Genomic DNA, 57,671 nt, shown 5'->3' with positions numbered 1-57,671 from the left:
GGTGAACGACAGCGATCCAGCGGCGGCGGAGTCTCGCGTCGAGACCGTGGCCGCGGTCGAGGAGCTCTTCGCGGTGAAGACGTCGAGGGAGGTGGGCTTCGCCGCGTCCGTCGCCTTCGACGCCAGGGTCTGCACGAGCCCGTTGATCGTCTGCAGCGACGAGATGAACGAGTTCGTGTCGGTGAGCTTGTTCTTGAGCAGGGTCTGCGGGACCTGCTCGATGGTCATCAGCGAGTTGATGAGGTCCGTCGTCTTGAGACCGCTGACGAGACCGTCGATCGCGAGGCTGCTCGCGGAGGACACGGAGGACATCGAGGGCTCCCTGCCGTCGGGACGTCGTGGAGGGTGGTGACGCCGTCACCCGAGGGCCTGAACTCCCCCGGATGACGGCGTCGAGTGCTGCTAGCGCAGGAGCGAGAGCACGCCCTGCGTGCTCTGGTTCGCCTGCGCGAGCATCGAGGTGCCGGCCTGGCTGAGGATGTTGTCGCGCGTGTACTTGACCATCTCCTCGGCCATGTCGACGTCCGTGATGCGGGACTGCGCAGCGGTCAGGTTCTCCTTGGCCACGTTCGTCACGTTGATGGCGTGGTCGAAGCGGTTCTGGATCGCACCGAGGTTCGAGCGAGCCGACGAGACCTTGGCGATCTGCTGGTCGATCAGGGTGATCGAGGCCTGCGCCTTGTCCGCCGTGTCGAACGCGAGGCCACCGGTGACGGGGGCGCCCGCGGTGCCCGCCGCGACGCCGGTGCCCGGCGCGGTGACGTCGACGGTGCCGCCGTTGTTGGCGGTGACCGTGATGCCGGTGCCGGCGCCGTTCGCGTCCTTGTCCACCGTGACGGTGAAGTTGGCCGAGAAGTTCGCGTCCGCCTTCAGCGCGTCCGCGTAGCCCTGCACCGAGGTGAAGGTGCCCGCTGCGCCGAGGTTCGCGGTCGTGACGGTGGTCTCCTCGCCGCCGTTGGTGACCTTGAACGACGCCGCACCCGCGAGGGCGGAGACGTCGGCGATGGCGAACTTCGTGCCGGTGCCGGTGCTGCCACCGGCCAGGTTGTCGACGATGTTCTGCACGTTCGCACCCGACAGGTCGACCGCGATCTGGCTGTCGGCGCCCGCGTTCGCCCCGACCTGGAACTTCAGGGTCGAGTTGTTGTTGAGCAGCGACGTGCCGTTGAAGTTCGTCGACGACGCGATGCGCCCGAGTTCCTTCTGGAGCTGGCCGACCTCGGTCTTGATCGCGTCACGCGACGTGGCGTTGTTCGAGTCGTTGCCGGCCTGGACGGCCAGGTCGCGCATGCGCTGGAGGATCGAGTGGGTCTCGGTGAGGCCACCTTCAGCGGTCTGCACGACGGAGATGCCGTCCTGCGCGTTGCGGGCGGCGACCGTGAGGCCACCGACCTGCGACTTGAGTCCCTCGGAGATCGTCAGACCGGAGGCGTCGTCCGCAGCACGGTTGATGCGGAGACCCGTCGAGAGCTTCTCGAGGGACTTCGACAGGTCGTTCTGCGTCGAGTTCAGGTTCCGGTACGTGTTGAGTGCCGAGAGGTTGGTGTTGATGGACATACCCATGGTGGTTTCCTCCGTGAATCCTTGGGTGGTGGTGTCTGCCCGTCCATGGGCTGACACTCGTGACTCTCGACCGGCCGACCGGGGCCGTTAGGTGCGAGACGGAAAAGTTCTAGCCGGCCGCGACCGCGCTCGGGGTCGACGCGTCGTGCACGGCCCGCGCGACCCCGGCTGCGGCGTTCGCGGCGACCCGGGCGAGGTAGGCGCTGCGTCGCGCGGCGGTGGTCCGGGAGACCGGTTCGACGGTGGTGCCGTCGCCGTAGTGCTCGGCCAGGCCGTCGCGCAGCAGGCGCATCGCCTCGGAGCGCTGCTGCGACACGGCGGAGTGGGTGATCCCGAGCTCGGCGGCGACCTCGGTCACCGAACGGTCGCCGAAGTAGACGTTCTCGACGACGAAGCGCATCCGGTCCGGCAGCGCGGCGACCGCGGCGCGCAGGTAGCGGCGCTTCTCCGCGGCGAGCAGGTCCTCGCCCGGCAGCGGCTGGTCGGCGGCCAGGGTGTCGTGCACGGTCTCGTCGATGGGCCCCACGGAGCGGCCGGCGTCGGACATCGCGTCGGCGGCCGTCTGCCGGTCCACGCCCATCGCGTCCGCGATCTCCTGCACGCCCACGGAGCGACCGAGCCGTGCGGACAGGGCCTCCTGCGTGGCGAGGGTCTCGCGGATGCGCTTCCTGGTGCCGCGGGACGCCCAGTCGGCGCTCCGCATGTCGTCGGCGATCGCACCGGCGATCCGGGTCCGGGCGTAGGCACCGAACGGGACGCCGAGCGTGGGATCGAAGGCCTCGGCGGCGGCGACGAGCGCGAGGGAGCCGACGGCGGCCAGGTCGTCACGGTCCAGGTGGGTGGCTCGGGAACGGACGTCGGCGACGATGTAGCCGACCAGCGGCAGGTGCTCCACGATCATCGCGTTGCGTGCGTTCCGGTCCATGCTGTTCCCCTGGTCGACCTGCGTGAGTACCGACCCGTCCGTGGGCCGCTCCCGTCCGTGGGCACGACGAGCACCGGCCTGCTGGTGGCCGGTGTGTTCGCCGAGGACCGCGCGGTTCCCTCCGCGCGGCGCCCGCATCCCTGCGATGCGGTGCGCGGGGATGTCCCCCGCGCTGCGGTTCGAATGTATCGGCTGGCAATCGCCTGAGGGGGGCTTCAACCGACCCCAGTGCGGGGGTGCATCAGGCGTTCCCGCGTCGGCATTTGGGGGGACCTCGGGCAGGGAACGGGCGTTCTTGTCCCCCGTTCCGGGTGACACGACCACCGGCCTGGAGGCACGGGTCGGCTCCGCCCCGCCGGCTGCGGTCCGGCGTCGGCTTACGGCGGCGTCGGGCGCGTCGATAGGCACCCCTGTCCACCGGAAGGCGGACCGGACGACCCACACCGAACCCGATCGACCCGACCCCTGGGAGGAGCTGATGAGCGTGAACGACCTGTCCGCCGTCCTCTGGCGCGAGCGTGAACTGCTCGAACTGCTCACGTTCAAGCTCGAGGAGGAGCAGCTCCTGCTCGCCGCCGGGCGCTCCCGCTGGGTCTCCCACGCCAGCCGCGAGGTCGAGCAGGTCCTCGAACGCCTCCGCAGCGCCGGACTCGAACGCGCCGCCTCGAGCGCCGTCGTCGCCGAGGAGTGGGGTGTCTCCCCCGACGCTCCCCTGCGCGACGTCGTCGCCGCGGCGCCGGACGGCCCCTGGGGCGAGATCCTCGCCGCACACCTCGGCGCCATGGTCGAGCTGACCACCCAGATCGGCTCCCTCCGCGACGAGAACGACCGCTTCCTGCGCGCTGCCGCCCAGGCCACCGAGGAGACCCTCGCGGGGTCGGTCACCGGCGCCGCGACGTACGACGCGTCCGGTGTCCCCGCTGCCGGGTCCGAGCGCGCCCGCCTGTTCGAGGGGACCCTGTAGCACCGTGGTGAGCACCTTCGGATCCCTCGCGACCGCGTACTCCGGCCTGTCCGCCGCCCGCGCGGGCATCGACGTCACCGGGCAGAACATCGCGAACGCCGGCACCACCGGGTACACCCGGCAGCGCGTCACGCAGTCGTCCGTCCCCGTCGTCCAGACCGGCTTCGTGCACGGCACCGCGGCCCTCGCCGGCCAGGGCGTCTCCGTCGACGGCATCGCCCGGCTCGGCTCCCTGACGCTCGACGCCGGCATGCGCGTCGCGACCGGGTCCTCGGCGTGGGCGCAGACCCGCGCGACGGGCCTGTCCGCGATCGAGGACGGCACGAACGAGCCCGGCAAGGACGGTCTCTCCGCGAAGCTCGACGCGTTCTGGTCGTCGTGGGGCGACCTCGCAGCGCACCCGGACGATGCCGGCGCGGCCTCGACCGTGATCTCGAGCGCGACCGCGGTGGCCTCCGCCCTGGCGGCCGGGTCGAAGGCGGTCGACGCGCAGTGGACCACGACCCGGGCGACCGCGGCCACCCAGGTCGGGCAGCTCAACGACGCTGCGGCGCAGGTCGCCGACCTGAACGGCCGGATCCGCGGGACCCTGGCGTCCGGTGGCAGCGCGAACGAGCTGATCGACCAGCGCGACCAGCTGACCCAGCAGATCGCCGGGCTCGCGGGTGGCACGGTCCGGGCGAACAGCGACGGCACGGTCGACGTGCTCCTCGACGGGAACGCGCTCGTGCAGGGCAGCGACGCCCGTACGGTGCAGCTCGTCGGCGACACCCGGCTCGGCGGCTCGCAGGGCGTCCGGCTCGAGTGGGCGACCGGCAACGCCGGGACCGTCGCGCTCGGCGGCGGCTCGATCGGCGGCGCGCTCTCGCTCCTCGCCCCCGCATCCGGCGGCACCGGCGGCGCCCTGGCGGAGGCCGCCGCCTCCTACGACGACGTGGCCACGCGCCTCGCGACGACCGTCAACGCGGCGCACGCGCAGGGCACCACCCCGGCGGGGACCACCGGCGCACCGTTCTTCGCCCTCGCGGCCGGGACCGGCGCGGCCCAGGGCCTGTCGGTCGTCCCGACAGACGGTTCCGGCCTCGCGACGCGGAACGCGGCGGGACAGCTCGACGACTCGTTCGCCGACACGCTCTCGCGACTCGGCACGGCCGCCGGGGGGCCAGACACGGCCTGGGCGACCTTCGTGGCGGGGGTGGGCAGCGCCTCCAGGACGGCCACGTCGGAGGCGACGCTCACCGGACTCGCCCTGACCAGCGCGCGCACGCAGCAGCAGTCGGGCGCGGGTGTCGACCTCGACGAGGAGAACGTGAACCTGCTGAGCTACCAGCACGCGTACCAGGGCGCGGCGCGCGTCCTGACCGCGGTCGACGAGATGCTCGACACCCTCATCAACCGCGTCGGACTCGTCGGGAGGGGCTGACCGTGATCACCCGTGTGACCACCCAGATGACCATGGCGGCCGCCGGCGAGCGGCTGCAGGCGAACGCGGCACGCGTCGCCGAGGCGACGCAGCGCGCGACGACGCTGCAGGCGATCGCGAAGCCGTCCGACGACCCGGTCGGCACCGGCTCGTCGATGCAGGTGCGGAAGGAGCAGGCCGCCGCCGCGCAGTACACGCGCAACGCGAACGACGCCGTGGGCTGGCTCGCGACCACGGACAGCACGCTGTCGAGCGCCTACTCGGTGCTCGGCAAGGTCCGCGACCTCACCGTGCAGGCGGCGAACTCCGGCACGATGGGCGACACCGACCGCGACGCGTTCATCACGCAGTTCCGCGCGCTGAAGGCCGACCTCGAGGCGACCGCGAACGCGACGTACGGATCCCGGTCGGTGTTCGCGGGCTCGTCCACCGACGCAGCCGCGTACACGCCGGCGACCGGCTTCGCGACGGCGACCACGCCCGTGCAGCGCCGGGTCGGGGACGCCACGACGATCCGCGTGGACACGTCCGGCGCCGCGGTCTTCGGGACGGGGTCGACCTCGGCCTTCGCCGCGATCGACGGCATCGTCGCCGACCTGCAGAACGGCGTCAACGTGAACGCGAAGCTCGACGACGTCGACACCGCGATCAACAGCGTGCGCTCGGCACAGGCGGACGTCGGGGTCCGGCACGCCGCGGCCCTGTCGGCTCAGGACGCGCTGAAGAGCACCTCGGTCACCCTCGAGAACCGGCGCTCGGGCATCGAGGACCTCGACCTCGCCGGCGCCGTGCTCGACCTGCAGGTGCAGCAGACCTCCTACCAGGCAGCCCTCGCCGTCACCGCGAAGGTCCTGCAGCCGACCCTGATGGACTACCTCCGATGAGCATCGACCTGACCTTCCCCGTCCCGCCGTTCGGCCTCGCCCCGTCGCCGGTCTTCTCGCTCGTGCCCGTCGAGGGCGTCGAGGGCCTGTTCGGCCTCGTCGGCGAGGACGCCCGGCTGTTCCTGCTCGACGCCGCGGTGCACCTGCCCGACTACGCCCCGGAGCTGACCGACGAGCAGGCCGCGACGATCGGCCTGACCGACCCCGCCGAGGCGATGCTCCTCGTCGTCGCGAACCCCGGCGAGGGCGGCACGACCGTGAACCTGCTCGCCCCGGTCGTCGTGAACGCCCGCACCGCCGTCGGCGCGCAGTTCATCCTCGAAGACCAGGACCTGCCGCTGCGCGCCGAACTCGCCGCGCGGTAGGCGCACCGGGGGGACGGCACCCGCCGGTGCTCCCACTCGGGCCGGGTACCGTCTGCCGCATGGCTCGACAGCAGAAGAACGAGGCGCTCGTGCCCATGCCGCCGGCCCCGATCCGGCCCGACGACCGCGACGACCAGGACGGCCGCGTGGCTCCGGAGCGCCAGTCCGGGTGGGTGAAGATGCTCGACCGGGTGATCGCCGTGCAGCGACCCGTCGTGGTCGCGCACGTCAACGCCCTGCGCCGCCGACACCCGCAGGCGAGCCCGGCGGAGATCATCCAGATCCTGGAGCGGCAGTACCTCACGGCCGTGACCACCGGCGGTGCCGCCGTCGGCGCGAGTGCGGTCATCCCGGGCGTCGGCATGGCCGCGGCCCTCGGGCTGAGCGGTGCGGAGACGGTCGGCTTCCTCGAGACGACGGCGCTCTTCGCCCAGTCCGTCACCGAGGTGCACGGCATCGCCCTCGACGACCCCGAGCGATCGCGCACCCTGGTGATGGCGCTCATCCTCGGCGCACCCGGCACGCAGCTCATCAAGCAGCTCGCGGGACAGGCCGCCGGCGGTCAGGTCCGCACGGCGTTCTGGGGCGAGATGGTCACGTCCACGCTGCCGAAGCAGGTCGTGAGCGGCATCGGCGGCAAGGTCCGCGACCAGTTCGTCAAGCGCTTCGCCGCCCGGCAGGGCACGTCGATCCTCGGCCGAGCGCTGCCGTTCGGGATCGGTGCCGCGGTCGGTGGCCTCGGGAACCACGCGCTCGGGCGGAAGGTCGTCCAGGCGGCACGCGAGGGCTTCGGCATGCCCCCGCGCCACTTCACCCTGGTGCTCGAGGCGAAACCCACCAAGGAGTCCAAGGCGGCGCAGAAGGAACCCGCCCCGAAGGGGCGGTCCCGCCGCCGCGCGCGTCGGGACGAGGACCTCTGGTCCGACACGCCGTCGCGCGACGCCCTGGACTGACGCCCGGACGGACGGGAGGCACGTGGCTACCCCGCCCCGCGCCTCCCGTCCGACCGCTGGTCGCGACCGCGTCAGCTGCGCCGCACCGGCGTCCGGACCACCTGACCGGCGTGCGCGAACCCGCCGCCGAACCCGAACAGGAGCGTCGCCGCGCCCTCCGGCAGCTCGCCGCGCGACCAGGCCTTCGACAGTCCGAGCGGCACGCTCGCAGCCGAGGTGTTGCCGGACTCGACGACGTCCCGGACCACGAACTTGTCCTGCCCGCCCAGGGCCTCGACCAGCGGCTCGATGATCCGCAGGTTCGCCTGGTGGAACGCGAACACCTCGATGTCGTCGAGCGTCATGCCCGCGGCCTCGACGACGGCGCGGGCGTGGCCGGCGGCCTCGGTGATCGCCCAGCGGTAGATCGAGCGGCCCTGCTGCGTGAAGTACTCCGGGTCCTTCGTGACGAGCACCGCCTCGTTCAGGTGCGGCACGCTCCCCCACGACACCGGCCCGATCTCGGCGGTGTCCGAGGCGCCGAGCACCGCGGCACCCGCACCGTCGCCGACGAGCACGCACGTCGACCGGTCGGACCAGTCGGCGATGCTCGACAGCGTCTCGGACCCGATGACGAGCGCGGTGTCCGACGCCCCGACGCGGATCGACTGGTCGGCGAGGGCCATCGCGTACTCGAAGCCGCTGCAGGCCGTGTTGATGTCGATCGGCGCCGGCCCGTTCGCCATGCCGAGCGCCGCGGCGACCCGGCCGGCGGTGTACGGCGCACGGTCACGGTGCGTGGTCGACGCGACGATGACGAGCCCGATGTCCGACGGTTCGAGTCCGGCATCCGCGATCGCGTTGCGGCCGGCCTCGATCGCCATCGACGTGACGGAGTCGTCGGGGCCGGCGATCCGACGGGTCTTGATGCCGGTGCGCGTGGTGATCCACTCGTCGTTCGTGTCGACCATGGTCGAGAGCTCGTCGTTGGTCAGGATGCGCGCGGGCTGGTGGTGTCCGAACCCGAGGATCCGGCTGCCACGGAGTGCTGGGGTGTCCATCCGCGGCACGCTACTCCCCTCGGTGCCCTCCACATGCCCGAGCAGGAATGCGCCTCAGTCCTTCCGGGCGGCTGCGGTCGCGCGGTCGTTCGCCTTCTTGATGGCCTCGATCAGCTCGCCCTTGTCCATCGTCGAGCGGCCGTGCACGTCCAGGCGGCGTGCGACCTCGAGCAAGTGCTCCTTCGTGGCGTTCGCGTCGACGCCGCCCTGGGTCTCGCCGGAGCCACGGGTGCCGGCAGCGCCCTCGTCGGACGGGCCGGCGGACTCCTTGGCCTCCCAGTGGTCACCGACCTTCTCGTACTCGTGCTTGACCGCGGCGAACGCGGTCCGGTGCGCGCGCTCCCCCGGTCCGTAGGTCTCGTTCGCGGAGTCGAGCGCCGCGGCGTACACGTCCTGCGCGTGCTGCGGCGACCGGCGGAGTGTGCTGGGGATCTCGTCCTTCGCGGGCATCGGGGTTCCTCTCGTGGTTCGGGCCGTCGTCCTGACCTTCCGTTGTACCCCGCACCGAGACCGGTACCCTCAGGGCCTGGCGCGCCCAGCGCCCCGGGCGTAGACCGGGGCCATGGACTACACACACCTCGGACGGACAGGGCTGTCGGTGTCACGGGCGGTGCTCGGCACCATGAACTTCGGACCGGAGACCAGCGAGGACGACTCCCACGCGATCATGGACCGGGCGCACGAGCTCGGCGTGAACTTCTTCGACACGGCCAACGGCTACGGCGGCTCGGTGGGCAAGGGCGCCACCGAGGAGATCATCGGCCGCTGGTTCGCGAAGGGCGGTGGCCGCCGCGAGAAGACGGTCCTCGCCACGAAGGTCTACGGCGAGATGATCGACTGGCCGAACGGCGGCAAGCTGTCGGCGCTCAACATCCGGCAGTCGCTCGACGCGTCGCTGCGCCGGCTGCAGACCGATCACGTCGACCTGTTCCAGATGCACCACGTCGACCGGGACACCCCGTGGGACGAGATCTGGCAGGCGATGGAGCTCGCCGTCGCGCAGGGCAAGGTGCTCTACGTCGGTTCCTCGAACTTCGCGGGGTGGCACATCGCCCAGGCCCAGGAAGCCGCGCGGCACCGCAACTTCCTCGGGCTCGTCAGTGAGCAGTCGATCTACAACCTCGTCGTCCGCGACGTCGAGCGCGAGGTCCTCCCGGCCGCCCGGCACTACGGCCTCGGGCTTATCCCGTGGTCCCCGCTGCAGGGCGGGCTGCTCGGCGGCATCATCGAGAAGACCGAGCAGGGTTCCCGTCGGCTGAGCGGCCGCAGCGCCGAGTATGTCGAGGGCCACCGCGACCAGCTGTCTGCCTACGAGTCGTTCGCGAAGGAGCTCGGGCACACCCCGGGTGAGCTCGCCCTCGCGTGGCTGCTGCACCAGCCGGGCGTCACCGCCCCGATCACCGGCCCGCGCACGATGGAGCAGTGGGAGTCCGCCGTCCGCGCGACCGACATCCGCCTCGACGACGCGGCGCTGGCGCGGCTCGACGAGCTGTTCCCGGGGCACGAGACCTCACCGGAGGACTTCGCCTGGTGACCTAACCGCGGCGTCCTCGCTCGCGCCGTCCACGCCGACGAACCACGGATGCGACATCGAACCAGGCCGCAGGGCCGGTTCGATGTCGCATCCGTGGTTCCACTCGGCACGAGAGCGGCACGAGACCGGCGCGACGCGGTCACACGCCCCGCATACGACGACGGGCCCCACGCCTGCTGTGTGCGCGGGGCCCGTCGTGCGGGAGGTGCGGTGTCTAGCGGACCGACACCGGGGTCTTGTCCGACTCCTCGTAGAGGACGTAGCCCTCTTCACCGTGGACGGCGGTGTCGATGCCGGCGACCTCGTCCTCGGTCTTGACGCGGAAGCCGATGGTCTTCTCGATGGCGAAGCCGATCACGAGCGCGAGGACGAACGAGTACGCACCGACCGCACCGGCGGCGGCGGCCTGCTTGCCGAGCTGGACCAGGGAGCCCGAGTAGATCAGACCGGTCGTGTTGGCGAAGATGCCCAGGTAGAGCGTGCCGAAGATGCCGCCGACCAGGTGGACGCCCACGACGTCGAGCGAGTCGTCGAAGCCGAGCTTGTACTTGAGGTCGATCGCGAAGCAGCAGATCACACCGGCGAGGAAGCCGAGCAGGATGCCCCAACCGGGGGTGAGGTTGGCACAGGCCGGCGTGATCGCGACGAGGCCGGCGACGGCACCCGAGGCGGCACCGACGGAGGTGGCCTTGCCGTCCTTGAGCTTCTCGATGAGCAGCCAGCCGAGGACCGCGGCAGCCGGAGCGGCGAGGGTGTTCACCCAGGCGAGCGCGGCAGTGCTGTTCGCAGCGCCGGCCGAACCGGCGTTGAAGCCGAACCAGCCGAACCACAGGATGGCGGCACCGAGGAGGACGAAGGGCGGGTTGTGCGGCTTGTGCGCGCCCTTGGCGAAGCCGACGCGCTTGCCGAGGACGAGCGCCAGGGCGAGTCCGGCGGCACCGGCGTTGATGTGGACCGCGGTCCCACCGGCGAAGTCGATGACACCCCAGGTCGCTGCCCAGCCCGAGGTCAGGTTGAAGACCCAGGAGGCGACCGGGAAGTAGACGACCGTCACCCAGACACCGGCGAAGATCATCCAGGCGCCGAACTTGGCGCGGTCGGCGATGGCACCGGAGATCAGGGCGACGGTGATGATCGCGAACGTGGCCTGGAACCCGACGAACGCCAGGTCCGGGTAGGGGGCGGCGAGCTTCGTCGCCTGCGACTGCTCGAACGCCTGGCCGAGGCCGATCTGGTTCCAGTCGATGCTGAAGAAGCCGACGATGCCGGTCACGGCGGTGTGGTCGCCGGTGTTCGCGAAGGCGATCGCGTAGCCGTAGAGCACCCAGAGGACGCCGACGAGCGCGATCGCCCCGAACGACATCATCATCATGCTGATGACGGACTTGGCCTTCACGAGGCCGCCGTAGAAGAAGGCGAGGCCGGGTGTCATGAACAACACCAGCGCCGCCATGATCATGATGAAGCCGGTTTGGCCCTGATCAAGCATCTGTTCACCTCTCGCGAATGCAGGCGGCTCTCGGTTCCGCCTCGGGTGCTGATGAGTCTGGCGAGGCGAGGTTTCACGAGGGAGCACGAACTGTTTCGTGGGTGTAACGCGGTGGGCCGTTCTGTAAACGTCGTGTTTCGGGGAGCAGGACACCCCCCGGACGGGAGGCGCGTGGCGGCCCCGCCACGTGCCTCCCGTCCGGTGGGTCGCCGCCCCGCCAGCCGCCCCCGTCAGGCGGCCGCGGTGGTGGTGGCCGTGGCGTCCGTCAGTCCGCGGCGCGCGACAGCGCGACCACGCGCGACGCGGCGCGCAGGTACTTCTTCCGGTACCCGCCGTCGAGCATCGCCTGCGGGTACACCTGGTCGAGCGGCGTGCCGGACGCGACGATCCGGACCTGCGCGTCGTACAGCCGGTCGACGAGCGCGACCCACCGCAGCGCGTCGGTCTGGTCGGTGAACGCCGCGACGTCGGTCAGGCCGACGGCGTCGAGTCCGTCGACCAGCGCGACGTACTTCGAGGGGTGCACCGACGCCAGGTGCGCGACGACGGACCGGAAGTCGTCGAGCGTGGTCGCCCCGGTCGGCAGCGCCGCGGGGACGTCGTCGACCGTCCGGGCGTGCTCGTCGACCGCGCGGCGTCGGTAGTCGAGCCCGTCGATCCGCATGGTCTCGAAGCGATCGGACATCGCCTGGATCTCGCGCAGGAAGTCCTGCGCCGCGAACCGGCCCTCGCCGAGCGCGCCCGGCGGGGTGTTCGACGTCGCCGCGAAGCGGGTGCCGGTGTCCGCCAGCTCCTTGATGAGCCGGGTCATCACCATCGTGTCGCCGGGGTCGTCCAGCTCGAACTCGTCGATGCAGACGAGCGCGGTCCCGCGGAGCAGGTCGACCGTGCCCTGGAACCCGAGCGCACCGACGAGCGCCGTGTACTCGATGAAGGTGCCGAAGGTCTTGCGGGACGGCTCCGCGTGGTACGCCGCGGCGAGCAGGTGGGTCTTGCCGACGCCGAACCCGCCGTCCAGGTACACACCCGAGCGCGCCGGCGCCTCGGCGGGCTTGCGGCGACCGAACAGGCCGCGCTTCGCCGGCTCCGGCCGGGTCGCGACGAAGGCCTCGACCGCGTCGCGGACCGCCGCCTGCGAGGGGTACTCCGGGTCCGGTCGGTAGCTCGCGAACGAGGCGTCCGCGAACTGCGGCGGCGGCACGAGCGCAGCGGCCATCTGCTGCGGCGTCACCTGCGGGTCACGGTCGACGAGGTGTGCAGGCAAGTGGGCCCCTCCGGGAAGCATGTCGTGCGGTGTCACGTTGCAGGTGGCGGACGGCACGTTGCAGGTACCGTTGCCCGCGGGCACCGAGGACCGATCCTAGCCTCGGCCGCCCCGTTCGTCCCGCACCCTGGAGGTACCCCCGATGACCGCACCGGTCGACCCGTCCGAGAAGTTCGCCGCCTACGCCCACCCGGAGCGCCTGGTGTCGACCGAGTGGCTCCAGGAGCAGCTCGACGCCGGGACCCCCGACCTCGTCGTCGTGGAGTCCGACGAGGACGTCCTGCTCTACGAGACGGGCCACGTCCCCGGAGCGGTGAAGATCGACTGGCACACCGACCTCAACGACCCGGTGCAGCGCGACTACGTCGACGGCGAGGCGTTCGCGCGACTCGTCGGCGGCAAGGGCATCGGCCGCGACACCACCGTCGTGATCTACGGCGACAAGAACAACTGGTGGGCCGCCTACGCCCTCTGGGTCTTCACGCTCTTCGGGCACGAGGACGTCCGCCTGCTCGACGGCGGCCGGGCGAAGTGGATCGCCGAGGACCGTGCCCTGACGACCGACCGCCCCGAGGTGACGCCCGTCGACTACCCGGTGGTCGAGCGCCACGACGAGCCGGTCCGGGCCTTCAAGGACGACGTGCTCGCGCACCTCGGCAAGCCCCTGATCGACGTGCGGAGCCCCGCCGAGTACGACGGCTCGCGCACCACCGCACCGGAATACCCGGAAGAGGGCGCCCTGCGCGCCGGCCACGTGCCGACCGCCGTCAACATCCCCTGGGCCACCGCGGCCGCACCGGACGGCACCTTCAAGTCGCGCGAGGAGCTCGACGCGGTGTACCGCGACGGTGCCGGGATCGGCGACGCGGACGAGGTCATCGCGTACTGCCGCATCGGCGAGCGGTCGAGCCACACCTGGTTCGTGCTGCAGCACCTGCTCGGCTACGAGAACGTGCGGAACTACGACGGGTCGTGGACCGAGTGGGGCAGCGCCGTCCGCGTCCCGATCGCCGTCGGCACCGAACCGGGTACCGTTCCCTCTCGATGAGCACCGAACTCCCCCGTTCCCTCGCCGAGATCCGCGACGACTTCCTCGAGCTCTCGCAGCAGGACCGCCTCCAGCTGCTCCTCGAGTTCTCCGACGAGCTCCCCGCGCTGCCCGAGCGACTGCAGGGGCACGAGGACGAGCTCGAGCGCGTCGAGGAGTGCCAGTCCCCCGTGTTCATCACCGTCACGGTCGGGGCCGACGGCGATGCCCCGGACGTCGTCCGCATGCACGCGACCGCCCCGCGCGAGGCGCCGACCACCCGCGGGTTCGCGTCGATCCTCGCGCAGGGGCTGTCCGGCCTCACCGCGTCCGAGGTCCTGGCGGTCCCGTCGGACTACCCGCTGACGATCGGGCTCAGCGAGGCGGTCAGCCCGCTGCGCATCCGCGGCATGGTGGGGATGCTCGGTCGGGTGCAGCGGCAGGTGCGGGCGGCGGTCGCCGCCGCCTGATCCGCACCCCCTGACGGACGGGAGGCACGGTGCCAGCTGGCCCCGTGCCTCCCGTCCGTCGTCTCGTCGCATACGACATTCCGCATGCTGGACGCTGCGATGGGGCCTGTGCCAGGATCGAGGGGTCATCGGGGGGGGGGGAGACGACATGGCGAAGATCCACGGCAACGATCCGACGGGGTACTCGTACGGCGACGCTGACACGCTGAAGACTGCGGCGCGCAGGCTCGCGACGTCGATCGACGGCCAGACCGGCGCACGGTCCACGGCGGTGACGAACGCGGAGCGGGAGTTCCGGGGGTACTTCTCCGAGGTCTTCGCCGACAACGCCGGCATCGCCTCGCACAGCGCCGGCAAGCTCTCCGAGGCGCTCTCCTCACTCGTCGGGTTCGTCGACGAACTCCGTCAGGCGGCGGAGCAAGAGGACCGACGCCGTGCCGACGCGAAGGCGTGGGAGGCGCGGAAGCGGGAGCGTGAGGAGAACTTCTTCGTCGGTGCGGCGCACGAGGTGTCGACGTGGTTCGGCGCCGAGGACGACCCGAAGCCCCCGGAACCGCAGCCTGAGCCCCAGCTCCAGGCCGATGCCGTCTCGGTGCGCGGTCGTACGATCCCGACGGCCGGAGGCGGCAGCGGAGGCACGTCGTCAGCGGTGCCGGCCGATCTCCGCTCCTTCGCGTCGAGCAGCAGGGGGGCCGACGACTCCCTCGCCGGCGCGGTGTCGTCGTTCCGGAACGCCCTCAGCGACTACGAGTCCGGGTGCAACACCCGATGGGGCACGCTGCACGCGCAGTCACTCGTGACCGCGGTACAGGACTGGCTTACGGACAACGGGCACGACGCGGCTTGGGCCGACACGGTCGCCGCGCAGTTCGAGGCCGCGGGCGGCGGGAACGGACCCGCCACGCTCTCGGACGCCTCGATCGCCGCGGCGCTGGCCGCGGCAGGCGTGGCGGTCGGACGCGACGACTTCACCATCGGCCCGTTCTCCGCGATGGGGACACCGCCCACGAACGGGTTCGCCGACGACCCGGTGAACACCGCGACGGGGAACTTCCTCGAGCCAGAGGACGACCTGACGTTCGGCGGTGCTGCGGCGTCCCTCCGGTTCTCGCGGACGTACAACTCGCTCGACGACCGGGTGGGGTCCTTCGGTCTCGGTTGGTCGTCGGTGCTCGACATCCGGCTGGAGCTCAGCGACGAGCTGGCCTCGATCGTGCTCGAGGACGGGCGCCAGGTCGACTTCCCCCGCGAGGGCGACGGTTGGGGTCGCGGCGTGGGGCAGGACCTCTGGCTCCGTCGCGATGGGGCCACCCTCGTCGTCTCGGACAACACGGGGGGTCGATGGACCTTCTCCGCCGCCGGTGTCTGGCTCTCTGCCGGACGTGGCTCGGGCACGGGCGTGTCCGCTCTCCGCGACGCCGACGACCGGATCACTCGACTCGAGCACGAACTCGGTCGTGCGCTCGACGTGGAGTACGAAGGCGACCGCGTCGTGTCAGTTTCAGCGTCCGATGGCCGGCGTGTGCAGTACCGGTACGACGATGCGCGCCGCCTCGTCGCCGCGCAGGACACCGTCGGCGCGCGACGCTACCGGTGGAACGACGCCGGCTTGATCGACCAGGTGACCGCCGCGACGGGCGTCGTCGAGTGCACCAATGCGTACGACGGCCGGGGGCGTGTCGTCGAACAGCGCACTCCGTTCGGACGCACCGTCCGGTTCTCGTACCTCCAGGGCAGGGTGACGTCGGTCTCGGACGCTGACGGCAGCAACGCGAACACGTGGATCGCCGACCGGAAGGGCCGGGTCGTCGGGATCATCGACGCCGACGGTGCGCGTCAGTCGATGTCCTACGACCGCCACGGCCACCTGGTGTCCGTCACCGAACGCGACGGGTCGGTGACGGTGCACGGGTACGACGACCGCGGACGCCGCACGCGCACCGTGACCCCGGACGGCGCCGACGTGACGTGCGGGTACGACGACCAGGACCGGCCCACCACCGTGGTCACCGCAGACGGCGCGATCGTCGAGTACGAGTACCGGGGCGACGACCGGAACCCTTCCGTCGTCACCGATCCCGTCGGCGGACGGACGCTCCTCGAGTGGCGCGCCGGGCAGTTGGCTCGCTGCACGGACCCGACCGGTGTGGTCGTCACGTTCCACCACGACGACCACGGCGACCTCGTCGCGATCGAGGATGCCGACGGGGGGACGGCGTCCTTCACCCGGGACGCAGCTGGGCGTGTCGTCGAAGCGGTCACCCCCCTCGGCGCCCGGACGACGTACCGATACGACGCGGCAGGCCTGCTGACCGCTCGCGAAGCTCCGGACGGCGGCGTGTGGCGGTTCGAACACGACGATGCCGGGCGCGTGATCGCCACCACGGATCCGACGGGCTCCCGGACGGCCGTGGAGTACGGCACGCACGGCGAGGTCACCGCGACCATCGACCCGCTCGGCCGCCGCATCACGACCCTGTTCGACGACCTCGGCAACGTCTCGGCCGTCACCCTGCCCGACGGGGCGGAGTGGCGGTTCGTGCACGACGCGCTCTCGCGGTTGCGCACCGTCATCGACCCCGCAGGCGGTTCGTGGAACCGTGAGTACGACGCCATCGGCGCCGTCCTGGCAACCGTGGACCCGACCGGTGTCCGCACCGCTGCCGAGCGGAAGCGTGCCGACGGCACGACGATCGTCAGTTCCGCGTTCGAGGACGTCAGTGTCCGCACCGATGCGCTCGGACGACCGATCGGCCTCCGGCAGGGAGACGGCTCAACCACCGTGACCGTGCGTGATGCGGCTGGAAGGATCGTTGAATCGCTGGACGGTGAGGGTGGTCTGACCCGCATCGAGCGCGACCTCGCGGGCCGGATCGTCGCCGTCACGACGCCTGCCGGTCGGACGACGACGTACACGTACGACCGGTGCGGGCGTCCGGAGACGGCCACGGACCCGCTCGGCGGCCGGACGTCGCTGCGGTACGACGCCGACGGACGGGTCGTCGAGCGGGTCGATGCGAACGACGACGTCGAGCGCACCGAGTACGACGCGGTCGGTCGGGTCACCTCCGTCGACGTCCCTGGCTTCGGGATCATCCGGTACCGCTACGACCGGGCGGGACGTGTCGTCGAGGCACGGGACCCGCGATTCGGTCGCCGCTCGTTCCGGTACGACGCGGCGGGGCAGCTGGTCGCGGCGACCAACGGCCTCGGCGGGGTGACGCGCTACGAGTACGACGCCCGCGGGCGGCTCGTCCGCACCACCGATCCGCGCGGAGCAGTCACGACGCGGACCTACACCGAGCTCGACAAGGTCGCCAGCTCGACGGACCCCCTCGGCCGCACGACGAGCGCGACGTACGACGCTGCCGGTCGCCAGATCTCCCAGACGGAGCCCGACGGCACCGTGCTTCGGTGGGAGTACGACGCAGCCGGTCGAGAGACGGCCCAGTACGTGGACGACGCACTGGTCGCTCGCATCGAGCGCGACCCGCGCTCGCGGACCGTGACCATCTCCGACCACACCCGACCGGACGTTGCCAGTGCCCACCTGCTGGAGTACGACCGGCGGGGTCTCCTCGTCCGCCGAGTGACGGACGGTCGAGAGACGCGATGGACGTACGACGCGGACGGCCTGCGTACCTCGGTGCACGCGCCGGACGGCTCCGTGACGCGCATCGAGCGTGATCCCGCGGGTCGGCCGGGCACCGTCGAGCACACCGCGTTCGGCGCCGTCCATCACGAGTACGACGGCGCCGGACGACTCACGGCGGTGCGCACGGCAGGGACGAGCGACTCCTGGTCGCACGACCGCGGGCTCGTCGTCGGACACACCAGCTCCGACGGGGACTCGACGGCGACGACACGACTGACCCGCGATCGAGACGGTCGGCTCGTCGGGATCGAGCGACCGGGCACGACGACGGTCTACGAGCATGACGCAGCGATGCAACTCGTCCGTGCCGGCACCGACGGAGTGGAGACAACGTGGTCCTACGACGCCGCCGGCCGACTCGTCGTCGAACACACCAAGGACAGCACTCGCACGTTCGAGTACGACGATGCGGGCCAGCTCGTCGCGGTGACCGGGCCGGAGGGGAGGACCTCGCACGAGTACGACGCTCGCGGGCAGCGCGTCCGGAGCACCGCCCCGGACGGCACGGCGACCCGCTACTCGTGGGACGGGCGGGGGTGGCTTCGACTGATCGCCCCGGGCTCGTCGAGCACAGCGATCCACGTGGACGCGCTCGGCGACCTCGCCGATGTCGACGGCGTCCGACTCGACTGGGACGCCGCTGCCGCTGTTCCCACCCTGCTGGCCGTCGACGACTCCCCCGTGCTCCGCACGTCGGTCGGACTGCTCGGCGGCTCGGAGAGCCCTGGCGCGACGGGCTGGCGGACGGCCCGCAGCACGCCGGAGACCGATCCGTGGCAGCTCCTCGCCTCGGTCGGCGGCGGGACCGAGGGGGCGCTCTCGTTCGGCGCGGACGGAACGCCCGTTGTGGCCGGACTCGAGTGGATGGGGGCGCGCGCCTACGACCCTGCAACCCGCGGTTTCCTCTCGACCGACCCGGTCACCGCACCAGCGGGGGCAGCCTGGGGCGCGAACCCGTACTCGTTCGCGGGCAACGACCCGCTGCACGCGGTCGACCCACTCGGCCTCGCGCCGATCACCGACGCCGAGCTCGAGGCGTACGCCGCCGCCGAGCAAGGGCCGCTCGCGCGGGCGGCAGCGGCGACCGGTGACTGGTTCAAGGACAACTGGGAGTACGTCGCCGGCGGGGCGATGGTCGTCGCGGGTGGTGCGCTCATGCTCACCGGCGTCGGCGGCCCACTCGGCGGGATGCTGATCGGTGCCGGCGCGGACACGATCATTCAGAAGGCGACGACCGGCGAGGTGAACTGGGGGCAGGTCGCCGTCAGCGGAGCGTTCGGAGCGGTCGGCGGCGGCCTGGGCGCAGCGATCGGCAAGCACTTCGTCGGGAACGCCGTCGAGGGCGCCGTCGAGAACGTCGCGAACACCGTCGTCAGCGGTCAACCACTCACGCCCACAGACCTCCTCGGTTCCGCCACTGAAGGTGCTGCGGCGTCGGCCGCTACCGGTGGCATGATGTCGAAGGTGCACCTGCCGTCGGCGGTGAACAAGCTCGGCGACGAAACGCCGCAGGTCAAATCAGTCCCCGACGGCCAGTGGTTCCCACGGAGACCCCTCCCTCGAGACGAGACAACAGGTGCCGACCTGCCAGAGTCAGACTTCGCCCACACCCAGCTGGGGTGGCGCAAGGGCAGTAAAGGACCCTACCCACAAGCGCGCGAATTCTCTGATGATGGTCAAGTCGTGCGAACCATCGACTTCACTGACCATGGTCGCCCCAAACTTCACACCAACCCCCATCAGCATCGGGCAGTGCCGAATCCAACGGGCGGAACTGCGCAGCGGGGCGACCCTGAGCCACTACCGGAGCTCCAATGATCTCGTACGAACGTCCGATATATTCTGCACCCGTGGGCCAGATCACTTTCCGGAACGTGTTCAGGGCCCTCAGTCCAGAACCCATGCACTGGCTGATAACCGAGCTCTGGATGACTGCGATACCGGGATCAAGTGTTGATGTCTTGGACTTGGAACGCAAAGTCTCCAAAGCTGATGGGCAAGGAGCATGGTTCTCGCATCTGGAGATGGTGCGGATCGCTGAAAACTGCGACCAAATGATCGATGGTGAGTTCCTGGGCTATCTGACCGCCAGCGGATCAGAATCTCCCGTGCCGGTTGTCCGCATTGATTTCTTCGACAGCGCAACGGCGACTGTGATAATCGACGACACGGCATTGTCAGTATCCAGCGAGCTTGAGGAGCTCCTCGGAGTCGGAGTTCCACAGAGCGTGATGGAGACTCGTGCCTCAGAGATTTGATCGAGCAAGCTCCACTGGTCAGATCGGAAATCGGCTGGACAAAGGCGACCCTGACCAGTTACCCATCGCTCAACGCGAGATCCACAAGACCGAGGCGGACGCGCACGCGCACGAGATGAGCGCTCGTCCGTCCACGGAAGCACGGCCAGACGATGGATCGCCGCAAGGAGCGCGCACGATGAACGAACTGGTCGTCGAGGACGTCCCGTTGCTCCTCGTCGGAGAGACGGTCGACACCATCTGGGTCGATCACGCGCTCCGACTCCTGCTCTCGAACGGCGCCACCGTCATCCTCGAGTGCCCGTTCTCCCTCGGTCGGTCCCCCGACGCCGCAACGATGATCGACCCGGAGGGCGACAAGTCGGGCTGGTGCCGGCTCTCCGCCTGCACACGCTCGAGGTCACCGCGGCGCGCGCCACGGGATCGACGCTGACGATGACGTTCTCGGACGGCTCCCGACTGACCGCCGGACCGCACCCGGAGTTCGAGTCATGGCACTACGTCGGACCGGAGACCCCTCCGACGATGATCGTCATGATGCCGGGCGGGGGCCCCGCTATCTGGCTCCACCACGAGCAGACGGAGCAGGAACCGGCGGAACGGGTCCGGTCGCTCCTGCTCGCGTACCTCGACACGCTCCCCGCGCGGCGAACGGCGGAGCTCCGCCAGCAGGCCGAGGCGGTGCGGGCCGTCCGCGAGACAGCTCCGCGGATCTGGGACGTCGTGCTCGCGGAGACACCCCGAGCCGACTTCCCCGACGGTCCCCTTCCGGGATCGCTGGCCTACCGCACCGACCAGGCACCGCTCGCGGGTGAGGTCCTCGTGTGGATGCTCGACGGCCGGATCGATTCCGTCGAACTACCGTGGTTCACCACGGAGATGCCGGCCGGACTCCCACGACCGGAGCAACTCATCCGCACCGCGATCGAAGGTGACGGAGGACACGGTGTTCGGTAGACGGAAGAACGCCGAGCGGTCGGCGCAGCAGTTCCATCAGGCCGACAGCCGCGAGCAGCTGTTCGCGGAGCTCTCCGCCGAGACCCGCGCCGACCCCGAGGCGTTGTTCACGATCGAGGTCGTCGACCACGCGCAGCCAGGGCCGGCCCTCGACGAGCGCGCACAGCGACTGTCCCGGACCGGGGTAACACGGACACCGCTGGCGGCCCCGGATCCGGCCGTGCTCCCTGCGTCCGCCGCGACCGCCGACGCCTTCCACCCGCTGAGCCGGCCGCCGTTCTCGGCGGCAGCCGGTGACGTCTTCGTGATCCCGGACGGAACCGGCGGTGCCGTGCTCGGGCACGTGATCGCCGAGGTCTTCGACGCCGTCTACGTCGCCGTCTTTCGGCGCCCGGAGGACGTTCCGCCGCCGGCGGACCCGCTCGTGGTGCTCGCCACACAGCCCGTCGTCGCCGGGCTCACCCTGCCGGCGAGGTTCCAGCCGGGCATGTGGGAGGTCGTGGGCACGGCCACACCCGACACGCGCCGACTGCTCCCCGCGTACTCGTGGGGCACCGCCGCGGACGGTGTGCAGGTCACGGACTTCTCCGGCAGCAGGTCGCGGCCAGCGAGTGTGGTCGAGGCCGAGACCGTTCCGCGACAGGCGGTCGTGTCCCCGTTCTTCGTCGACATCGCCGTCCGGGCGGTGGCCGGCGTGGTCGACTGGCACCCGGACTTCGAGCACCTCCGCTACCGCGCGTCACCGCGGTCCGTCGATGTCTTCCCCGAGGTTTGACGTGACGACCTCCGGCACGAGCGTCCCGGTCCTCCGCGCGACCCTTCCCAGGCGCTCCGATGTCCCTCCCCGTGCCCACGAGATCCTGGCCGCTCTGCCGGACGACACCGAGGTGGTCGCCTACGACGCCCCCGCCGCTGCGCTCGCCCGCGCACTCCGCCGGAGCAGACGAGCGGGCGAGCCCGGCAACGATGCCCTCGCGGCGCCCCTCGATGCGCTCGGGGACGACCCGGTCCTGGTCCGCCAGGTCGACCTCGGCAACGAGCTCCTCACGGTCCTGCACCGGTCGAACTCGTCCGACTCCTCGCGCCCGACGACCCCGTCAGACGCTTCGAGCAGGGCGCTCGATCGACCGCTCAGACGTTCGCGACCAAGTTCGGTCTGGCCGCCGAGCGGGGCTCCACGGTCCTCGACCTCGACTCCTTCGTCGCCGCGGTGTCCCGCTTCGGCGCTGACGACCTCCCCTTCTGTGCACTCGACGTTCCCGGGGCGGTGGTGACCGTCGCGTTCACGCCGGACCGCACGGCGGTCCTCGCGACGACGATCGCGCGACGACCAGCGGACGACCAGGGCGAAGACAGGAGCTGACCCGGGACGGACGGGAGGCACGGTGCCGGCTGGCACCGTGCCTCCCGTCCGTCACCCGGTCGCGTCTACCGAGCGCTGGTCGCGTCCGTCGGCTGCACCACCTCGGTCAGCCACGCGAGGATGCGCGCGTCGAACCAGTCCGCGTCATGGTTCCAGAGCTTGGTGTGCCGCGCCGTGGTCTGCACCTCGAGCCGCACGATGTCGGGCCGTGCGCGTGCCAGGTCGTGCGACGCCGAGGACGGCACGAACCCGTCGTCGTCGCTGTGGAGGATGAGGATCGGCACCGTGAGTTCGTCGGCCCGCGCGACCATGTCGAGCTCCCGCAGGTCGACGGGGTGGTCGAGCCCGGCGACGTGGTGCAGGACGGGGGTGCGGAGGAGCCGCTGCGCGACCTTCCGGACCGGCCGCGGCAGCTTCAGGACCCGGCTCTGCGACTTGAGCACCGCGTGCCAGTCGACGACGGGCGACTCGAGCACGATGCCGTCGACGAGCCCGGCGAACCGGGACCGGACGAGGGTCTGCAGCACGACGGCCCCGCCCATCGACCATCCCATGAGCACGACGCTCCTGGCCTGCTGCGCGGTGAGCCAGCGGAGCACGGCGTCGACGTCCTCCCACTCGGTGCTGCCGAGACCGTAGCGGCCGTCGGTGCTCCGCGGCGCGACGCCGTCGTTCCGCCACGAGGCGAGGACCACCGAGTACCCGGCGGCGCGGAAGACCGGGACGGCGCGGATGGTCTCGGCGCGGGTCACGCCCCGGCCGTGCACGAGGACCGCCCACGGTGCGTCGGGGTCGTCGGCGCGGACCACCCACGCGGGCGCCGGGCCGTTCGGCGTGGGGATGTCCACGTCCTCGACCGGGACGTCGAGCTCCCCGGGCGTCAGGTAGAACCAGCCACCCCACCGGCCGCGGCGGGCGGAGCGGGGGTCGCCGGCGTCGATCGCGATGATGCGCCGGGTGACGGTGGTGTCGGTGATGCCGAGGACCTCGCCGACGCGCATGTGCCCGGTGCCGCCGCCGAACCACAGGCTGTACCGGCCCTGCAGCTCGGTGTCCGCGGTGCGCTCGAGCGTGACGGTCATGGCACCGGGGTCGACGGCGTGGATCGGGACGCGTTCGGTGCGCTTGCGGTCGGGCGTGACGACGGCACGGGCCACGGCGGCGACGAAGCCACCGACCACCGCGGTGGCCACGGCGGTCGCCGCGATGCCGGCTCCCAGCGCCACGAGCCCGGCCGACCGAGCGGTCTCCTGGACGACGTCCTCGGCGGGTCGCGCGGATCGGGACATGGCCGGGAGCCTAGTCTGCATGCGTGTCCGAATCCCGTGAGCCCGAGGCCTTCGAGCGACTCCGCGCGTTCGTGGCGTCGGGCCGGACCCGCACCGAGACCACGGTCACCGAGATCCCCTCGCCCTCGCGGATCGCGCCGCACTCCATCGCCCTCGCGGCGGACGTCTCGGGCGCCGTGCACGGCATCGACTCGGACCTCGGCACGGGGCGGTTCATCGCCCTGCACGACCCCGACGAGCCGGACGGCTGGGGCGGTGCGTTCCGCATCGTGACGTTCGCCCAGGCCCCGCTCGAGCCGGAGATCGGCGTCGACGAGTTCGTGGCCGACGTGACGTGGAGCTGGCTCGTCGATGCGCTCGCGGCCCACGGCGCGACGTACGACCGGGCCTCCGGGACGGCCACCAAGATCATCTCGCGCGGGTACGGCGACCTCGCGGCGCAGGGCGACGGCGCACAGCTCGAGCTCCGTGCTTCGTGGACGCCCCGTGACGAGGACCTGACCGCGCACGTCGAGGCGTGGGAGGAGATCGTCGCGATGCTCGCGGGACTCCCCCCGGCATCGGACGGCGTGACCCTGCTGGCTCCGAGGAGGACCACGAAGTGACCGACCCCGCCAGCGAAGCCGACCACACCGCACCCGGCGGCTCGGCCGTTTTTCCGGCAGCACCGGGCGCCCCGGCCGCCCCGGCAGCATCGGCCGCCCCGGCTGATCCCGCCTTCGAGGACTCGCACGCCGCTGTGCGCGTGATCGAGGACCGCGACGAGTACCTGCGCGCGGTCGCCGCCATCGCCGCCGGCCACGGCCCCGTCGCAGTCGACGCCGAGCGCGCGAGCGGCTACCGGTACTCCCAGCGGGCGTACCTCATCCAGGTCTTCCGCCGCGGCGCCGGCGCGTTCCTGTTCGACCCGATCGCGATCGGCGACTTCACCGAGCTGCAGGACGCCATCGTCGACGAGGAGTGGCTCTTCCACGCGGCGTCGCAGGACCTGCCGTGCCTGCAGGAGGTCGGCCTCGTCCCGACCCGCATCTTCGACACCGAGCTCGGGGCCCGCATCGCCGGCTTCCCGCGCGTCGGCCTCGGCGCGGTGGTCGAGCAGCTGCTCGGCATCACGCTCGCCAAGGCCCACTCGGCGGCGGACTGGTCGACCCGCCCGCTGCCGCAGTCCTGGCTCGTGTACGCGGCGCTCGACGTCGAGCTGCTGCCCGACCTCCGTGACGCCCTGGCCGCAGCGCTCGACGCCGCCGGCAAGTCCCGCATCGCGGAGGAGGAGTTCGCCGCCGTCCTGACCCGCGCGCCGAAGCCGCCCCGTGCCGAGCCGTGGCGCCGGCTGTCCGGCATGCACGCGCTGCGCGGTGCCCGAGCGCTGGCGATCGCCCGCGCCCTGTGGACCGCCCGCGACGAGTACGCCCGTGCGGCCGACGTCGCCCCCGGTCGGACCATCCCGGACGCCGCGATCGTCGCCGCGGCGGCCGCCGCACCGGCCACGAAGGCCGAACTCGGTGCGCTCAAGGCCTTCACGGGTCGGGCCAGCCGGTCGGAGCTCGACCGCTGGTGGGCCGCCGTCGACGAGGGCCGCACGACCGAGGACCTGCCGAAGCTCCGCGGCTCGGGCGAGGCCACGCTGCCCCCGCCCCGGGCGTGGGCCGACCGCAACCCCGATGCCGACCGCCGCTACAAGGCCGCTCGCGCCGCGGTCGTCGCGCGCGCCGAGGAGCTCGACCTGCCCGTCGAGAACCTCCTCACGCCGGAGACGCTCCGCCTGGTGTCGTGGGAGCCGCCGACGCCGATCGCGACCGAGACCGTCGGTGCCGTGCTCGCGTCCCACGACGCCCGCCCGTGGCAGGTCGAGGAGACGGCCTCGCGCATCGCGCACGCGTTTGTCGCTGCTGGACAGGCCCCTGCTGCCGAGAGCAACACCGGCTCGTAGGAACACCCCAACGGGCATGCGCCCGTCCAGGCTCCGGGCATAGCGTCGGAGCAGTCGCCGGGCACAGCCCGGCCGGTCGGGGCGGAACGTGCCCCGACTCGATCGAAGAGGATCTGGAGGCCCGAGTGCCCAAGGCATCAGACGTCGTGTTCGTGGACGGAGTCCGCACCCCGTTCGGACGAGCCGGTGAGAAGGGGGTGTTCTGGAAGACCCGCGCGGACGACCTCGCGGTCCACGCGATGCGCGGGCTGCTCGACCGGAACAGCCAGCTCGACGGTGCGGCGGTCGACGACGTCGCCGTCGCGGCCACCACCCAGCAGGGCGACCAGGGCCTGACGCTCGGCCGCACCGTGGGCATGCTCGCCGGTCTGCCGAAGTCGGTCCCCGGCTACGCGATCGACCGCATGTGCGCCGGCGCCATGACGAGCGTCACGACGCTCGCCGGCGCGATCGCCTTCGGCGCCGCCGACGTCGCGATCGCCGGCGGGGTCGAGCACATGGGCCGCCACCCGATGGGCTTCGGAGCCGACGTGAACCCCCGGTTCGTCGCCGAGCGCATGGTCGCGAGCGACGCGCTCGTCATGGGCAGCACCGCGGAGCGCCTGCACGACCGGTTCCCCGCGATCACGAAGGACCGCACGGACGCCTTCGCCGTCCAGTCGCAGCAGCGCTACGCCGCCGCATGGGGCGCGGGCAAGCTCCAGCCCGACGTCGTCCCGGTCGAGGTCAACACCGGCGAGGGCTGGGACGTCGTCACGGCGGACGAGCCGCCCCGACCGGGCACCACCCTGGAGGCACTGGCTGCGTTGCGCACGCCGTTCCGGCCCCACGGACGGATCACCGCCGGCAACGCGGCGGGCCTGAACGACGGCGCGACGATGAGCCTGCTCGCATCGGAGGACGGTGCGAAGCAGCACGGTCTGCCGACGAAGATGCGCATGGTCTCGTTCGCGTTCGCGGGCGTCGACCCGGAGGTCATGGGCATCGGCCCGGTCCCCGCGACCGACAAGGCCCTCCGCAAGGCGGGACTCACCATCGACGACATCGGCCTGTTCGAGATCAACGAGGCGTTCGCCGTCCAGGTGCTCGCCTTCCTCGACAACTACGGCATCGCGCAGGACTCGCCGAACGTCAACGCCTGGGGTGGCGCGATCGCCGTCGGCCACCCGCTGGCGTCGAGCGGTGTCCGCCTGATGAACCAGCTCGCGGCACAGTTCGCCGAGCGCCCGGACGTCCGGTACGGCATCACCACGATGTGCATCGGACTCGGCCAGGGCGGCACCGTCATCTGGGAGAACCCGAACTTCAGCAAGAGCGCGGCACGGAAGGCGGCCTGAGCATGACCACCACCCCGATCGACCAGCTGACCGAGCTCAGCGCGGACGAGGTCGTCACCCACTCGTACGTCAAGCACGTGGCGCTGCCCTCCGGCGGCACACTCGCGCTCATCACGCTCGACAACGGCAAGGACCACAAGCGCCCCTCGACCCTCGGACCGCGGACCATGCGCGAGCTGTCCGACGTGCTCGACACCCTGCGTGACGCCGCCGGGAAGGGCGAGGTCCAGGCCGTTGCGATCACCGGCAAGGAGTACTGCTTCGCGGCCGGCGCCGACCTGTCGCAGGCCGCGGCGCTGCCCTCCCGCGAGGTCGCGCACGAGCTCGGCGTGCTCGGGCACACAACGCTCCGCAAGTTCAGCGAGCTGGGCGTCCCGTCGTTCGCGTTCGTGAACGGCATCGCCCTCGGCGGTGGCCTCGAGGTCGCCCTGCACTGCACGTACCGGGTGTTCTCGTCCGCAGCGCAGGGCATCGGCCTGCCCGAGGTGTTCCTCGGGATCATCCCCGGCTGGGGCGGCGCGACGCTGCTCCCCCGCCTGATCGGGCCGGAGAAGGCGCTCCGCGTCATCGTCGAGAACCCGCTCAAGAACAACCGCCTGATGGACGGCCCGGCCGCCGTCGAGATCGGCATCGGCGACGCGCTCATCCCGTCGGTCACCTTCCTGCCGTCCGCGGTCGCATGGGCTGACGGCGTCGTGTCCGGCCGCACCAAGGTCGTCCGGAAGAACGAGCCCGGCATGCTCGAGAAGGCCGCGTGGGGCACGGTCGTCAAGGTCGCACGGGGCCAGGTCGCATCCAAGATCGGCACGGTGCCGAAGTCGCCGTTCCGCGCGCTCGACCTCGTGGCGGCCGCGAAGAGCGGGAGCCTGGACGAGCGCTTCGCGGGCGAGGACGACGCCCTCGCCGACCTGCTCGCCGGTGACCAGTTCGCCGCGTCGATGTACGCGTTCGACCTCGTCCAGAAGCGGGCGAAGCGTCCCGTCGGAGCCCCGACGGACGTCGAGGCGAAGAAGATCACCAAGGTCGGCGTCCTCGGCGCCGGACTCATGGCGTCACAGTTCGCGCTCCTGTTCGCCCGCCGCCTCGGCGTCCCCGTGGTGATCACGGACGTCGACCAGGCACGGGTGGACGCCGGTGTCGAGCGCATCCGGTCCTCGGTCGACGAGCTCCTCGCCAAGAAGCGCGTCTCCCCCGACGACGCGAACCGCATCAAGGCGCTCGTCTCGGGCTCGGTGTCCTACGACGCGTTCGCGGACGCCGACTGGGTGATCGAGGCCGTCTTCGAGGAGATGTCGGTCAAGCAGGACGTGTTCCGGAAGATCGAGCAGGTCATCGCGCCCGACGCGATCCTCGCCACGAACACGTCGTCGCTGTCGGTGTCCGAGATGGGCTCGGTGCTGTCCGACCCGTCGCGGCTCGTCGGCTTCCACTTCTTCAACCCCGTCGCCGTCATGCCGCTCCTCGAGGTCGTCCGCACGGAGCAGACCTCGGACGAGACGCTCGCGACGGCCCTGGTCGTCGCGAAGACCCTCAAGAAGACCGCGATCATCACGGCCGACCAGCCCGGCTTCGTCGTGAACCGGGTGCTCGCCCGCGTCCTCGGCGAGGCGATGCGCGGCGTCGAGGAGGGCACGCCCTTCGCGACCGTCGCCGAGGGTGCGGCACCGCTCGGTCTGCCGATGTCGCCGTTCGAGCTGCTCGAGCTCGTCGGGCTGCCGGTCGGCGCGCACGTGCTCGACTCGCACCACGCCGCGTGGCCGGAGCGGTTCTACCCGGGCGACGGGCTGAAGCGCATCGCGGAGCACGGCGCGATCCTGACCCGCGACAAGAAGGGCGCCGTCACCGGGTACGACCCCGCTGCCGTGAAGCTCGTCGCGCCCGCGAAGAAGGACGCCCAGCCGGTCGACGCCGCGACCATGCAGCAGCGGTTCGAGGACGCACTGGCCGACGAGGTGCACCGCATGCTTCAGGACGGGGTGGTCGAGCACGTCGAGGAGATCGACCTCGGCCTGATCCTCGGTGCGGGCTACCCGTTCCAGGCCGGCGGCATCAGCCCGTACCTCGACCGGTCCGGAGCGTCCGAGCGCGTCTTCGGCGGCACGTTCCACGACCCGGCGATCGTCGGTCCCGCCTCGCGCTAGCCGGACCCACCGGTCGATCGAACCACGGAACCGACATCGGACCAGGCACTCGTCCTGGTTCGATGTCGGTTCCGTGGTTCAACGCCGCGGCGAACGAGCGCGGGCCCGCCACCGCACCGCGCGAACCACGCGCTCAGCGCTCCGCGGACTCCCGCGTGCGCGCCGGCTTCGCCTGGGGCAGCTTCGTACCGACGACCTGGTCGATGACGTCCCGCGCGATCGCCTGCGCGGTCAGCCCGACGTCGGCCAGGATCTGCGACCGCGACGCGTGGTCGATGAACGCGTCCGGCAGCCCGAGCTCGTTCACGCCGGTGTCGACCCCGGCCGCCCGCAGGTCCTGTCGCAGCCGTGTCCCGACGCCCCCGACCCGGACGCCGTCCTCGATCGTGATGACCAGCCGGTGCTCGCGGGACAGGTCGACCAGCGATGCGGGGATCGGCACGACCCACCGCGGGTCGACGACCGTCGCGCCGATGCCCTGCGCCTCGAGCAGGGCCGCGGCGTCGAGCGCCACCGGCACCATAGAGCCGACCGCCACGAACAGCACGTCCGGCTCTTGCCCGTCGGTCGGGTCCCGGAGGACGTCGACCCCGTCGGACAGACGGCGGAGCGCCGGCAGGTCCGGTCCGACGGAGCCCTTCGACCAGCGCAGCACGGTGGGGGCGTCGTCCACGGCGACGGCCTCGCGGAACTCCTCGCGCAGCGTGACCGCATCGCGCGGTGCGGCGATCCGGATTCCCGGCACGACCTGCAGGAGCGCGAGGTCCCACATGCCGTGGTGCGAGGGACCGTCCGGACCGGTGATGCCCGCGCGATCGAGGACGAACGTCACCCCGGCGCGGTGCAGTGCCACGTCCATGAGCACCTGGTCGAACGCCCGGTTGAGGAACGTCGCGTAGAGCGCGACCACGGGGTGGAGCCCGCCGAACGCGAGCCCGGCGGCGGTGGTCACGGCGTGCTGCTCCGCGATGCCGACGTCGATCACCCGCTCGGGGTGCTGCTCCTGGAACAGGTGGAGTCCGGTGGGGCGCAGCATGGCGGCGGTGATCGCGACGATCCGCTCGTCCGCGGCGCCGACCGACGCCAGTTCGGACGCGAAGACCGACGTCCACGAGGGCCCCGACGACACGTCGAGCGACTCCCCCGTCTCCGGGTCGATGTGCCCGACCGCGTGGAACTGGTCCGCCTGGTCGCGGAGCGCCGGCTCGAAGCCGTACCCCTTCTCGGTGATGGCGTGCACGATCGTCGGCGCTCCGTAGGCCTTGGCCTGCCGGAGCGCCGCCTCCATCGCGCGCTGGTCGTGCCCGTTCACCGGACCGATGTACTTGATGTCGAGGTTCGAGTAGAGCGCCTCGTTGTTCGTGAACCGCGACAGGAAGCCGTGCAGGCCACCGCGCACCCCGCGGTAGAAGGCCCGACCGGGTGCACCGAAGCGCGATGCGACCGCCTGCGACTTCTCGAACAGCGCACGGTACTCACGGCGCGTGCGCACCGAGCTGAGGAACCGCGCCATCCCGCCGATCGTCGGCGCGTAGGACCGGCCGTTGTCGTTCACGACGATCACCATGCGGCGGTCGTTCGCGTCCGAGATGTTGTTGAGGGCCTCCCACGTCATGCCGCCCGTGAGCGCGCCGTCCCCGACGACGGCGACCACCGTGCGGTCGTCCTGGCCGGTCTGCCGGAAGGCCCGCGAGATGCCGTCCGCCCACGACAGGGACGACGACGCGTGCGACGACTCGACGATGTCGTGCTCGGACTCGCTGCGCTGCGGGTACCCGGCGAGGCCGCCGCGCTCCCGGAGGCGCGAGAAGTCCTGTCGACCCGTGACGAGCTTGTGCACGTACGACTGGTGCCCGGTGTCGAACACGAACGGGTCGTGCGGCGAGTCGAACACGCGGTGCATCGCCAGCGTGAGCTCCACCACCCCGAGGTTCGGCCCCAGGTGCCCGCCGGTCTTCGCGACCTCGGCGACGAGGAAGCGACGGATCTCGACGGCGAGCTCCGTCATCTGCGCGTCGGACAGACGCTTGAGGTCGCGCGGCGACGAGATGCTGCTGAGCAGGCTCACGAGCGCTCCTTTCGTGGGGCAGGTCACCACACTATCCGCGGGACCGGACGACGGACTGGAGGCCCGTGGCGGTGTCGCCACGGGCCTCCAGTCCGTCAGGTGGTCGCGTCAGCGACCGGTGCGCGCGTCGCGCGCCGTGCTCAGACGAGCGAGCGGAGCACGTACTGCAGGATGCCGCCGTTGCGGTAGTAGTCGGCCTCACCCGGGGTGTCGATGCGGACGACCGCGTCGAACTCCACGGGCTCCTTGCCGGCGGGCGAGTGCTCGCTCGGCGTCGCGGTGACGTGCACCGTCTTGGGCGTCCGACCCTCGTTGAGCTCGGTCAGCCCGGAGATCGAGACGACCTCGGTGCCGTCGAGGCCCAGGGACTCGGCGGACTCGCCGGCCGGGAACTGCAGCGGGACGACGCCCATGCCGATCAAGTTCGAGCGGTGGATGCGCTCGAAGCTCTCGGTGATGACCGCCTTGACGCCGAGCAGGTTCGTGCCCTTGGCCGCCCAGTCGCGCGACGAGCCCGAGCCGTACTCCTTGCCGCCGAAGATGACGAGCGGGATGCCCTGCTCCTGGTAGTGCTGCGATGCGTCGTAGATGAACGACTGCTCGCCGTCGGCCGTCGTGAAGTCACGGGTGTACCCGCCCTCGACGCCCGCGCCGTCGTTCGCGTCCGCCAGCAGCTGGTTGCGCAGTCGGATGTTCGCGAACGTGCCGCGGATCATCACCTCGTGGTTGCCGCGACGCGAGCCGTAGGAGTTGAAGTCCTTGCGGTCGACACCGTGCTCGGCGAGGTACTTGCCCGCCGGGCTGTCCGCCTTGATCGACCCCGCCGGCGAGATGTGGTCCGTCGTGACCGAGTCGCCGAGCTTCGCGAGCACGCGGGCGCCCGAGATGTCCGAGACCGCGTCGGGCTGCATCGTCATGCCCTCGAAGTACGGAGGCTTCCGGACGTAGGTGGACTCGGTGTCCCACTCGAAGGTGTCGCCCGTCGGGGTCGGCAGGTTCTTCCAGCGGTCGTCGCCCTCGAACACGGAGCCGTACTCGTGGGTGAACATCTCCGTGTCGATCGACGTGTCGATGACCTGCTGGACCTCGCCCGCGTCGGGCCAGATGTCCTTGAGGAACACGTCGTTGCCGTCCTGGTCCTGGCCCAGGGCGTCGGTGTCGAAGTCGAAGTGCATCGAGCCGGCCAGCGCGTAGGCGATGACGAGCGGCGGCGACGCGAGGTAGTTCATCTTCACGTCGGGGTTGATGCGGCCCTCGAAGTTGCGGTTGCCCGAGAGCACCGCGGTGACGGCGAGGTCGTTGTCCTGCACGGCCTGCGAGATCTCCTCGGGCAGCGGGCCCGAGTTGCCGATGCAGGTGGTGCAGCCGTAGCCGACCGTGTAGAAGCCGAGGTCCTCGAGGTAGCTGGTCAGCCCGGCCTTCTCGTAGTAGTCGGTGACGACCTTCGAGCCCGGCGCGAGGGTGGTCTTCACCCACGGCTTGGCCTTGAGGCCCTTCTTCGCGGCGTTCCGCGCGAGGATGCCGGCGGCCATCATGACCGACGGGTTCGACGTGTTCGTGCAGGACGTGATCGCGGCGATCGCGACGGCGCCGTGGTCGATCGTGAACGCGTCGCCGTCGCCCACGGTGACCGAGGTCGGCTTCGAGACCGTGCCCGGGGCGCTCGAGGCGTGCACCGGGACCTCGGACGGCTGCGCGTCCTGCAGGTCGTCGACGGCGTGCTCGTCACCGGGGGCCGCGGCGACCGGGTCGGACGCCGGGAAGGTGTCGGCGACGGCCTTGTCCGCCTCGGAGTGGTCGATGCTCGCGTAGTTCGCGAGGTCGACCTCGAACTGGTCCTTGGCCTTCGAGAGCTCGATGCGGTCCTGCGGGCGCTTCGGGCCGGAGATCGACGGGACGACCGTCGACAGGTCGAGCTCCATATACTCGGAGTACGCGGGCTCCACCGACGGGTCGTGCCACAGGCCCTGGGCCTTGGCGTACGCCTCGACGAGGGCGATCTGGTCCTCCGACCGGCCCGTCAGGCGCAGGTAGTCGAGCGTGACGGCATCGACCGGGAAGATCGCGGCGGTCGAGCCGAACTCGGGGCTCATGTTGCCGATGGTGGCGCGGTTCGCGAGCGGGACCTCGGAGACGCCCTCGCCGTAGAACTCGACGAACTTGCCGACCACGCCGTGCTTGCGGAGCTCCTGCGTGATGGTGAGCACCACGTCGGTCGCGGTGACGCCGGCCGGGATCGAGCCGGACAGCTTGAAGCCGACGACCTTGGGGATGAGCATCGAGACGGGCTGGCCGAGCATCGCCGCCTCGGCCTCGATGCCGCCGACGCCCCAGCCGAGCACGCCGAGGCCGTTCACCATCGTGGTGTGCGAGTCGGTGCCGACGAGCGTGTCCGGGTACGCGTAGAGCTCGCCGTCGAACTCGCGCGTGTACGTGACCTTGGCCAGGTACTCGATGTTGACCTGGTGGACGATGCCGGTCCCCGGCGGGACGACCTTGAAGTCCTCGAACGCGGTCTGGCCCCAGCGGAGGAACTGGTAGCGCTCCCCGTTCCGCTCGTACTCCAGGTCGGTGTTGCGCTGCAGCGCGTCCTCGCGGCCGAACAGGTCGGCGACGACGGAGTGGTCGATGACCATCTCGGCCGGCGACAGCGGGTTGATCTTGTTCGGGTCGCCGCCGATCTGCGCCATCGCCTCGCGCATGGTGGCGAGGTCGACGATGCACGGCACACCCGTGAAGTCCTGCATGACCACACGGGCCGGCGAGAACTGGATCTCGGTGTCCGGCTCGGCGTCGGGCCGCCACGAACCGAGGGCGCGGATCTGCTCCTCGGTCACGTTCGCACCGTCCTCGGTGCGGAGCAGGTTCTCGAGCAGCACCTTCAGGCTGTACGGGAGCTTCTCGTGCCCCGGCACCGTGTCGATCCGGTGGATCGCGTAGTCGACACCCCCAACCGACAGTGTGTCCTTCGAGCCGAAGCTGTTGACTGCAGCCACTGTGCCGCCTCCCTACTGATCGGTGTGCCCCCATCTTCGCGGGCCGCGGAACGTCCCACCAGCAAGGCAAACCTAAACCCGGCGGCGCTGCTGCGCCCCCGGCAAACTGTCTCGATGTCGAGACAACTCTACACCGCGGCGGGGTCGTCCCGTCGCGTGAACACCGTGCGGACGAGCAGCCACGTGACCCAGAGCACGGCGGCGTAGAGCGGCACGCCGAGGATCAGCTTGAGGCCCGCGAGCAGTTCGACCTGCGCCGTCAGGTACAGCGGCACCTCGACCGCCAGGCGCACCGCGAACAGCCCGACCCAGATCCACGTGGCGACCGTGAGCACCCGGCGCTTCGCGGGGTCGGCGCGCCAGTCGACGTGCGAGCCGTCCTCGTTCGCGGGCAACAGGAAGCCGACGACGACGCCGATGAGCGGCCAGCGCACGGCCAGCGTGACGAGGAGTCCGACCAGCCAGACGGCGTTGATGACGATGCCGGGGATGAAGTTCGTCTCGGCGCGGCCGGTCAGCAGTGCCAACCCGGCCGACACCGCGACGCCGAGGATGCCCGCGAAGGACATCGTCACCGACTGCCGCTGCACCAGCCGGAGCACCACGAAGACCAGCCCGACGACCACCGGGATCACGACGCTCGGGACGAGCTCCTTCGTGATCGTGTAGACCACCAGGAACGCGAGCCCGGGCAGGATCGACTCGGCGAGGCCGCGGACGCCGCCGACGGCACCGAGCAGGTCGCGGCCGGACGGTGTCTCGCCCGGGGCGACCCGGGCGATCCCGGCGTTCTGCACCGCCGCGCGGAACTGCTCGGAGAAGCTCGGCTGGTCCGGAGCGACACCCGGCCCGTCGCCGGACGACGCCGTACCGGACGGATCGGTGCCGGGCGTCCCCGTCTGCGGTCGGGTGGTCTCGTCGCGGTCCGGCACCGTGCCTCCTGGCCGTGTCTCGAGTCTGGGCGTGCCGGTCAGACGGCCGACTGCGTCGACTTCGGCATGTGCAGCGGGATGAGGTCGCGCGGCGGCATCGGCGTGGTGCCGCGCACCACGACGACGCTGCGGAACAGCTCCTCGATCTCGGCGGCGTCCTCCGGACGCTCGGCGGCCTTGCCGGCGATCACGCCGCGCAGGAACCACCGCGGACCGTCGACACCGACGAAGCGGGCCGGGCGCGCGCCGTCGGTGCCGCCCGAGCCGTCCGTGACCACCGGCACGAGGGCACGGAGCTCGGGGCCGAACGGGCCGTCCACTTCCTGCACCGTGCCGCCCTGACGCTCGATCTGCTCGGCGATCTGCGCGCGGATCTCGTGCCAGAGCCCGGTGGACCGCGGCGCGGCGAACGGCTGGACCTGCAGCGTCGACTCGTCGTAGTCGAGCCCGACGGCGACGACGCGCTGCGAGCCCTCCTCGACCTCGAGCCGCAGGTGCAGCCCCTCGCGCGGCAGGACCTTCACGCCACCGAGGTCGACGTACGGACGCACCAGGTTCGCCTCGGTCTCGTCGTGCGGCCCGTTGGCGGCACGGTCGTCCGGGGCGGACTTGTCGGTGGGCGCGACCGCGTCCACCTCGTCGAGGTCCGCGTCGGCGTCGGCTGCGAGCTCGACCTCCGGCGTCGTCCCCGCGACCTCTGCGTCCTCGGCGACGGCCTCCGCCACCTCGACCTCGTCACGCTTGCGTCGGCCGAACTTCATGCGCCCGTCCCTTCCTGGATGTCGACGGCGGCGTCGCGCGCGACACCGCTCCGGTCACCGTAGCCCGAGGAGCCGAACCCGCCCTCACCGCGGCGGCTCTCGGGGAGGTCGTCCACCTGTGTGAAGACCACCCGGGGCACCGGCATGACGATCAGCTGGGCGATGCGGTCGCCCGCGTGCACCTCGTAGGGCTCGGCCTGGTCGGTGTTGAGGAGTGCGACCTTGATCTCCCCGCGGTAGCCCGCGTCGACGGTGCCCGGCGCGTTCACGATCGTGATGCCGTGCTTCGCCGCGAGCCCACTCCGGGGCACCACGAACGCCGCGTACCCCTCGGGCAGTGCGATCCGCAGCCCGGTGCCCACGAGGCGTCGCTCGCCGGGACGGAGCACGATCGCCTCGGTCGAGACGAGGTCGGCACCGGCGTCGCCGGGGTGGGCGTACCCGGGAGCGTGCTCCCCGGTCCAGAGGACGTCGACTGGTTCGGTCACGTGACGAGGGTAGTGCAGACCGTGACCGTTCCGTGACCTGCCCCGGTTCGTGGTCGAATGGTCCCGTGACCCTGTACCGCGAACGTCTCTGGGCGCCGCCCGCCCTCTACCTGGCGACGGCGCTCGTCATCCCCGCGAGCCTCCTCGTCTTCCTGCCGATCAGCGTCCTCGCCGGCGTGCTGGTCGCGATCGGCATGTACGTCGGGATCGTCGTGCTGCTCTGGGCGCTCGCCCCGACCGTCGAGGTCACCGAGACCGAGTTCCGTGCGGGCAAGGCGCACCTGCCGCGGACCCTCGTCGGCGAGGTCGCCGGCTTCGAGGGCGCCGAGGCCACCACCCAGCGCGGACCGAAGCTCGACGCTCGCGCGTGGACGCTCTTCCGCGGGTACGTGCGCGGGGTCGTGCGCGTCGAGGTCGCGGACCCGGCGGACCCCACCCCGTACTGGCTGGTCAGCGTGCGGAACCCGTCGGCGGTCGTCGCGGCGTTGCGCTCGTAGGCGGTCACCGCCGACCCGGCCTGGAGGCACGGAGCGCGCCCGCCCCGCCGGTCACGTCCGCCTGCGCTCGCGTGGTCGACCATGCGGACTGCCCGGACGTGCGGAACGGCCCGCCTCCCCGAGGGGAGGCGGGCCGTTCCGCGTCGCTCGACGCGGTGTGCTGCTCAGAGCGCGGCGCACTCCGCGCAGACCGGGCCGAGCTTCGACTCGTGGTCGAGCTGCGAGCGGTGCTTCACGAGGAAGCACTCGACACAGGTGAACTCGTCGACCTGCGGCGGCAGCACTACGACGTCGAGGTCGACGTCGCTGAGGTCCTGTCCGGCGAGCTCGAAGCTGCCGGGGTTGTCCGAATCATCGTCGACGACCCCCGACATCTTGTCGGGAACGCGCTCCTTCAGGGCTTCGATCGACTCCGAGTCGGAGGAGTCGTCGGTCTTCCTGGGGGCGTCGTAATCGGTGGCCATGCCCATCCATTTCTCGTATCGAGAGGTCGTCGCCGGTGATCGGCGGCGACAGTTTGCACCACGACCCGGCAGAGCGCAAACCGAACGCGGTGCGGGATCGTCAGGCCGTGCAACCCGGCGCCGGACCCGGACATTCCCGCGTGCCACGGACGGACCCGCCACCCGTCCCGGGCATCCCGCGGCGCGCCCGTGCGCCTCCCCGCGATCGACCCCGGCCGGCTGCATACTCCTCGGGTACGCGCACGACCGTACGAACGCTCGGGAGGCGGAACATGCAAGACGTGAGAGTCATCGGAGTCGAGTCCGGGGCACTCCTGCTCGCGACCGACGGCGGCACCGAGTTCCGGTTGCCGGTCACCTCGTCGCTGCCGGGGCAGGTCCGTCAGGCGAACCCCGAGGCCGGTCCGCAGAAGCGCGTGTCCCCGAAGGACGTGCAGGCCCGGATCCGCGGCGGCGCCGATGCGGCCGACGTCGCGTCGGCGCTCGACGTCGACGTCGAGTACGTCCGCCGCTTCGAGGGTCCCGTGCTCGCCGAGCGCGCCTTCGTCCTCGACGCCGCCCGCCGCGTCCCGGTCACCCCCGTCGACACCGACGCGCCGGACACCTTCGGCGAGGCGATCACCGCCAAGCTCGAGTCCGGCGACGCGACCGCGGTCCACTGGGCGTCGTGGAAGCACGTCGAGCAGGGCTGGGTCGTCCGCGTCCGCTACACCGCCGCCGAGGTCGAGCACGACGCGCAGTGGCTCTTCGACCCGAAGACCTCGACGCTCACGCCGGACAACGGCGACGCGCACCGTCTGTCGCACACCGAGGACGAGGGCATCGCGCCGCGCCTCCGTGCCGTCGAGAACGACCACCAGGACACCGACGGCACCCGCTTCGACTCCGGCGCGTTCCGCGTCGAGCAGCCCGACGAGGACCTCACGAACCCCGAGGTCCAGGAGCGTCCGCTACGGGCGCCGCTCCCCCGCATCGGTGTCGCGGTGGCCGAGGAGCGCTCCCCCGGGAACGAGACCGCCGACCTGCTCGAGGCCCTGCGTCGCCGCCGGGGCGAGCGCGAGGCCGCGACGTTCGGGGAACAGCGCGACGAGCCGCGTGGCACCTCGATCAGCGTCGTCGACATCCCGCTCGCCGGCTTCGACGCGACGCCCGCGTCCGCACCGGAGCGCGAGGACGCCCGACCGGCGTCGGCCCCCGAGGCCGAGAGCCGTCCCGAGCGCAAGAAGCGCAGCCGCCGCTCGATGCCGAGCTGGGACGAGATCGTCTTCGGCACCCGTCCGGAGGACCCGGCCTGATCGGACCGTCCTGCGCCGTCAGGCGCGGAACGCACCGCCGAGCCGGAGCGGGACGAAGGTCTCCTCGTCCGTCATCGCGCCGTGCTGCCCGATCATGCGCTTCGGCGTCTCCCGCGGGCCGACCTCGCGGTCGTCGTTGAACGCCCACGACCCGCGCGCGACGACGACCACGTCCCCGATGCGCGGGAGCACCCGGTCGTCGGTCGTCCCGAACCACCCGGCCGCGACGGCCTCGGTCCGGCTCGCCACGTACGCCTTCTTGCCGTAGCGGGACCGCCAGGCCTCGACGAGCGCGGGCACGTCGGTCTCCGGTGCGACGGTCAGCTGGCGGCAGCGCGGGTCCCCGGCCACGCCCACGACGTCGCGCAGGAGCTCCGGGTCCATCGGGATGTTCGCCTCCGGTGGCACGTCGAGCACCCCGTGGTCGGCGGTCACGAGCAGCCCGACGTCCGGCGCACCGCGGGACTCGAGCCGGGCGAGCTCCCCGTCGAGCAGCTCGAGCGCGGCCGTCCACCGGTCGGACTCCCACCCGTGCTTGTGGCCGATCGAGTCGAGCTCGGGGACGTAGAGGTACACGAGCGACCGCCCGGTCGCGGTCTCGGCCAGGGCCGCGTCGACGCGCTGCGGGACGGTGTCGGCGGCGACGTACCGGGCACCACCGAGGACGTTCGCGGTCATCCCCGAGGTCCGGTACCGCGTCGGACCGACCACCACGGGGTCGACGCCGAGCGCCGGGGCCTCGCTGAACACCGTGCTGGCGAGGAACCAATCCGCGGGGACGACGTCGTCCCACCCGCTCAGCAGGTTCATCACCTGCCCGGTGTCCGGGTTCCACCCGCTGTAGCCGACGACCCCGTGCACGCCCGGCGGTCGTCCGGTCGTCAGGGTGCTCAGCGCCGCGGCCGTCGTCGTCGGGAACCCGCTCCGCAACCGCTTCTTCGTCCCGGCGAGCCAGCGGGCGTGCCCGGCGCGCGCGGCCAGCGCGCCCGCGCCCAGTCCGTCGACCAGCACCACGACCGCGGAACGGGCGGGACGGAGGGCGATCCGTGCCTCCCGTCCGGTGGTGCGCAACCACGTGTCGTCCGCAGCGCCGAGCGCGACGAGGCAACTCGGCAGCACGTCGGCGAGGTTCGCGGTGGCGTCGGGGGCGCTCGGTACGCTGGGGGGCACCCCACGATCCTCCCAGAAAGGTCCCATGGCACGCACGGAAGCAGTCGGCCTGCCCGACGGTGAGCGCATCGAGGACGTCGACGTCTCCGAGGAGATGCAGGGTTCGTTCCTCGAGTACGCGTACTCCGTCATCTACTCGCGGGCCCTGCCGGACGCGCGCGACGGACTGAAGCCGGTCCAGCGCCGCATCCTGTACCAGATGGCCGAGATGGGCCTGCGTCCGGACCGCGGCCACGTCAAGAGCGCCCGTGTGACGGGCGAGGTCATGGGGAAGCTCCACCCGCACGGCGACGGCGCGATCTACGACGCGCTCGTCCGTCTGGCGCAGCCGTTCACGATGCGCGTGCCGCTCGTCGACGGCCACGGCAACTTCGGCTCGCTCGACGACGGCCCGGCCGCGGCGCGGTACACCGAGGCTCGGCTCGCCGAACCCTCGATGGCGATGACCGAGGGCCTGAACGAGGACGTCGTCGACTTCGTCCCGAACTACGACAACCAGATCATGCAGCCGGCCGTGCTCCCCGCGGCCTTCCCGAACCTGCTCGTCAACGGTGCCGCGGGCATCGCGGTCGGCATGGCGACGAACATGGCGCCGCACAACCTCGGCGAGGTCGTCGAGGCGGCCAAGCACCTGCTGCTCCACCCGGACGCGACGCTCGACGAGCTGATGGAGTTCGTGCCCGGTCCGGACCTGCCCTCCGGCGGCACGATCGTCGGGCTCTCCGGCGTGCGGGACGCATACGCGACCGGCCGCGGGTCGTTCCGCACCCGGGCGAAGGTCAGCGTCGAGAACCTCACGCCGCGGAAGGCCGGGCTCGTCGTCACGGAGCTGCCGTACCTGGTCGGCCCCGAGCGCGTGATCGAGAAGATCAAGGACGGCGTCCAGGCGAAGAAGCTCGTCGGCATCTCCGACGTCAACGACCTGACCGACCGGAACCACGGGCTGCGGCTCGTCATCGGCATCAAGTCCGGCTTCAACCCGACGGCCGTGCTCGAGCAGCTCTACAAGCACACCCCGCTCGAGGACGGCTTCGGCATCAACAACGTCGCGCTCGTCGACGGGTCGCCGCGCACCCTGGGCCTCCGCGAGCTGCTCGACGTCTACGTGCGGCACCGCATCGCCGTGGTGACACGGCGCTCGGAGTACCGACTGGCCCGCCGGCGCGAGCGACTGCACCTCGTCGAGGGCCTGCTCATCGCGATCCTCGACATCGACGAGGTCATCGAGGTCATCCGCTCCTCCGACGACTCCGAGGCCGCACGGACCCGGCTGCAGGACGTCTTCGACCTGTCCGAGGTGCAGGCCGAGTACATCCTCGAGCTCCGGCTCCGTCGTCTGACCAAGTTCTCGCGCCTCGAGCTCGAGGGCGAGCGCGACCAGCTGCTCGCCGACATCGCCGCGCTCGAGGAACTCCTCGCGTCCGACGACCGGCTCCGCGCCCAGGTCGCACTCGAGCTCACCGAGGTGTCCGACCGGTTCGCCACCCCCCGCCGGACGCTCCTCACCGAGGCCGACGCTCCCGTCCGCGGCGGACGCAAGGCCGCGGTGGACCCGGAGTCGCTGCAGATCGCGGACGCGCCGTGCCGGGTGCTGCTCTCGACGACCGGTCGACTCGTCCGGGTGGACATCCCGGAGACCGACCTCGGGATCGTGCGGGTGCCGAAGCGCTCGAAGCACGACGCCGTCCGCTCCACCGTGGTGTCGACGGTCCGCGGACAGGTCGGGGCGCTCACCTCGACCGGCCGCGTGCTGCGGTTCTCGCCCGTCGACGTGCCCGCCGTGCCGCCCGCCTCGGTGCGGCTCGACGCCGGGGTCCGCGTCGCCGAGTACCTCGGCATAGCCCGAACCGAGACCGTCGTCGCCCTCGTCGACCTGTCCCCGGGTGCGTCCGACTCGCTCGCGATCGGCACCGCGCAGGGCATCGTCAAGCGCGTCGCCACCGGGGCGTGGCCGGACAAGGACGAGTTCGTCGCGATCGGGCTCAAGCCGAAGGACGCCGTGGTCGGTGCCGCGCAGGCGCCCGAGTCGGACGACCTCGTGTTCATCACGTCGAACGCGCAGCTGCTGCGCTTCCCGGCCGCCGGGGTCCGCCCCCAGGGACTGCCGGCCGGTGGTGTCGCCGGGGTGTCCCTCGCCGACCGCGCGACGGTGATCTGGTTCGGCTCCGTCCCGCGCTCCGACGACGCCGTCGTCGCGACCGTGTCCACCGCCTCGGGCGCGCTGCCCGGCACCGACGCCGGTCGCGCGAAGGTGTCCACGTTCTCGGAGTTCCCGGCGAAGGGCCGTGCCACCCAGGGTGTCCGAGCGCACGCGTTCCTGAAGGGCGAGGACGGGCTGACCGTGGCGTGGGCGGGCATCGCGCCGCCGCACGCCGTGGGGCCGGACGGTGCCGCGCGGACACTGCCGGACTGGCTGTCGAAGCGGGACGGGTCGGGCGCGCCGCTCGAGGCCGTCATCGCGACGATCGGCGGGAGCGCCGCGGCGCTCGACGGGACCGCGGGCGAGGCGTAGGCGGGCGCGGCGCGCGCTGCGCCGCTGCGCTGCGCCGCGCTGCCGCGCCGCCGCGCCGCCGCGCCGCCGCGCTGCCGCGCTGAGTTCACGCGCTGAGCGACACCTCACGGCCTTCGCGCCGCGTGAGATGTCGCTCAGCGCGTGAAGTCGCAGAGGCGCGCCAGCGCCCCCGCGCGCGCTCCGCGCCGGCGCGCGCTACGCGTCGATACGGTCGCGGTCCAGGCCCTCGCCCGCGAGGATGAACTCCTTGCGCGGGGCCACGTCGTTGCCCATCAGCAGCTCGAAGACCTTCGCGGCGCCCTCGGCATCGGTGACGTTCACGCGCCGGAGCGTCCGGTGCGTGCGGTCCATCGTCGTCTCGGCGAGCTGGTCCGCGTCCATCTCCCCCAGGCCCTTGTACCGCTGGATCGGCTCCTGGTACTTCTTGCCCTGCTTCGCGAGCTTCTTCAGCACGGCCTGCAGCTCGGCCTCGGAGTACGTGTAGAGCGTGTCGTTCGGCTTGCCGCGGTTCACCACGACGACCCGGTGCAGCGGCGGCACGGCGGCGAACACCCGGCCCTGCTCGATCATCGGCCGCATGTAGCGGAAGAACAGCGTCAGCAGCAGCGTGCGGATGTGCGCGCCGTCGACGTCGGCGTCCGACATGATGATGACCTTGCCGTAGCGGGCCTGGTCGATCTCGAACGAGCGGCCGGACCCGGCGCCGATGACCTGGATGATCGAGGCGCACTCGGCGTTCGACAGCATGTCCGACACGGACGCCTTCTGCACGTTGAGGATCTTGCCCCGGATCGGCAAGAGCGCCTGGTACTCGCTGTTCCGGGCGAGCTTGGCGGTGCCGAGCGCGGAGTCGCCCTCCACGATGAACAGCTCGGTGCCCTCAGCGTCCTGCTTGCGGCAGTCGGCGAGCTTCGTCGGCAACGAGGAGTTCTCGAGCGCGTTCTTCCGGCGCTGGGTCTCCTTGTGCGCGCGGGCGGAGATGCGGGTCTTCATCTCGGCGACGACCTTCTCGAGCAGGGTCGCCGCCTGCGCCTTCTCGGTCCGCTGCGTCGAGGTGAGGATCTCGGTCAGGCGCTTCGCGACGACCTGGTCGACGATCTTCCGCACCGCCGGGGTGCCGAGGACCTCCTTCGTCTGGCCCTCGAACTGCGGCTCCGGCAGGCGGACGGTCAGCACGGCCGTCAGGCCCGCCAGCACGTCGTCCTTCTCGAGCTTGTCCTGACCGACCTTGAGCTTGCGCGCATTGGCCTCGACCTGGGTGCGCACGGCCTTCACGAGCCCGGACTCGAAGCCGGTCAGGTGCGTCCCGCCCTTCGGCGTCGCGATGATGTTCACGAAGCTGCGCTCGACCGTCTCGTAACCGCTGCCCCACCGGAGCGCGATGTCGACCTCGCACGCGCGCTCGACCGAGGTGGACACCATGTGCCCCTTGTCGTCGAGCATCGGGACGGTCTCGGTGAAGGTCCCGGTGCCCTGGATCCGCCAGACGTCCGTCACGGCCGTGTCGACCGCGAGGTGTTCGACGAACTCGCTGATGCCGCCCTCGTACCGGAAGCGCTCGACCACCGGACCGGCGGCGACGGTCGTGCCCGTCGCCTCGGCCCGCGCGGCAGCGGCCTCGATCGACGCGGCGCGCTCGTCGGTGATGGTGATGCCGAGCCCGGGGACGAGGAACGCGGTCTGGCGCGCCCGACTCACCAGGTCGGACGTGCTGAACTTCGCGTCGGGCGTGAAGATCTGCCGATCCGCCCAGTACCGGATGCGCGAGCCGGTGACCCCACGCTTGACCTTGCCGACCACGCGGAGCTCGCTGCCCGAGGTGAACGGTGCGAACGGCGCGTCCGGGCCGTCGCCCGCGAAGGTGCCCGGCTCGCCACGGTGGAAGGACATGGCGTACGTCTTGCCACCGCGGTCGACCTCGACGTCGAGTCGCTCGGACAGGGCGTTGACGACCGAGGCACCGACACCGTGCAGACCACCGGAAGCCGCGTACGACCCCGATCCGAACTTGCCGCCGGCGTGCAGCTTCGTGAACACGACCTCGACCCCGGTCAGACCGGTCTTCGGTTCGACGTCCACGGGGATGCCGCGCGCGGTGTCCCGGACCTCGACCGATCCGTCGGCGTGCAGCACGACGCCGATCTCGTCGCCGTGCCCGGCGAGGGCTTCGTCGACCGAGTTGTCGATGATCTCCCACAGGCAGTGCATGAGGCCGCGGGAGTCCGTCGACCCGATGTACATGCCCGGTCGCTTCCGGACCGCCTCGAGCCCCTCGAGGACGGAGAGATGGCGCGCGGAGTAGTCGGAGCTCACCTCCCGATCCTACCGACGGGCGCCGACACCCTCGGCTCGGGCGGGCGGCGCGCCTCGGACCGGGGACATCCGGTCCGCGGTGAGCGAAACCGCGTGCGCGTGGTGCACGACTCCCAGCCACCGCGTGTTCAAATAGGTGGACCAACCGGCACCACCTGCGATCCGTGAGGAGCACAGCAATGACCCAGACCGTGCACGACCTCTCCATCGACGAGACCACCAGCCACCAGCTCACCGCGGTGGACCGTTGCGACAGCTGCGGAGCGCAGGCCTACATCCGCGCCACCATGGCGAGCGGCGAGCTGTACTTCTGCGCCCACCACGGCGCCGAGTTCAAGGACAAGCTCGCGGCCACCGCGATCGAGTGGCACGACGAGAGCAGCCGGCTCTACGAGTCGAAGTAGGAGCCGACCACACAGCAGACGGGAGGCGCGGTGCCAGCTGGCACCGCGCCTCCCGTCTGCTGTGTGGTCGCCGCTCAGGCGATGCGCTTGAACGCCTTGTCGACGTAGCGGTCGATGGTCGCGCGCGCTTCGCGCGCGTACCGGTCGACCGTCTCGGTCCGCGCCGCGTCCGGCGTGTACTCCCGTCCGACGCGGGCAGTCGCGGCAGCGAGCACGGCGTCGGTCAGCTGCGGGTTGAGGGGCAGGATCGGCCCCTGGGTGTGCGTGCCGAACGACGTCCCGACGATCGCGCCCTCGACCGGCGATCCGGCCTGGTTGCCGCCGCCGGAGACGACGTCCGCGAAGGGCGTCACCCCCGCGGCGAGCTCGATGCGGGTCGCGTGGTCCTCGAACCCCGCGATGCGGGTCGCGGCCCCGCCGAGCAGCGGGTAGCGCGTCTCGAGCACGAAGTAGTTGACGCGCCGCTCCGCGCCGCGGACCGCGCGGGCGTCGAAGACGCCGAAGCCGGCCACCGGAGCGCCCTCGGTCGGGACCACCTCGTTCGTCGCGAGGTCGAAGCCACCGCCGACGGCGACGATCGGGACGCCGGACCCGGCGAGGTCACGGAGCGGGGCGCCGATGCGTGCGACGTCCGCGCCGAGCGACCGCATGGCGCTCAGCGGGCCGTTGCCGACCACGACGACGTCCGCCGCCGTGGGCAGGGCACCGCCCGGGGCGTACTCGACGACCTCGGTGTCCAGGCCGGCGGCCGCGGCTCGACGCACGAGCGCCGCGACGTTGCCGCGGTCACCCGAGACGCCCATCTGGCGCGGGTACACGTGCAGGATGGTCAACCGGTCGGCGGTCATGCCGTCTTCTCCATGTCGCCGTGGCCGAGGGCCTTGCGGGCGATCATCATGATCTCGTAGTTGACGATGAAGTTCTTCGTGCCGCTCGTCGTCGCACCGAGGCCCTGCATGAGCTTGATCGCGGCCTCGACGTCGGGCTCGACCCGGCCGATGCGGACTCCGGCGTGCTCGAGCGCGATCGCGATCTGCCACGCCTTGTCGCCGGACACGACGTCGACGTGGTCGAGGTTCGAGAAGTCGATGTCGTAGATCCAGGAGATGTCCGGCGTACCCTCGTCGATCGCCATGAGCACCTGTTCCGGGTGCGCGGGCAGGGCGTCGAGGTTGAGCTGCAGGCTCGCGGCGTTCTTGAACATCGTGAACTCGGCGGACTCCCCGGCGATCGGCAGGCGTTCGCCACGGCCGTACGCGGGCTTCATCGTGCCGAACGCCTTCGTCACCGCGTCCGGGCGGAACTGCGCTCCGAGCGCGGCACTGGCCGTCGCGGTCGCTGCGGCCGCGTCGACCGCGTAGTGCAGGCCACGCGCGGGCAGGCGCACCGGGACGTCGGTGCCCTCGAAGCGGATCGTCGCACCGTCGCCGGTGTTCGCGACGACCTCGGACTCCGCCGGGTTCGGCTCGCCGTCGGTCCGGTCGAAGTCGTCGGCGTTCTGCAGGCCGTTCGGCGCGGCGGCGACCACCTCGGTGCTCGCACCGAAGCGCAGCACCCGCTGCCCGGTCCGCGCCGCGTAGGCGTCGAGGAACTGGTCGTCACGGTTGGTGACGACGTTCGCGGAGGACAGCGCCGCCGTGTCGAGCATCATCGTCGCGACGCGCTCGGTCTCGAAGAACCGGTAGAGCTGGTCGACCTGGACGTTGAGCATCGTCACCGTGGACGGCGACAGGATGCCGGCGAGCTCGACCGCGAACGCCTCGTCGACCTCGAGGATGCCGATGTCGGCCTTCAGCCGGCCGGTCAGCGACACCTCGGACAGGAGCGCGGAGGCGATGCCCTGCGGCAGGTTCGCGCCGGACGGGTTCGTGAACACGCGGAGCCCGTGCGCCCGGACGATGTCCGAGATCATGTGCGTCGTCGTGGACTTGCCGTTCGAGCCGAGCACGAAGACGACGCCGTTCGGGAACTGCTTCGTGACGTGCTGCAGGAAGTCCGGCACGAGCTTCAGGACGATGTAGCCCGGGTAGGCGGACCCGCCGCCCCGCGCACGGGCGAGGGCGCGGAGGATCCGCCCGACCAGGATCGGGATGAGGAAGCGCATCGGCCTACTCGAGGTAGTCGCGGAGCGACTGCGAACGGGACGGGTGACGGAGCTTCGCCATCGTCTTCGACTCGATCTGACGGATGCGCTCACGCGTCACGCCGAACGTGTCACCGATCTGGTCGAGGGTCTTCGGCTGACCGTCACCCAGGCCGAAGCGCATGCGGATGACGCCGGCCTCGCGCTCGGAGAGGGAGTCGAGCAGGCTCTCGAGCTGCTTCTGCAGCATCGTGAACCCGACCGCGTCCGCCGGGACGACCGCCTCGGTGTCCTCGATGAGGTCACCGAACTCCGAGTCGCCGTCCTCGCCCAGGGGCGTGTGCAGCGAGATCGGCTCGCGGCCGTACTTCTGGACCTCGACGACCTTCTCCGGGGTCATGTCGAGCTCGCGGGCGAGCTCTTCCGGGGTGGGCTCGCGCCCGAGGTCCTGCAGCATCTGGCGCTGCACACGGGCCAGCTTGTTGATGACCTCGACCATGTGCACCGGGATGCGGATGGTGCGAGCCTGGTCGGCCATCGCGCGGGTGATCGCCTGACGGATCCACCAGGTGGCGTACGTCGAGAACTTGAAGCCCTTGGTGTAGTCGAACTTCTCGACCGCACGGATCAGGCCCAGGTTGCCCTCCTGGATGAGGTCCAGGAACTGCATGCCGCGGCCGGTGTAACGCTTGGCGAGCGAGACGACCAGGCGGAGGTTCGCGCCGAGCAGGTGGCTCTTCGCGCGCTGGCCGTCCCGGGCCACCCAGCGGAGCTCGCGCTCCTCGGGCTTGGACAGGCCGGTGGTGTGCTGCAGCTTGTCCTCGGCGAACAGGCCGGCCTCGATGCGCATCGCGAGCTCGACCTCCTGCTCGGCGTTGAGCAGGGCGACCTTGCCGATCTGCTTGAGGTAGTCCTTCACCGGGTCGGCGGTGGCACCCGTGATGGTGGTCGAGTAGACCGGGGCCTCGTCGTCGTCGGACTGCGAGATGACGAGCGCACCGGCGGCCACGGCAGCGGCGGCGTCCGGCTTCGCGGTCTTGTCCTCCGAGTCGCCCTCCGGCTCGTCCGTCTCGGTGTCGTCGGCGACCTCGTCCGTCGGCTCGACGCCCTCGTCCTCGACGTCCTCGTCGTCGTCGGCCTTCTTCTTCGCGCGGCCGGCGGTCTTCTTCGGTGCGGCCTTCTTCGCGGGGGCCTTCTTCGCCGTGGTGGCGCGCTTCTTCGGCGCGGCCGTCCCCTCGGCCTCGGCACCCGCGGCGTCGTCCGCCGTGACGCCCTCGGGCTCGGTGTCCTTCGTGGGATCGATCGTCGTGCTCCGGGCAGCCATGCGATCACCTCTCTCGTCGTGCCACGTTCGTGGGGTCGTGGCCTCCCTCGCCGCCCAGGGCCTGCGCCGCGGTCGTGCGCGTCGTCAGGTCCTACCGTTCCGGGCAGCACGAGGACCCATGTCAAGTCCCCCGACTTCTGCGCAGCGCGGGAGCTGCGCGGAGGCGAGGGGACCTGATGGGTCCGACCTTCATTATTGCACGGCCTTCTTCCGCAGGCGTGCAACCAGTGCAACCCAGAGGGGCCCGACCCGTATTCCGTCCTGAGCGTGCATCTCCCGGCGGGTGCGGCGACGGGCGTGCAGGAGCATGCCGACGCCGATCCCCACCACGACGTACTGCACGGTGAGCGCGATCCGGAAGTTCTCCCACGCGAACACCGTCCGCCCGGTCGCACCCGACACGACGTCGAGGAGCGTGCCGATGAGGAACATCATCACGAAGGCCGCGAGGAAGCCGCCGACGTTGACGACCCCGTTCGCGGAGCCGAGGGAGCCGACGGGGTTGAAGCTGCGCGCGAAGTCGAAGCCGATGAGCGAGCCGGGACCGCCGACCCCCATCGCGACGACGAGCAGGACGAGCAGCCAGGTCGGCGGGTGCCCGGGCCACAGGAGCACGGCCGTCCAGACCAGGGCGAGCGCGGCGACGATGCCGAGCACGAGGTTCGACCGGCGGAGCGGGAACCGGGCGCACAGCACCCCGAGGACCGGTCCGGCGACGAAGCCCACGACGACGATCACCGTCAGGAACGTCGCGGCCTCGGACGGGGTGTAGCCGAGCCCGCGGAGCATCGGGACGCCCCAGAGCAGCGAGAACACCGTGCCGGACGACTGCGTCACGTAGTGCGACCAGAAGCCGAGCTGGGTGCCCGGGCGACGGAGGGCGTGGCCGAAGGTGTGGAACGCGCCGCGCCACGAGTGCGGGAGCGGCAACGGGATGGTGTCGGTGCGCACCGGGACCGGGCCGTTCCGGACGAAGACCACCGCCAGGAGCAGTCCGACCAGGCTCGCCGCTGCGGCCACGCCGAACGCCGGGGTCCAGCCGGCGGTGTGGAGGAGGACGGCGAACGGGAACGCGGACAGGATCTGGCCGACCTGCCCGAGGTTGCCGGTCCACTGCGAGATCTGCGGCAGGATCCGCCCGCTGAACCACATCGGCACGAGGCGGATCACGGAGATGAAGGTCATGGCGTCCCCCGCCCCGACGAGCACCCGGCCAGCGATCGCCGGACCGATCGTCGGCGAGAACGCGACGACGGCCTGCCCCACGACGAGGAGCGCGGCGCCGAGCAGCACGAGCTTGCGGGGGCCGACGCGGTCCAGCGCGATGCCCACCGGGATCTGCAGACCGGCGTAGACCGCGATCTGCACGACCGCGAGCGTCGACAGGACCGCGGCGGAGACGGCGAAGCGGTCCTGCGCGTCGACGCCCGACACGCCGAGCGACGAGCGCTGCACGACGGCGAGGACGTAGGCGAGCACCGCGACGCCCCACACGAGGAAGGCACGACGGGAGTTCACCGCTCCAGGCTAGCGACGGCGCGGGACTGCCCGACACGCGTCGTGGAGGACGGGAGGCGCGGGGCGGGCTGTGGAGGAGCCTCCTGTCCGTCCCGTCACGACCTGGTCGCGCGCCGCCGTGCCGGCGGTGCGTGCGGCGGAGCGTCGCGGTGTGGCGCGGACGCTACGTCGGTCGATGGTGTCAGTCAGATGCGGCGTCGCCCTCGGAGCGGCGGTCCGCCAGGAAGCGCTCGAGCTCGGCCGCGATCGCGTCCGCGGTCGGGACCTCGCCGTCGACGTTCGTCAGCGGCGACGCGACGGGGTTGCCCTCCATGTAGGTGTCGTGCCGCTCCTCGAGCACGGCGACGAGCCGCTGCAGCTCGGCGTTGCCCGCGACCTGCTCGTCGACGCGGGCGAGGAACTCGCGCCCGGACTCGCGGAGCGCGTCGGTGGCGAAGATGAGCCCGGTCGCGGCCGAGACGGCCGACAGGCCGGCGACCGCGGCGTCCGGGAACTCGGTGTCGCCCAGGTAGTGCGGCACGAGCAGGACGAGTCCGGTGACCTGCGCGCCGGACTCGGCGAGGCGGTGCTCGACCAGGTGCAGCACGTTCGCCGGCGCCTGGGTCTCGGGCTTCCAGACGCTCATCTGCTCGACGAGGTCCTTGCGGGTGCCCGACACCGTGAGGCTGATCGGGCGCGTGTGCGGGACGGGCATCGGGATGGACTGCAGCCACGTGGTGTCGGCGACCTGCAGGCGGTCGGCCAGTTCGGTCACCGCTCGGACGAAGCGGTTCCACTGGAAGTCGGGCTCGTAGCCCGTGAGGAAGAGGAACGGCTGCCCGAGCTCGTCGCGGACCAGGTGCAGCACGAGCCGCGGCGGGTCGATCGCCGTGATGTGGTCCTGCTCGAAGGTGATCACCGGTCGTCGGGCGCGCCAGTCGAGGAGCGCGTCCGGGTCGAACTCCGCGACGAGCTCGTGCTCGAGACCGTCGAGGATCGAGGACGCGACCTGCGCGACGGCGCCGCCGGCGTCGACGAACCCGGTCAGTCCGGCGACGAGGTGCAGTCCCGCCGGGACGGTCGGAGCGGCCGCGGCGACGGTGTACAGGTCCTCGGGGTGGTTCACCGTCCCCATGCTAGGCGGGACCCCCGACGGCCCCGTCGTCCACGGCCACGCTGTCGGCGAACAGGCGCTGGATAGGCTGGCGTCATGGTCCGACCGACGCTCTCCACCACCTCCACCGCCCCGTCCGACGTCTCCGCCGACGTCCTCGTCCTCGGGGTCCTGCCCGGCAAGGACGGCGGCTCCCCCACCCTCGCGCCGAGCGCTGCGGGGACGGTCGACGCCCTCGCCGACCTCGACCTGACCGCCGTCGGAGCGACCGGCGCCAAGGACCAGCTCGTCCGTCTGCCCGGCACCGGCGTCGCGGCCGCAGGCGTCGCCCTCGTCGGCCTCGGCTCGACCGTCGACGCAGCCGCGATCCGCACAGCAGCCGGCAGCGCCGTCCGACAGCTCCCGAACGTCGACGCGATCGCCCTCGCGCTGCCGACCGACTCCTCAGAGCTCGTCGCCGCGGCGCTCGAGGGTGCGGCACTCGGCGCCTACGCGTTCACCCGGCACAAGGGCGCCGGCACGACCGGCCCGACCCGCGGCGACCAGCGCATCGAGGTCGTCTCCCCTGCCGACCTGCCCGCCGACGCCACCGTCCGCCCCGCGATCGTCGCCGACGCCGCCGCGCTCGTGCGCGACCTCGTGAACACCGCCGCGGGCGACCTCGGTCCCGCCGACCTGGCCGACGTCGCCGTCGCCCAGGCCGAGGGGCTCCCGCTGACCGTCGAGGTCCTCGACGAGCACGCGCTCGAGGACCAGGGCTTCGGCGGCATCCTGGGCGTCGGCCGCGGCTCGGAGCGTCCGCCGCGGCTCGTCGTCGTGCGCTACGAGCCCGCCGCCGCGACGAAGCACCTCGCGCTCGTCGGCAAGGGCATCACGTTCGACACGGGCGGCCTGTCGCTCAAGCCCGCCGCGTCGATGCTCGGCATGAAGACCGACATGGCCGGCGCCGCGACCGTCCTCGCCGCGACCGTCGCCGCCGCGCGACTCGGACTCGACACGCGCGTCACGGCCTGGCTGTGCCTCGCCGAGAACATGCCGTCGGGCTCCGCGACCCGCCCCGGCGACGTGCTCACGCTGAAGAACGGCAAGACGGTGGAGGTGACGAACACCGACGCCGAGGGCCGGCTCGTCCTCGGCGACGGCATGGCCGCGGCGTCGCTCGAGCAGCCCGACGCGATGGTCGACGTCGCGACCCTGACCGGCGCGCAGGTCGTCGCGCTCGGCGACCGGACCACCGGTCTGATGGGCAGCGACGACCTGGTCGCACGGGTCCGCGCGGTCGCGGACGCCGTCGCCGAGCCGATCTGGCCGATGCCCCTTCCCGAGGAGCTCGACGCCCGGCTCGCGAGCGACGTGGCCGACATGGTCAACGCCACGGTGGGCAACCCGTCGGGCGGCATGCTGCTGGCGGGCAAGTTCCTCGAGCGCTTCGTGGGCGAGGGCGTGCCGTGGGCGCACCTCGACATCGCGGGGCCGTCCGAGCACAAGGGCGGCGGCTACGGCTGGCTCGGCAAGGGCGCGACCGGTGTCATGGTCCGCACGCTCATCGGCCTCGCAGAAGAGCTGCAGTCCAAGTAGTAGGTTGGTCCCGGCGGGGCAGCGCACCGACGCGCCCCCGCCGGAACCAGCGGGACGGGACCGGAACCATGCGGTCCGACCGTCGGACGCCGCCGCCGCGGTGTCCAGTGGGGTCCGACCAGGACCTCGACACGCACGAGGGAGTTGCACCAGGTGACGGAACAGACTTACGACGTCGTGGTCCTCGGTGGCGGCAGTGGTGGTTACGCCGCTGCGCTCCGGGCCGCTGAGCTCGGCATGAGCGTCGCGCTCATCGAGGGAGACAAGCTCGGGGGCACCTGCCTGCACCGCGGCTGCATCCCGACCAAGGCGCTGCTGCACGCCGCCGAGGTCGCGGACGCCACGCGCGAAGCGGACAAGTACGGCGTCGTCGCCGAGTTCGCCGGCGTCGAGGTGCCCAAGGTCATCGAGTACCAGCAGGGCGTCATCAGCTCCAAGTACAAAGGCCTGCAGGGGCTCGTCAAGGCCCGCGGCATCACGGTCGTCGAGGGCTGGGGCCGCCTGACCTCGCAGAACACCGTTCAGGTCGGCGACCAGACCGTCACCGGCAAGAACGTCGTGCTCGCCACGGGGTCGTACTCGAAGTCCCTGCCCGGGCTCGAGATCGGCGGCCGCGTCATCACGTCCGAGACCGCGCTCAAGATGGACTACGTCCCGAACAAGGTCGTCATCCTCGGCGGCGGCGTGATCGGCGTCGAGTTCGCCAGCGTGTGGAAGTCCTTCGGTGCCGAGGTCACGATCGTCGAGGGCCTGCCCCACCTGATCCCGGCCGAGGACGAGTCGATGTCGAAGCAGCTCGAGCGCGCGTTCCGCAAGCGCGGCATCGAGTTCTCGCTCGGGATCCGCTTCCAGGGCGTCGAGCAGCACGAGAACGGTGTCGTCGTGACGCTCGAGGACGGCAAGACCTTCGAGGGCGACGTCCTGCTCGTCGCCGTCGGCCGTGGCCCGCTCACCCAGAACATGGGCTTCGACGAGGTCGGCGTCGCGATGGACCGCGGGTTCGTCACCACGAACGAGCGCCTCGCGACCAACCTGCCGAACGTCTACGCCGTCGGCGACATCGTCCCCGGCCTGCAGCTCGCGCACCGCGGCTTCCAGCAGGGCATCTTCGTCGCCGAGGAGATCGCGGGCCTGAACCCGGTCGTCATCTCGGACACGAACATCCCGAAGGTCACCTACTCCGACCCGGAGGTCGCCTCCGTCGGGCTCTCCCAGTCCAAGGCCGAGGAACAGTACGGCGCCGACAAGGTCGACACGTACGAGTACAACCTCGCCGGCAACGGCCGCAGCCACATCATCGGGACGTCCGGCGCCGTCAAGGTCGTCCGGGTCGTCGACGGGCCGGTCGTCGGCGTCAGCATGATCGGCGCCCGCGTCGGCGAGCTCATCGGCGAAGCGCAGCTCGCGGTGAACTGGGAGGCCTACCCGGAGGACATCGCTCCCCTGGTGCACGCCCACCCGACGCAGAACGAGGCGCTCGGCGAGGCGTTCCTCCACCTCGCGGGCAAGCCGCTGCACGCGCTCTGACGGACACGTCGACGTGCGCACCGAGACAATGACAACCACCACCACAGCAATCCGCGAACAGGAGCCCACCCGATGAGCGAATCCGTCAACCTCCCGGCGCTCGGCGAGAGCGTCACCGAGGGCACGGTCACCCGATGGCTGAAGAACGTCGGTGACCGGGTCGAGGTCGACGAGCCGCTGCTCGAGGTCTCGACCGACAAGGTCGACACCGAGATCCCGTCGCCCGTCGCCGGCGTCGTGGAGGAGATCCTGGTCCAGGAGGACGAGACCGTCGAGGTCGGCACCGCCCTGGTGAAGATCGGCGACGGCTCGGGCTCCGGTGACTCCGGTTCCGGCGACGCCGAGGGCTCGCAGGGTTCCGACGAGGCCGCCGCCGAGGCGTCCGAGCCGGAGACCGCGCCGAGCACCGAGCAGCCGGAAGAGGCGAAGGCTCCCGAGCCCCAGCGTCCGGACCCGACCGAGAACGGTCAGACCCAGCCGGCTGCTCCGCAGGCGCCGTCCGCTCCCCCGGCAGCCGCGCCGGTGCCGCAGGCCGCCCCGGTCCCGCCGCCCGCCGCCGTCCCGGCAGCGGTGCCCGCTCCGGCAGCCGCGCCCGCTCCCGCCGCCGCCCCGACCGGTGCTGCTGCGTCCGCGTCGGTGCCGCAGCCCACGCAGGACGGCGCGGCCTCGGGCTACGTCACCCCGCTGGTCCGCAAGCTCGCCAACGAGCAGGGCGTCGACCTGTCGACGATCTCCGGCTCCGGGGTCGGCGGACGCATCCGCAAGGAGGATGTCCTCGCCGCCGCCGAGCAGGCGAAGTCGTCGACCGCGCCGGCCGGTGGCGCCGCTGCTGCCCCGAGCGGTCCGTTCGTCGCGGAGACCTCGCCGCTGCGCGGGACCCGCGAGAAGATGACGCGCCTGCGCAAGGTCGTCGCCGAGCGTGCCGTGCAGTCGATGACCTCGACCGCGCAGCTCACGAGCGTCGTCGAGGTCGACGTGACGAAGGTCGCGCAGTTCCGCGACGCGCACAAGGCCGAGTTCCTCGAGAAGACCGGCTCGAAGCTCAGCTTCATGCCGTTCTTCGCCCTCGCGGCGTCCGAGGCACTCAAGGCCCACCCGAAGATCAACTCGACAGTGGACGGCGACGAGATCGTCTACCCGGACACCGAGAACGTCTCGATCGCGGTGGACACCGAGCGTGGCCTGCTGACCCCGGTCATCAAGGACGCCGCGTCGCTGAACCTGGCGCAGTTCTCGCAGTCGATCGCGGACCTGGCCGAGCGCACCCGCAACAACCAGCTCAAGCCCGACGAGCTGGCCGGCGGGACGTTCACGCTGACCAACACCGGTTCGCGCGGCGCCCTGTTCGACACCCCGGTCGTGTTCCTGCCGCAGTCGGCGATCCTCGGCACGGGCATCGTGACGAAGCGTCCGGCGGTCGTGAAGGTCGACGGCCAGGAGGCCATCGCCATCCGCTCGTTCGTCTACCTGGCGCTGTCGTACGACCACCGCATCATCGACGGTGCGGACGCCTCGCGGTACCTCGTCGCGGTGAAGAACCGTCTCGAGGAGGGCAACTTCGCCCCGAACCTCGGCTACTGACGCCGCCTGGTCGGGAGCGCCCGATCAGCGGTCCCGACCACCAGGCCCGACGGCCCCGGTCCCCTCGTGGGACCGGGGCCGTTCCGGTTCGACCGAGCCCCCACCGACGCGCTGGCCGTCGCCGAGGGAACGGTGCGGTCAGCCGAGCGTGACCGCGACGGCGCCGAGTCCGCTCGCGACGGCGACCCCGACGACGACGCGGCGCAGTCCGATCCGCCGGCCTCGGCCGACCGGGACGCCCTGTTCGAGCACCGTGCGCACCACCCGGAGGACGCGGTCGAGCGGTTCGTCGGCCGGTACCGGCGGCGGGGCGGCGAACTCGAGGTCGGCCACGGCCGGGGTCCCACGCGCCCAGCGCACCGGGCGGGGTGCCGCTGCACCGAGGACCTGCTCGACGACGGACCGGATCGTTGGACCGTCGGCGTCGACGACCCCGTCCAGCAGGGGGTCGACGACGCCACGAGCCGGGTCCTGCGCGTCGACACGGTCCCAGACCGTCCGGGCGGCGAGCACGAGCTGCCGTGCCCCGTCCGGATCCGACCGGCGCCCGTGCAACGGCTCCGTGTCGGACTCGTCCCCGCAGCACCGGGCCGCCCCCGGCGGGCGGTCGACCACGAGCACGGCACCGGCGTCGTCCAGCCCGACGTCGTCCGGACCCAACGCCCCGAGCTCGAGGGCGCCGGCGCGGGTGGTCACGGCGAGCTCGAGCAACGGCACCGAGACGGTCACCGCGACGCCGCTCGTCGGGACGCCGAGCTCCTCGAACGCCCGGTCCAGCGGGAGTGCCGCCGGGCGCAGGACCCGGGCCGCGAGGTGTCCGGCGGGACAGCGTCCGACCGCGACGACGGGCGCGAGGTGCGGTCCGGCGCCGACGGCGCGGTCCGCGAGCCAGCGGGCGAAGGCGGGCGGGTCCACGGAACCGCACCAGCGGTCGGTCTCCGCCGTGGTCACCGGACCCGCAGCGGGCGTCGAGGGCTTCGTCATGGTGACGAGCGTGGCGGAGACGGGGCGTGCCTCCAGGCCGATGCTGCCCACCTGTGGACGGAACCGTTCGCCCACAGCCTGACCGTCCGCGGTCTGCGGGTGGTGACGCAGGCCGTATCCTGGTCGCATGGCACGCAGCAGTTCTCAAGGTACGACGGCGAAGGAGCCGGGTCGTCTCAAGCAGATGTACCAGGTCTTCACCATGACCCGCCGGGCAGACCCGAAGTCGGTGTGGTGGTTCCTCCTCGCCTTCGTCGGCCCCGTCGTCCTGGGCGTCCTGCTCGCCCTCCTGCTCCCCGGCCAGAACTGGCTCGCGGTCACACTGTGGATCGTCGCGGGCATCCTGCTGGGTGTGCTGCTCTTCCTGATCGTCCTCGGCCGTCTGGCCGAGCGCGCCGCGTACTCGCAGATCGCCGGGCAGCCCGGCGCGGTCGGCGCGGTGCTCTCGAACTCGCTCCGCCGGCAGTGGCGTTCGAGCGAGATGCCCGTCGCGGTGCACGGCCGGTCGCAGGCCGCGGTCTACCGTGCCGTCGGCACCCCCGGCGTCGTCCTGATCACCGAGGGGCAGCGGGGCAACCTCAAGCGCCAGGTCGACGAGGAGCGCCGGAAGGTCCAGCGCATCGTCCCGAACGTCCCCGTGCACGTGGTCCACGTCGACGACGACGCGGACGGTGTGACGCTGCACAAGCTGCCGCGTGCGATGAACAAGTACAAGAAGGCGCTCAACCGCAACGAGGTCCTCGCGGTCGCGAACCGTCTCGACTCCCTGACGCACAGCCCGGCGTCGGCGATCCCGAAGGGCATGGACCCGATGAAGGCCCGCGCGGGGCGTCCGCGCTGATCGACCCCGGCTCCCCCGGTCCTCCGGAGGTGCGAAGGCCCCCGACCGTGCCAGGTCGGGGGCCTTCGTCGTGCCGAGCGCTGGGACGGGCGGGCGGCGCGGGCCCGGCCGGCTCCGTCATGTGCACCGGCCCAGGGCTCGGGTGCGCCGTCGATGGAGCAGCAACCGTCGGGTCCAGCCCGGCGGTTTCAGGGGGTGGTTGCAACACCGCCTTGTTGGGGTTCTGAGAGTAGTCGGGTCAGGGCCTCGGCTGGGCTGTCCCAGTCGAGGGTCTGGCGGGGCCGGCCGTTGAGCTCCGCGGCGACTGTGTCGAGGTCGGCTTCGGTGTGGACGGCGAGGTCGGTGCCCTTGGGGAAGTACTGCCGGAGCAGTCCGTTGGTGTTCTCGTTGCTACCGCGTTGCCAGGGTGAG

The 57,671-nt window shown here is 71.6% G+C and carries 48 protein-coding genes (1 of these 48 only partly in view); 25 read left to right on the top strand and 23 right to left on the bottom strand.

The genetic code is table 11. The features are described 5' to 3' along the window. From fliD to HUN58_RS16765, 3 genes are all read right to left on the bottom strand, one after another. Positions 1-312, bottom strand: partial view of a flagellar filament capping protein FliD gene (fliD, locus tag HUN58_RS16775; protein ID WP_180225229.1) — the start only. 1,092 nt of this gene lie to the left of the window's left edge; only the first 312 of its 1,404 coding nucleotides appear in the window; the start codon lies at positions 310-312; its stop codon lies off the left edge, out of view. Positions 313-402: 90 nt separating this feature from the next. Then, positions 403-1,563 (bottom strand): flagellin, encoded by a 1,161-nt coding sequence (locus HUN58_RS16770; RefSeq protein WP_058741149.1) that lies wholly within the window; start codon positions 1,561-1,563, stop codon positions 403-405. Between the two features lie 109 nt (positions 1,564-1,672). After that, the gene (locus HUN58_RS16765; protein WP_180225228.1) at positions 1,673-2,488 is read right to left on the bottom strand and encodes a sigma-70 family RNA polymerase sigma factor; all 816 of its coding nucleotides are present in this window, start codon (positions 2,486-2,488) and stop codon (positions 1,673-1,675) included. 478 nt (positions 2,489-2,966) lie between these two features. Here HUN58_RS16765 and HUN58_RS16760 point away from each other — a divergent pair, with 478 nt between their 5' ends. The 5 genes from HUN58_RS16760 to HUN58_RS16740 are packed head-to-tail and all read left to right on the top strand — an operon-like array spanning position 2,967 to position 7,077. After that, positions 2,967-3,452: a flagellar protein FlgN gene (locus HUN58_RS16760; RefSeq protein ID WP_058741151.1), complete on the top strand. Its 486-nt coding sequence runs from the start codon at positions 2,967-2,969 to the stop codon at positions 3,450-3,452. Positions 3,453-3,459: 7 nt separating this feature from the next. Further along, positions 3,460-4,875 carry a flagellar hook-associated protein FlgK gene (flgK, locus tag HUN58_RS16755; RefSeq protein WP_180225227.1) on the top strand — a complete coding sequence of 472 codons (1,416 nt, stop codon included), beginning with the start codon at positions 3,460-3,462 and terminating at the stop codon, positions 4,873-4,875. A 2-nt stretch (positions 4,876-4,877) separates the two neighbouring features. Then, on the top strand, positions 4,878-5,759 hold the full coding sequence (locus HUN58_RS16750) for a flagellin (protein WP_180225226.1): 882 nt from the start codon (positions 4,878-4,880) through the stop codon (positions 5,757-5,759). Next, positions 5,756-6,124 (top strand): flagellar assembly protein FliW, encoded by a 369-nt coding sequence (gene fliW / locus HUN58_RS16745; protein WP_114851048.1) that lies wholly within the window; start codon positions 5,756-5,758, stop codon positions 6,122-6,124. Before HUN58_RS16750 ends, fliW begins: the two co-directional genes overlap by 4 nt. 59 nt (positions 6,125-6,183) lie before the next feature. Then, positions 6,184-7,077 carry a hypothetical protein gene (locus HUN58_RS16740; protein WP_180225225.1) on the top strand — a complete coding sequence of 298 codons (894 nt, stop codon included), beginning with the start codon at positions 6,184-6,186 and terminating at the stop codon, positions 7,075-7,077. A gap of 71 nt (positions 7,078-7,148) precedes the next feature. On the opposite strand, the gene HUN58_RS16735 is transcribed toward HUN58_RS16740, so the two are convergent. Both HUN58_RS16735 and HUN58_RS16730 read right to left on the bottom strand, forming a co-directional pair. Next, entirely contained in the window at positions 7,149-8,117 is a 969-nt protein-coding gene (locus HUN58_RS16735; protein ID WP_180225224.1) for a beta-ketoacyl-ACP synthase III, read from the bottom strand. A gap of 54 nt (positions 8,118-8,171) precedes the next feature. Beyond that, positions 8,172-8,567, bottom strand: a complete 396-nt coding sequence (locus HUN58_RS16730; protein WP_058741155.1) for a ChaB family protein — start codon at positions 8,565-8,567, stop codon at positions 8,172-8,174. 112 nt (positions 8,568-8,679) lie between these two features. On the opposite strand from HUN58_RS16730, the gene HUN58_RS16725 reads away from it, so the two are divergent. Beyond that, a complete protein-coding gene (locus HUN58_RS16725; RefSeq protein ID WP_141861379.1) occupies positions 8,680-9,651 on the top strand; it encodes an aldo/keto reductase in 972 nt (323 codons plus the stop codon). Positions 9,652-9,865: 214 nt separating this feature from the next. Here HUN58_RS16725 and HUN58_RS16720 read toward each other — a convergent pair whose 3' ends face one another. After that, positions 9,866-11,140, bottom strand: a complete 1,275-nt coding sequence (locus HUN58_RS16720; protein ID WP_114851045.1) for an ammonium transporter — start codon at positions 11,138-11,140, stop codon at positions 9,866-9,868. 265 nt (positions 11,141-11,405) lie between these two features. Continuing rightward, positions 11,406-12,356, bottom strand: a complete 951-nt coding sequence (gene zapE / locus HUN58_RS16715; RefSeq protein ID WP_175326176.1) for a cell division protein ZapE — start codon at positions 12,354-12,356, stop codon at positions 11,406-11,408. Positions 12,357-12,546: 190 nt separating this feature from the next. Between zapE and HUN58_RS16710 the strand changes: the two genes are divergently transcribed. From HUN58_RS16710 to HUN58_RS16680, 7 genes are all read left to right on the top strand, one after another. Next, entirely contained in the window at positions 12,547-13,452 is a 906-nt protein-coding gene (locus tag HUN58_RS16710) for a sulfurtransferase (RefSeq protein WP_141861376.1), read from the top strand. Further along, a complete protein-coding gene (locus tag HUN58_RS16705) occupies positions 13,449-13,901 on the top strand; it encodes a SufE family protein (RefSeq protein ID WP_141861374.1) in 453 nt (150 codons plus the stop codon). The genes HUN58_RS16710 and HUN58_RS16705 overlap by 4 nt, the downstream gene beginning before the upstream one ends. Positions 13,902-14,049: 148 nt before the next feature. Then, entirely contained in the window at positions 14,050-19,374 is a 5,325-nt protein-coding gene (locus tag HUN58_RS16700; RefSeq protein WP_180225223.1) for a DUF6531 domain-containing protein, read from the top strand. Between the two features lie 32 nt (positions 19,375-19,406). Next, positions 19,407-19,814, top strand: coding sequence for a hypothetical protein (locus HUN58_RS16695; RefSeq protein ID WP_141861371.1), 408 nt, complete (start codon positions 19,407-19,409; stop codon positions 19,812-19,814). Positions 19,815-19,992: 178 nt separating this feature from the next. Further along, positions 19,993-20,247: a DUF6188 family protein gene (locus HUN58_RS16690; RefSeq protein WP_180225222.1), complete on the top strand. Its 255-nt coding sequence runs from the start codon at positions 19,993-19,995 to the stop codon at positions 20,245-20,247. Further along, complete coding sequence (locus HUN58_RS16685; protein WP_180225221.1) at positions 20,184-20,771, top strand: DUF6188 family protein; 588 nt, start codon at positions 20,184-20,186, stop codon at positions 20,769-20,771. The genes HUN58_RS16690 and HUN58_RS16685 overlap by 64 nt, the downstream gene beginning before the upstream one ends. Further along, the gene (locus tag HUN58_RS16680) at positions 20,746-21,546 is read left to right on the top strand and encodes a hypothetical protein (RefSeq protein WP_180225220.1); all 801 of its coding nucleotides are present in this window, start codon (positions 20,746-20,748) and stop codon (positions 21,544-21,546) included. Before HUN58_RS16685 ends, HUN58_RS16680 begins: the two co-directional genes overlap by 26 nt. A gap of 653 nt (positions 21,547-22,199) precedes the next feature. Here the strand turns inward: HUN58_RS16680 and HUN58_RS16675 are convergent. Continuing rightward, entirely contained in the window at positions 22,200-23,423 is a 1,224-nt protein-coding gene (locus HUN58_RS16675; protein ID WP_180225219.1) for a S9 family peptidase, read from the bottom strand. Between the two features lie 23 nt (positions 23,424-23,446). On the opposite strand from HUN58_RS16675, the gene HUN58_RS16670 reads away from it, so the two are divergent. The 4 genes from HUN58_RS16670 to HUN58_RS16655 all read left to right on the top strand — a co-directional run bounded on the left by HUN58_RS16670 (position 23,447) and on the right by HUN58_RS16655 (position 28,831). After that, positions 23,447-24,028 carry a DUF3000 domain-containing protein gene (locus HUN58_RS16670; RefSeq protein WP_144801333.1) on the top strand — a complete coding sequence of 194 codons (582 nt, stop codon included), beginning with the start codon at positions 23,447-23,449 and terminating at the stop codon, positions 24,026-24,028. A gap of 134 nt (positions 24,029-24,162) precedes the next feature. Then, positions 24,163-25,353 (top strand): HRDC domain-containing protein, encoded by a 1,191-nt coding sequence (locus tag HUN58_RS16665; RefSeq protein ID WP_254631702.1) that lies wholly within the window; start codon positions 24,163-24,165, stop codon positions 25,351-25,353. A gap of 125 nt (positions 25,354-25,478) precedes the next feature. Next, positions 25,479-26,690, top strand: a complete 1,212-nt coding sequence (locus HUN58_RS16660) for a thiolase family protein (protein WP_174778420.1) — start codon at positions 25,479-25,481, stop codon at positions 26,688-26,690. 2 nt (positions 26,691-26,692) lie between these two features. Next, the gene (locus HUN58_RS16655) at positions 26,693-28,831 is read left to right on the top strand and encodes a 3-hydroxyacyl-CoA dehydrogenase NAD-binding domain-containing protein (RefSeq protein ID WP_180225217.1); all 2,139 of its coding nucleotides are present in this window, start codon (positions 26,693-26,695) and stop codon (positions 28,829-28,831) included. A gap of 133 nt (positions 28,832-28,964) precedes the next feature. Here the strand turns inward: HUN58_RS16655 and dxs are convergent, their stop codons facing one another. The 5 genes from dxs to dut all read right to left on the bottom strand — a co-directional run bounded on the left by dxs (position 28,965) and on the right by dut (position 36,076). Next, positions 28,965-30,899 (bottom strand): 1-deoxy-D-xylulose-5-phosphate synthase, encoded by a 1,935-nt coding sequence (gene dxs / locus HUN58_RS16650; RefSeq protein ID WP_180225216.1) that lies wholly within the window; start codon positions 30,897-30,899, stop codon positions 28,965-28,967. 140 nt (positions 30,900-31,039) lie between these two features. Beyond that, positions 31,040-33,895, bottom strand: coding sequence for an aconitate hydratase (locus HUN58_RS16645; RefSeq protein WP_141861362.1), 2,856 nt, complete (start codon positions 33,893-33,895; stop codon positions 31,040-31,042). Between the two features lie 128 nt (positions 33,896-34,023). Continuing rightward, a complete protein-coding gene (locus HUN58_RS16640) occupies positions 34,024-34,827 on the bottom strand; it encodes a DUF3159 domain-containing protein (RefSeq protein WP_058742501.1) in 804 nt (267 codons plus the stop codon). Positions 34,828-34,865: 38 nt separating this feature from the next. Continuing rightward, entirely contained in the window at positions 34,866-35,588 is a 723-nt protein-coding gene (locus tag HUN58_RS16635) for a DUF3710 domain-containing protein (protein ID WP_083520041.1), read from the bottom strand. Continuing rightward, positions 35,585-36,076 (bottom strand): dUTP diphosphatase, encoded by a 492-nt coding sequence (gene dut / locus HUN58_RS16630; protein WP_180225215.1) that lies wholly within the window; start codon positions 36,074-36,076, stop codon positions 35,585-35,587. The genes HUN58_RS16635 and dut overlap by 4 nt, the downstream gene beginning before the upstream one ends. Positions 36,077-36,141: 65 nt before the next feature. Between dut and HUN58_RS16625 the strand changes: the two genes are divergently transcribed. Further along, on the top strand, positions 36,142-36,573 hold the full coding sequence (locus HUN58_RS16625; protein WP_058742503.1) for a DUF3093 domain-containing protein: 432 nt from the start codon (positions 36,142-36,144) through the stop codon (positions 36,571-36,573). A gap of 164 nt (positions 36,574-36,737) precedes the next feature. Here HUN58_RS16625 and HUN58_RS16620 read toward each other — a convergent pair whose 3' ends face one another. Further along, complete coding sequence (locus HUN58_RS16620; RefSeq protein WP_031272446.1) at positions 36,738-37,037, bottom strand: DUF4193 domain-containing protein; 300 nt, start codon at positions 37,035-37,037, stop codon at positions 36,738-36,740. Between the two features lie 281 nt (positions 37,038-37,318). On the opposite strand from HUN58_RS16620, the gene sepH reads away from it, so the two are divergent. Then, a complete protein-coding gene (gene sepH, locus HUN58_RS16615; RefSeq protein ID WP_167510054.1) occupies positions 37,319-38,332 on the top strand; it encodes a septation protein SepH in 1,014 nt (337 codons plus the stop codon). 18 nt (positions 38,333-38,350) lie between these two features. On the opposite strand, the gene HUN58_RS16610 is transcribed toward sepH, so the two are convergent. Next, positions 38,351-39,502: an alkaline phosphatase family protein gene (locus tag HUN58_RS16610; RefSeq protein ID WP_217488546.1), complete on the bottom strand. Its 1,152-nt coding sequence runs from the start codon at positions 39,500-39,502 to the stop codon at positions 38,351-38,353. A 25-nt stretch (positions 39,503-39,527) separates the two neighbouring features. Between HUN58_RS16610 and HUN58_RS16605 the strand changes: the two genes are divergently transcribed. Continuing rightward, the gene (locus HUN58_RS16605) at positions 39,528-42,014 is read left to right on the top strand and encodes a DNA topoisomerase (ATP-hydrolyzing) subunit A (RefSeq protein WP_180225213.1); all 2,487 of its coding nucleotides are present in this window, start codon (positions 39,528-39,530) and stop codon (positions 42,012-42,014) included. A 195-nt stretch (positions 42,015-42,209) separates the two neighbouring features. Here the strand turns inward: HUN58_RS16605 and HUN58_RS16600 are convergent, their stop codons facing one another. Beyond that, positions 42,210-44,327, bottom strand: coding sequence for a type IIA DNA topoisomerase subunit B (locus HUN58_RS16600; protein ID WP_141861354.1), 2,118 nt, complete (start codon positions 44,325-44,327; stop codon positions 42,210-42,212). 179 nt (positions 44,328-44,506) lie between these two features. Between HUN58_RS16600 and HUN58_RS16595 the strand changes: the two genes are divergently transcribed. Continuing rightward, positions 44,507-44,731 carry a hypothetical protein gene (locus tag HUN58_RS16595; protein WP_058742508.1) on the top strand — a complete coding sequence of 75 codons (225 nt, stop codon included), beginning with the start codon at positions 44,507-44,509 and terminating at the stop codon, positions 44,729-44,731. A gap of 74 nt (positions 44,732-44,805) precedes the next feature. Here the strand turns inward: HUN58_RS16595 and HUN58_RS16590 are convergent, their stop codons facing one another. The 5 genes from HUN58_RS16590 to HUN58_RS16570 all read right to left on the bottom strand — a co-directional run bounded on the left by HUN58_RS16590 (position 44,806) and on the right by HUN58_RS16570 (position 50,770). Beyond that, a complete protein-coding gene (locus HUN58_RS16590) occupies positions 44,806-45,579 on the bottom strand; it encodes a type 1 glutamine amidotransferase (protein ID WP_114851026.1) in 774 nt (257 codons plus the stop codon). Beyond that, a complete protein-coding gene (locus HUN58_RS16585) occupies positions 45,576-46,835 on the bottom strand; it encodes a MurT ligase domain-containing protein (protein ID WP_144801350.1) in 1,260 nt (419 codons plus the stop codon). The genes HUN58_RS16590 and HUN58_RS16585 overlap by 4 nt, the downstream gene beginning before the upstream one ends. A gap of 4 nt (positions 46,836-46,839) precedes the next feature. Then, on the bottom strand, positions 46,840-48,138 hold the full coding sequence (locus HUN58_RS16580; protein ID WP_058742511.1) for an RNA polymerase sigma factor: 1,299 nt from the start codon (positions 48,136-48,138) through the stop codon (positions 46,840-46,842). Between the two features lie 192 nt (positions 48,139-48,330). Beyond that, entirely contained in the window at positions 48,331-49,656 is a 1,326-nt protein-coding gene (locus HUN58_RS16575; protein ID WP_141861346.1) for a nitrate/nitrite transporter, read from the bottom strand. 181 nt (positions 49,657-49,837) lie between these two features. Continuing rightward, positions 49,838-50,770, bottom strand: coding sequence for a proteasome assembly chaperone family protein (locus HUN58_RS16570; protein WP_058742513.1), 933 nt, complete (start codon positions 50,768-50,770; stop codon positions 49,838-49,840). A gap of 75 nt (positions 50,771-50,845) precedes the next feature. Here HUN58_RS16570 and HUN58_RS16565 point away from each other — a divergent pair, with 75 nt between their 5' ends. From HUN58_RS16565 to sucB, 3 genes are all read left to right on the top strand, one after another. Beyond that, positions 50,846-52,327, top strand: coding sequence for a leucyl aminopeptidase (locus HUN58_RS16565; RefSeq protein ID WP_180225211.1), 1,482 nt, complete (start codon positions 50,846-50,848; stop codon positions 52,325-52,327). Between the two features lie 153 nt (positions 52,328-52,480). Continuing rightward, a complete protein-coding gene (gene lpdA / locus HUN58_RS16560) occupies positions 52,481-53,854 on the top strand; it encodes a dihydrolipoyl dehydrogenase (RefSeq protein ID WP_058742515.1) in 1,374 nt (457 codons plus the stop codon). 72 nt (positions 53,855-53,926) lie between these two features. After that, positions 53,927-55,435: a 2-oxoglutarate dehydrogenase, E2 component, dihydrolipoamide succinyltransferase gene (gene sucB, locus HUN58_RS16555; protein WP_180225210.1), complete on the top strand. Its 1,509-nt coding sequence runs from the start codon at positions 53,927-53,929 to the stop codon at positions 55,433-55,435. A 138-nt stretch (positions 55,436-55,573) separates the two neighbouring features. Here sucB and HUN58_RS16550 read toward each other — a convergent pair whose 3' ends face one another. Then, positions 55,574-56,470, bottom strand: coding sequence for a hypothetical protein (locus HUN58_RS16550; protein WP_208745596.1), 897 nt, complete (start codon positions 56,468-56,470; stop codon positions 55,574-55,576). A 76-nt stretch (positions 56,471-56,546) separates the two neighbouring features. Here HUN58_RS16550 and HUN58_RS16545 point away from each other — a divergent pair, with 76 nt between their 5' ends. Continuing rightward, positions 56,547-57,260, top strand: coding sequence for a DUF4191 family protein (locus tag HUN58_RS16545; RefSeq protein WP_141861336.1), 714 nt, complete (start codon positions 56,547-56,549; stop codon positions 57,258-57,260). 188 nt (positions 57,261-57,448) lie between these two features. On the opposite strand, the gene HUN58_RS16540 is transcribed toward HUN58_RS16545, so the two are convergent. Further along, positions 57,449-57,671, bottom strand: a 223-nt coding sequence (locus HUN58_RS16540; RefSeq protein ID WP_208745747.1) for an IS30 family transposase, incomplete at its 5' end; no start/stop codon positions are given.

It is taken from the genome of Curtobacterium sp. Csp1, from assembly GCF_013347185.1.
The sequence above is the reverse complement of the archived record's forward strand: the minus strand, read 5'-3'. Positions and strand labels throughout refer to the sequence as shown.

Excerpts from the sequence above, each read along its gene's own strand:
- HUN58_RS16580 (WP_058742511.1), bottom strand. The coding sequence starts at position 48,138 with ATGGCTGCCCGGAGCACGACGATCGATCCCACGAAGGACACCGAGCCC.
- HUN58_RS16595 (WP_058742508.1), top strand. The coding sequence starts at position 44,507 with ATGACCCAGACCGTGCACGACCTCTCCATCGACGAGACCACCAGCCAC.
- HUN58_RS16570 (WP_058742513.1), bottom strand. The coding sequence starts at position 50,770 with ATGGGGACGGTGAACCACCCCGAGGACCTGTACACCGTCGCCGCGGCC.
- HUN58_RS16725 (WP_141861379.1), top strand. The coding sequence starts at position 8,680 with ATGGACTACACACACCTCGGACGGACAGGGCTGTCGGTGTCACGGGCG.
- HUN58_RS16730 (WP_058741155.1), bottom strand. The coding sequence starts at position 8,567 with ATGCCCGCGAAGGACGAGATCCCCAGCACACTCCGCCGGTCGCCGCAG.
- HUN58_RS16545 (WP_141861336.1), top strand. The coding sequence starts at position 56,547 with ATGGCACGCAGCAGTTCTCAAGGTACGACGGCGAAGGAGCCGGGTCGT.
- zapE (WP_175326176.1), bottom strand. The coding sequence starts at position 12,356 with ATGGCCGCTGCGCTCGTGCCGCCGCCGCAGTTCGCGGACGCCTCGTTC.
- HUN58_RS16700 (WP_180225223.1), top strand. The coding sequence starts at position 14,050 with ATGGCGAAGATCCACGGCAACGATCCGACGGGGTACTCGTACGGCGAC.
- HUN58_RS16735 (WP_180225224.1), bottom strand. The coding sequence starts at position 8,117 with ATGGACACCCCAGCACTCCGTGGCAGCCGGATCCTCGGGTTCGGACAC.
- HUN58_RS16770 (WP_058741149.1), bottom strand. The coding sequence starts at position 1,563 with ATGGGTATGTCCATCAACACCAACCTCTCGGCACTCAACACGTACCGG.
- HUN58_RS16565 (WP_180225211.1), top strand. The coding sequence starts at position 50,846 with ATGGTCCGACCGACGCTCTCCACCACCTCCACCGCCCCGTCCGACGTC.
- HUN58_RS16655 (WP_180225217.1), top strand. The coding sequence starts at position 26,693 with ATGACCACCACCCCGATCGACCAGCTGACCGAGCTCAGCGCGGACGAG.
- HUN58_RS16675 (WP_180225219.1), bottom strand. The coding sequence starts at position 23,423 with ATGTCCCGATCCGCGCGACCCGCCGAGGACGTCGTCCAGGAGACCGCT.
- HUN58_RS16590 (WP_114851026.1), bottom strand. The coding sequence starts at position 45,579 with ATGACCGCCGACCGGTTGACCATCCTGCACGTGTACCCGCGCCAGATG.
- HUN58_RS16740 (WP_180225225.1), top strand. The coding sequence starts at position 6,184 with ATGGCTCGACAGCAGAAGAACGAGGCGCTCGTGCCCATGCCGCCGGCC.
- HUN58_RS16620 (WP_031272446.1), bottom strand. The coding sequence starts at position 37,037 with ATGGCCACCGATTACGACGCCCCCAGGAAGACCGACGACTCCTCCGAC.
- HUN58_RS16720 (WP_114851045.1), bottom strand. The coding sequence starts at position 11,140 with ATGCTTGATCAGGGCCAAACCGGCTTCATCATGATCATGGCGGCGCTG.
- HUN58_RS16690 (WP_180225222.1), top strand. The coding sequence starts at position 19,993 with ATGAACGAACTGGTCGTCGAGGACGTCCCGTTGCTCCTCGTCGGAGAG.
- HUN58_RS16605 (WP_180225213.1), top strand. The coding sequence starts at position 39,528 with ATGGCACGCACGGAAGCAGTCGGCCTGCCCGACGGTGAGCGCATCGAG.
- HUN58_RS16585 (WP_144801350.1), bottom strand. The coding sequence starts at position 46,835 with ATGCGCTTCCTCATCCCGATCCTGGTCGGGCGGATCCTCCGCGCCCTC.
- HUN58_RS16705 (WP_141861374.1), top strand. The coding sequence starts at position 13,449 with ATGAGCACCGAACTCCCCCGTTCCCTCGCCGAGATCCGCGACGACTTC.
- HUN58_RS16765 (WP_180225228.1), bottom strand. The coding sequence starts at position 2,488 with ATGGACCGGAACGCACGCAACGCGATGATCGTGGAGCACCTGCCGCTG.
- fliW (WP_114851048.1), top strand. The coding sequence starts at position 5,756 with ATGAGCATCGACCTGACCTTCCCCGTCCCGCCGTTCGGCCTCGCCCCG.
- HUN58_RS16760 (WP_058741151.1), top strand. The coding sequence starts at position 2,967 with ATGAGCGTGAACGACCTGTCCGCCGTCCTCTGGCGCGAGCGTGAACTG.
- HUN58_RS16635 (WP_083520041.1), bottom strand. The coding sequence starts at position 35,588 with ATGAAGTTCGGCCGACGCAAGCGTGACGAGGTCGAGGTGGCGGAGGCC.
- HUN58_RS16710 (WP_141861376.1), top strand. The coding sequence starts at position 12,547 with ATGACCGCACCGGTCGACCCGTCCGAGAAGTTCGCCGCCTACGCCCAC.
- sucB (WP_180225210.1), top strand. The coding sequence starts at position 53,927 with ATGAGCGAATCCGTCAACCTCCCGGCGCTCGGCGAGAGCGTCACCGAG.